This is a genomic window from Pseudomonas sp. EA_65y_Pfl2_P74 (assembly GCF_963970575.1).
In the GTDB taxonomy this organism is placed as follows: Bacteria; Pseudomonadota; Gammaproteobacteria; order Pseudomonadales; family Pseudomonadaceae; genus Aquipseudomonas; species Aquipseudomonas baetica_A.
The window spans coordinates 1-55977 of sequence record NZ_CAXAOQ010000039.1; the positions used below are offsets into that span (position 1 = coordinate 1).

Sequence of the window (55977 nt, forward strand, 5' to 3'; positions counted from 1 at the left end):
ACATCGTTGGGTTTTACAACAACGAACGACTGCACTCGAAACTGGGATATCTGCCACCGACCGTTTACGAACGGGCGATGGCGTCAAAATCACCTATCGAGGTGTCCGGAATTAGTTGACCACTACACCTAAGGTTGAGGCGCTGTTCAAAGCAGCCTCGAAAATACCGAGTGGCGCGTTGGCCTATGCCACGTTTCTTTGTTCAGGAAACTCCACTGACTATAACGGCCCTTGCCTCCATCCCGAGCAGGCAAAAGAGCAGGTTATTCGTGCTATTTCCATGGGCTCTGCTGATGCGATGAATTATCTGGCCTCGACCTTTGAAGGTGGCGAGTTTGGAACGAAGGATATGTCCCGGGCGTTAGCCTGTTATCAGATGGCGGCTGACAAAGGTAATCAGTTGGGCATCTTCAACGTGGGACGATTGGGATCGTCAGGCGCAGCACCGATCAAGGCCAGTCACTGCATTTGAAATGCCAGGTCATGTTTGATGCGTTTTCGCAGTCGTTGAGTCTGAATCCGTCCGGTAAAACGTTTAGTTTTTGAGCATCTGACGACCGCGATTTTCCTTTAAACTCCCCACCCCCAAGGAATGCGCTCAGGACACGGAATGCCAGCCCCCTCGATCTCCCTTCGCCCCGCGTTAGTGCTCTGGCTATACGCCGCCGCAATTGTGCACATTCTCGCCGGTCTGACCCTGACCTGGGCCGGTCACTCCGGTTTACTCGACGGCTATTTGCACACCCTCGAACGCGCATTCTGGGGCGCTGAAGCGGTGCCCGCGGCCGGCCACGAACAGCAGGTCTGGTGGCTCGCGCTGTTCGGCGCGACGCTGCAAAGCTATTCGCTGTACATGCTCGCGCTGGTGCACATCGGCAATCGTTCGAAAGCGCCGAGTGTGTGGGGCTGGTTGATCGCTGGTGTCCTGTTGTGGGCACCGCAGGACATGTGGCTGTCAGCGCAACAACAGGTCTGGTCGCACCTGTGGCTCGACGGTTTTGCGCTGCTGATGCTGTTGCCGCCGCTGGTCTGGCTGTATCGCCATGACTGCCGGAAATCCCCTCGAGTAAAACCTCAGAGTACGTCCAATCCGTTTGCCGGCAGCGCCTACAAGCGCGTGCTGATCACTGGTGGCACAGGGTTTATCGGTGAAGCCTTAGTCAACCAACTGCTCGACGCCGGCCACTCCGTCAGCGTACTGACACGCGATCCATTGAACGCGGCCAATCTATTCAACGGCCGCGTCCGCTGCGTACATTCGCTCAGCGAACTCAGCCACGACGAAGCCTTCGACGTAGTGATCAATCTCGCCGGCGCCCCCGTCGCCGGCCCGCGCTGGACTCCCAAACGTCAGGCGCAACTGCTCGCCAGCCGAGTCGGTACAACCGAAGCACTGATGACCTGGTTGAAGAACACCAAGCAAAAACCAACGCTGTGGATTCAAGCCTCGGCCATCGGTTTCTACGGCGTGCGCGATGCCAGCGAAAGTCTCGATGAACACGCCAGCAAGGGCGCCGGTTTCATGGCCGAACTCTGCGCGCGGTGGGAAGCGGCGGCGCAACCGGCGACGGAATTTGGCGTGCGTCAGGTGGTGCTGCGCCTCGGCGTAGTGTTCGGTCCCGGCGGTGCGTTGTTGCCGTTGCTGCTGCCGTTCCGCCTGGGCTTCGGCGGTCGCATGGGCGATGGTCGGCAGATCATGAGTTGGGTGCACCGCGACGATGTGATTCAGGTGATCGCTCGATCCTTTCACGATGAAAATTTGCGCGGCACCTACAACATGGTCGCGCCTGAAACGGTCAGTCAGGCAGCGTTCGCCGAGAACGTCGGCAAGGTCCTCAAGCGCCCGGTGTGGTTCCACATTCCAGCCGCGCCAGTGCGAGTGTTGGCCGGGGAAATGGCTCAGTTGTTCTTCGACGGTCAGCGCGTGGTGCCGCAGCGTTTGACCGAGGCCGGCTACACATTCCGCTATCCAACCCTCGACGCCGCTCTGCGCGATCTGACCTGAGGATCGCCCATGAGCAAGCCGTTGATGTACCTGCTGGCCGGCAATGGCAGCGCCGCCGATTGGTGGGATGACGCGTTGCCGCACTTTCAGCGCTACGACGTGGTGCCGCTGGAATTGCCGGGCTTCGGCGCCAATCCGCAGCCACCCTGTGAGGATCTTGCCGACTACGCGCAGACCTTGCTGGCGATGACGCAGCAGGGCAGTGCGATCATGGCCGTCGGGGTCAACGCGTTGCTGGTGCTGCATGCGCTGCAACGTCGGCCCGGGCACTTTTCTCGCAGTGTGTTGCTGGCGCCGGTGGGCGCCTTTTTGTGGCAGCGCCGATTGCCGGCGTTGATGTCGCCGCTGCCGATCCGCAAGTCCATTCACTGGCTGCTGTCGAACAAACCCACGCTGTTCGCGCGCAAGTTCTCCAACCAGACCTGGACGCCCGCGCAGTATCAGCGCATGGGCGCCGGTTATGCGCGCTGCCGTGCGTTTGTGCCGCACTGGGATCTGATCCGTGCCGACACCGCGCTGCCCTTGCTGGAGTGGATCACCGACCCGGTCGAACTGGTCTGGGGCGATCAGGACAAGGTACTGGGCATCGAACAAGCGGCGGCATGGTCGGCGATTCTTGCGCGCGCAGATCTGACCATCAGCCTGAAACCCGGTTGGGGCCATTACCCGTGGATCGACGCACCCGCGCAGTTTGCGCAGTGGCTGGAGTCGGGCGAGCGCGGGTTTGTTGCGCACACCAAGGGCGGGCGTTTGCGCTTGGCTGAACTGGCCCGGCAACCGGTGCCGGCGGCGCTGACGCTCAGCGACTGCACCGATCCGCGTCTGCCTGCGTTTCTCGCCGCCCAACCCGACGTGACCTGGGCGGTGCGCTCCTCCAGTTATGGCGAGGATCATGCCGATTCGGCGAATGCCGGGTTGAGCACCACCTATCTGCGCGAGCCGACCGCCAACGTGCCTAAACGCATCGCCGAACTGACGGCCGAAGGCGTCGAGGAAGTGGTGGTGCAGCGCTTCGTCACCCCGGTAGTGTCCGGGATCGCCTTCGTGCGACATCTCTCGGTAGAGCTGGAGTGGGTTGAAGGCCATCTCGAATCGCTGGCCGACGGTCATGTCAGCCCTTCGCGGGCAACGCTTTCGCGGGTTGGCGATGCCTGGCGAAGCGGCGCGTTCACGCCATCCCACGGCTTGACCGAAGAGCGGCTATGGCAATTTCTGCAAGACGTGCTGCGGGTATTTCACTACGTACCAGGCGACGTCGAATGGGCCTGGGACGGCGGGCAACTGTGGCTGCTGCAATACCGACCGATCAGCGACTACGGCTGGCGCCGGCACCTCACCGCCGCCAACATCGCCGAGATCCTGCCGCCGCAACCGAGCGTCTTTGTGGAGTACGCCCAGCGCCGGGCAGCGGCAAGTATTCCGGCGATCATGGCGCGTTGGGATGCGCGAGTGTTGCAGGACAACGAGCCGTTCACCGCCGTGTTCGGCGGCGCGTCTTACATCAACAACGACCTGTTCCTCGCCCGACTGGCCGACTGGGGCATCAGTGCCGCTAACTATGCCGGTGAAGTTGGCGGGGCGACTCCGCATCTGCCGTGGCAACCGCTGAAAATGCTGCGTTCGTTGCCGCTGTTTTTGCGCATGCAACGCAGGGCTCGTGGGCATTTGCTGAATCTTGAAAATGGTTTGCAGCGCTTCGATCGGGAACTGGCCGAACTCGTCGCCCAAGCTGCCGATGGCCAACAACTGGCGGACTGGTTCACCCGGTTTTACGTGTTCGTGGTGCAAGGCAATCTGTGCATCGCCACGGCGCTGGCTAGCAGTGGCGGTGACGCGCTGGGCCGCCCGCCGACCGCTTACGACAACCTTGAAAACAGTCCGCATCGATTGCCGTGGGAGACCGATCCGGCCACGCCTCGACCGGCGGCGACTGAGCTGCCGTTACAGGCATTCCCGCAATGGTCAGGGCTGATCCGCCTCGCGCATTCAACCGGCCTGCCGGGCCTGCGTGGTTACTACCTGCAAGTGCGCGAGTGGTATCGCGACAACCTGATGCGCATCTTCTTTCGTCTGCACCACGCAATGCCGTTGGCGGACCGCGAGCACTGGTTTGCGCCGCATCCCGACGTTCGCACCCGAGACGGCAGCTTCTGGCAGGACGGTCGCGAAGGTGCGGAACAGGCCACCGGGTTCATGATTTATCCGGGGCAGGTGCAAGGCATTCTCGGCGCCGACATTCTGCTCGAAGACTCCCTCGATCCGGGGCGACATGCGCATTACCAAACCGCGCGGGCGGTTATTGCCCGCATGGGTGGGCGCTTGTCGCATGGCTCGACGTTGTTGCGGGAGTTGCGCAAGCCGTCGGCGGTAATGCCGCAGGTTGATCCGGCGTGGGTGGGGTGTGAGGTGGTGTATCGGGATGGGGAATTGGAATTGATGAATTCGAAGGATATGAAGTGAAGCGACTGCTTTTGTTAATGATGAGCTGGCTGCCAATGTCGGGCATGGCGACGGAACTGTGCAACGAGAGTAGCGATACCAAGAACTATCTCTCGCAATGGGTGAAAAGCGCAGATCGAAAAATTGACGTGCATTCGTCGTTCTACGACAACCGGTTTTCTTTGGAAGAGGGCAAGGTCGTGTACCAAGGCGACCTTAATGGTGACGGCCAGGACGACTTCATTTTTCTCTCATATTCAAGTCACGGCTCGGCAGGCGACATGACGTATGCCTTCCTGATCCAGTGCCGTGGTTATTTGAAACACACGGGCGGCGATTACTTCGCCGGGGTCAAGGTTCTGGACGGCCCGCCCAAGAACGGCGGCGATGTCAAAGACATCGAGATCTACTCCTACATCCGGGATAAGCGTGACCAGATTCGCTACAAGGGCAAGGTAGCGATGACCCGGCCACACCTGTGGCAATTCAACCCGCAGACACAGCTTTATGAAGGGCAGTCTGAGTAAACCCTTGGTTCCTACTGCATTTACGGAGTTACTACGTGAAAGGATTTTCGGCTCTTCTCGGCAGCTTGATATTGGCTGTCACATCCATGGCATTCGCCGCCGACCCCGACTTCAAGGATTACACCGTCACCCCGGTATTCACCGGCCCCCATCATGAGCTGGTGCCGCAAGAAAACAGTAACCCGGTGATGGATCAGGCACGGCTGCAAGCCCTGAAAGGCAAGGTCAACTTCGCCGGCCATTACATCCTGCACAGGCTCGGCTGTGGCGGCAGCGCCATTTGCGGCGAAGTGCTGGACGCCCAGACCGGTGAAGTGGTTGGCGGTCTGCCGAATGCTTACGACGGCAGCACGTTCGGCATGGTTTACCACCCCGTGAGCCGCTTGATCATCGTGTCGGGCATCACGCTCGACGGCGAAGAAGATGCCCAGGGGAATGCGTTGGAAAGCAGTAACCGGGATCGTTACTACGAGTTTGTTAACAATGAGTTTCGGCTGCTGAGCATGACCGACGTGGAATCGTCGCCGATGGATGAGGAGTGAGAGGATGAACTGTCTTCTCGCGAGCAGCCTTTCGCTGTTGCTCTTGCTTCCAGCGTTTGCCGCTGCCACCGACAGTAACTTTGCAGAAGATCCGCCAATTGTCGGCATCGACGTGCACACGGTTACGTTTCGAGCGAAAAAATGGACGATGCCCGGCGTTGAGTCGGCGACCGCATGGTTCACCGCAAACGGTAAAACCTTCCCGCTCTTCGGCGCCGACATTGGCGCCGATGGGCACTCCAATATGCTCAGTCCTGACAAGAAAACTCTGCTGCTCGATCCAGTGATCTTCGGCATGTTGTCGCTCGAAAACGGTGAGGAAAAACTGGAGTCGCAACAGCATTGCGTTGTGATCTCCATGGAGACCGGTTGCGTGCTGGCTGATCGTTGGGCCACTTATTGTGTCGGCCAGTGGAAGGGCAATCAGTGGGTTTCCGCAGACGGCGATGTGCTTACTCCTACTCTGGAGACGAAGTCCCCAAAGAACTTGCTGAAATATGTCTCAAGTATCGAGCCGGTGCAGTCTCGCGCAGAGTCCATCGAGTCGAGCCTGAACTTTCTAAGTCCAGAGTCCTACATGGCGTGTCATCCCCCGGCGCAAAATGTTCAAGTCTACAACGACCTCGGCTTTTATCTGGCCGAGGGCGGTAGAGATGAGCTGGCGCTGAAGTTTTATCGAGGCGTTGAGGCGGTCGGTGAACGCACAGTGCTGATGCTGAACATGGCGGATTCACTGTGGCGATTGAACAAGAAAGACGAAGCACAGCGCTATTACCGCGACTACGGCGAAGCGATGACTGCCGCTGGCAAGGCACAGAGAGTTCCGCAACGTGTCTTTGAGCGATCGAAGCTTCAGGGAATGAAAAATTGAACAGGTTTGCCCGTTTTATCGTGTTGGCCCTTGGGCTGATGTCCGCTTCAATTGCGTTCGCTGAGGATACTTGCAAGGTCATTACCGTGAGTTGGCAATACCTTGAATGCGTTGAAGCCGACCGTAAAGCGGCCGACGCAAAACTAAATGCCAGCTACAAAAAACTCATGGCGCGCTTCGCTTCTCAGCGAGAGGAAGAACCTGCACAGGCTGAGGCGTTTATGGCAATCGCCAAAGATTCACAACGTGCCTGGCTCAAGTTGCGCGACACCACATGCTTGCTGGAGGCCACAGAAGTGGAACCCGGCTCACAGGCGCAGTCCTTGATGATCAGTCAGTGTGTCGCCCGGATAAGTCTGGAGCGTGCCGGTTATCTGGACGCGATCGCATCCGATCGACCGAGTGATGTGACTAATATCAGTCAAGTGTCTGGATCTGCCTCTCAACGCTTCGGCGATGTCGTGGCTCGCTACGTCAATACCTTTGGCAATCCTTGCCTGACTGTTCAGATTCTCGCGCCTGACGGTAACTGGAGAGTGCTGTCGTCCAGGCAGTTTTGCACTTTCGATGGCAAGAGATTCTGGAGCGACTATGCCGACGCAGGTTTTGAGGATCATGCGTTTGCCGAGGATGGGTTACACGTAACGCTCAGCCTGACGGAGCTTCGTGCACCCGGAGAGAAGCGCCTCGAATGTGTAATTCCGATTCAGAACGCGCAAATCCAAGAGCTGAAATGCGGCGCACCTGAGTCGACATGACAATGAACTATGGAAGGAAAATGGAATTGGGCAGGTTTTCAGGTTTTCTCTGTGCCATTGGACTCATGGCCGGTTTGTCGGCTCAATTGGCATTGGCGGGCGATCCACAAACCATCGGTGAGTTGCATCCGCCGGTGGTGGCGTCTTTGGGCGGTCAACAGATCACGGTGCTCTTTCTGAAGAACAACCTGAAAGAACAAGCGACCGGAGTTCACGTTCCCACCGCCGAGATTTTCTATTCAGCCTTGAACGCAGCCAAACCCACGCTGAACTATGTGTGGAAGGTGGAAGGCGAGCAGATAGCCTCGGTGTTCTTCTTCGAGCACAAATCCCCCGCGCGCGCCGGAAAGTCGATGTTTGTTCTGACAAAGAACAAAATCTCGCACAGCCATTTCGAAGGTGATTCCTACTCGGTGCTGGAATTGCCGCTCTTCAAGGATGGTGATCAATTGTCTATGCAGTTCTTTCGAGGTGACCCGCCAGAACCCGAATTCCAGAACTGCCGAGACGGTCTGGATCTGGAGGACGACATAGAAGTCGAATGTGCTTACAAGGATGCGGCGAGCATTAAGCAGCGTCTGGCAGACTTGGATGCAAAGATGATTGCGGGTTTAAAACTGGATCAGGGCAGCCGTCAGGAGCCACTCAAAATCGAGGGTGATACGGCCAATGTCGCTTGCCCCTCCACCGACTTTTCAGCGTTCCTCGCAGCCTTCTCCGAGCGCGCCGATGTGCAGAAATCCTTCCTCCAACAGCCACTGAAAATGGTCACGACTGTGGCCGGCGATCCTGAGCCTGAGATGGAAAAGCGCAGCCTCAGTGGTGATGAACTCAAGTTTCCAATCATCTTGGATCAGGCCAAACGAGAAGTCCAAGGCCTGACATTGACCGTCAAGGAAGAGCGGGGAGATCACGCCGTCGCCATCTTGCAAAAGCCGGATACCGACTATGTCTTCGAGTATCGGTTTGTCCGTGGGCAATGCTGGCGGTTGGAAGAAGTGATGGACTACTCGCTTTAAAACGCAGAGAACTGGGCACAAGAAAGAAGTCTGTTCAATCAGACCCGTAAATCATGAGCAGGGAAGTAAGTTGAAAAGATTAGGCTTGGTCGCGTTATTGCTGTGTTCTTTCTCTGTGGCAGCGGGGCCGATGTTTCCGTCCCTCAAGTCGTGCATGGACGCCGGCAGCGACTGCGCGTTCGCGTTGAAAGACAATTTTCTGGTGGACGCACAATCCGGGCAACGTCTCTCCGAGGAGGGAGAGTCGGCCGGAGCGATGAGTAGTTTCTGGTTGTATCGAGATGGTGACCGCTACATCCTGGAGAACGAAAATTACTCCCGGGCGAAGTCGCGTCGTTGGCTGGTGTTTACCTATCACAGCGGCAAGGTCGTACTCGACGGCGCCTATATCTTCTCGATAGACATTAATCCGGAGACCGGTCCCTACTGGCATGGCTACGACTGTCGAGGTGATGCCAAGACGTTCGCAGTGCCAACGAAAGAGCCATTCAGTGATGTGGCTTTGGAGGCACTGTGCGGGGAGGCCGAAGGCTGGGTTGTCTCGGGTCGGGACACCGAAGTGCCGGTATCTGCCAAGGGGCTGGCCGTCAGTGTTCCCGTTTACCACGCCCGCAACCGGGATGGTTCAGCGACGTACCTGTTTACTGAAAGCGATGTTCCGGACCTTTCGAAACTGGTGTGTTTGTCCAATTGCGCCGATGTCACTCAAACACCGGAGCGTGTCTCGCGAGAAACAGCGCCATTGAAGGGCGGGCAGGACGAGACGTTGTGTTCGGATGACGAATCCATTTACTTCAGTTGCCCGTTGCAGGGCGGCAAGACGGTTTCCATTTGTGCGCAAGGAAACAACAAGCCCACGGCCGGTTCTGTTCAGTACCGTTATGGCGTACCGGGAAAAATAGAAATGGTCTATCCGAAGACTGCCTCGCCGCCCAAGGGCAAATTCTTCGTCGTGGATGCGTCGGAAGGCAGCGTGAACCTGAACATCATCAAGTTCAAAAGCGGTGCTTATACCTACCTCGTTAATCAGGCGTTTGTGAGTTATCTCTCAGTACTCAAGGACGACAAGGTTGTGTTCCGACAGTCTTGTAATGCTGGTGGTGATGCATACATCCACCGCGCAGCGATTTTCGGATTGGAGGCACGTCCAAAAAGTGCAGAGGACTTTCGCTAACCGTTGTTGAGGATCAGGAAAGGGGACTTAACGTCCCCTCTTTTCATCCGCAAATTTCGCTACGACTTGGCTGCGCCGCTCCGCACTCCGACGTGGTCGAGCGTCCCTTCCGAAGTCAGTCTCATCCCGTCCTGCCGATGAGCGATTGCGTAAGTGGCTGAGGTTAGAGGGCCGCGAATTGCTCGGGCCAGATAATCAATGTCAGGGTATTTCTGTTGATATTCACAAGCTTTCAAATGCCGATATTCTCATGACCTTTAAAGTTGCCAGTGATTGTCCATGTCCAGAAATCGAGGGAACGGGTATCGCTACCAGATCTGGCGATCTGAAGCGCGTAAGGCAGCGGAAGATCTGGCGCGCGGGAACCAGAACCTAATAATCAGAGGTATTGATACAACGCAAATTCGATATGAGCCCATTACTCCCGTTGCCATCGAAGCCGCCGATCTTTGGGGAGATGAGGTTACCTTGTACCCGTGGCACGATGTGCATCAATGGAAGCAAACAGACACCCGTGGTTTTGACGTCTCGATTTGGTTCGACCAAGAATTGTGTGGGCTGTGTTATGCGTCGCCTCGCAAGAGCAAGCTGTGCATCAAGATTGTGATTCTGGAGGGTAAGCCGGATAGATCTCATCCGTTGCGGGGCGCAGTGGCCGCTTTGGCATTAACCGCGATTGAAAACTACGCGATCTTAATAGGCTGTACGGAAATTGAAGTTCAAGAACCAGCAGCCGGTGCTATACCGATGTATGAGAGTCTAGGGTTTGCCTTTGATCCGACGGGCCGGCTTGTTATTGGGGTTGAGCAGTAATACCATCCAGTCAAATTTAGAGACCCGAGAGGTTTCCATGAAAAAGTCCAAACATGAACCCAAGCCTATGATGGCTGCCCGGTTCCAGGCTGAAGCTCGTGAAGCTTTGGCCAAGCGTTCCGGTAAGCGCAGCCGCTTTCTGGATGTTGCTCTGTCCAACGGCTGTGATTTCGAGCCTGTCGGTCGACTGGCCGGTTGAAGGTTTTGGATTCTCAAAAAAGCTGCCCTGATTGGCAGCTTTTTTGTGTCTGGATTTTTGCAGGCAATTGCAGAAAGGGGACTTAACGTCCCCTTTCTGCATCCGCAAATCGCTTCACGGCTTGGTCGGCGTACAGCGCACTTCAATGTGGTCGAGCATGCCTTCGACCATCAATCTCACGCCGTCCGACATTCTGCTCAGTGCCAGCGCGACTGAGCGGCGTGAGCCTTCGAGGTCGTCGGCCAGGTCGGCGGAGATGACGCTGATGGACAGTAGGTCTTCCGAGGCGTTGGCCATGAGGGCTTCGGCGTCGGTTCCGGGGGAGAGGCTGAAGAGGCCGCCCTGGCGTTTTGGTCGTGGTTCGACGGCGGGTTTGAAATGGTGATCGAGGGCGCGCTCGGCGGCTTCGTGGAATTTCTTTGATTCCAGAGATTCGTAGGGCGAAACGTCTGGGTTTTCTGGGGGATTGGGTGTTGGTTTGATCATTCGGTCTTACTCCAGTTTAAGGAGCCGACACCGTTTCGCTCGCACTTCGAAAGGGGTGGCAGCTGTGCATAGGTGTGCAAGACCGGTGGAGTAACCCGGCAGACCCGAAGGCCTCCCATACACAGCCGCCATAACGATCCGCGAGCATAGGAAAACGCTCGGCGAATTGCCATAACCAATGTGTACTCCAACCGGACTTGCACGTCCGTATCGCCAATCTGCGGCGACACACAGAGCCTATCGATAGCCAGCCAACTCGCCTAGTTCACGCACAGCACCGCACTTTGCAGGAAATTTCCCATAGATTCGCGGGGCGGAAGATCAAAAGATCGCAGGCTTCGCCGGCTCCTACAGGGATGTGTTTCAACAGGTGTAGGAAAGGTGAGTGGTGGGACGCAGAGCGTCTCGGGATGCATTCCCACGCGGAGCGTGGGAACAATCAGTCGGCGAGCGCTGAATCGTGACTTGGCGGTCATCGTGCTGGAATTGGTCAGCATCCTCTTCCAACAGCGTCAGATACTGGCGTTATCGTCCGAATCCCTTACACTGCCCCGGCCGTTCATTTTCCTTTTGAGGCTGTGCGCATGAAATTTCGTTTTCTTCTGTGGATGCTGGGTCTGTTGATGGGTAAGGCCAGTCGGACAAATCCTGCGTTCCAGCAGCAGTTGGGTGACAAGGAATTGGTGTTTCAGCTACAGACCCTGGACGGGAAAGTGGCGCGGCATTTCGTGGTGAAGGATCAGCGGATCACCAGCAAGTCTGGCGTGGTGGCGGAGCCGGCGTTTGCGATTGCATTTAAAGATGCCGGTTATGGCTTTGCGACGATGCAGGCAAAGAACAAGCAGTTGGCCTTTATGCAGGGCATTCAGGACAAGTCGATCCAGCTCAAAGGTAACCCGGCACTGGTGATGTGGTTCCAAGGGTTGATGAAGTATTTGAAACCAAGAAAGGCGAAGGCTAAAGCTTAGGAAGTCGCTGGCTAGAACACACCCATGCAAGCGCACTGAATAACGGTGCGCTTGTCTTGTAAGGCCATCATTGTGGCTCGCAAAGACGGCCGGACTGTCATTTCTATCAGGTGTTTCGTGCACAGTCGCGATGTTCTACTCAAGTTCCAGTTCCGGCATTAAGGGACTTAACTGACTTGATGGAGCAAGCTCATGACGCAGACACACAGTATTTCGATCCCTGGGTCTCTCGATCCGACGTTTGCTCAGGATGGTGTGTTGACCTTACCGATACCTGGTATCGCGGGCGACGAAGCGGCGGCGGTCCTGGCGCTCCCCGATGCAAAATTACTCGTTGCGATACCTTTAACGGGAGCGAATGCCCCGGTTGCCATTGCGATGCTGAATGACGACGGTTCGCTGGACGAAACCTTTGGTCCCGCGCGCAGAGGTTTTGTTGAAATAGCGTTGGAAGGTGCTCGGATCAGCTATGTATCCGGTCTCGATGCGCTTGAGGATGATGGTTGGCTGATACACCTTCAATATTCCTCGACTACCTCCAATGACGTTGGCCTTGCACTGGTCCGCCTGAAAAATACCGGTGAACTGAACGACGCGTTCGGCACCAACGGCATGCGGTTTATCTCCCATTACGGCAATCCCCATCCCGCTAGCGTGCCGCGTGAGGCAAGTCACCCGAACACCGGATCCTCACAGACTGCCCACGTGCCGTCACGATCAACGGCCCGGCAGGTGGATGGCAAAATCGTCCTGCTCCATTTAGTGTTTTTTGATGATGCACCACTGCCAGCGGGTGTTGTGATTCGTCTGCTAGCGGATGGCTCACTCGATCAATCATTCAACGGTTCGGGCTATGTGGTTGTGGATGTCGCCACATCGAATAACGTCTACGGCATCGCCATTCAAGCCGATGGCAAGGTGCTGGTCTGCGGTTCATACCAGGACGGATCGGGAGGTCGTGGAGTTTTTCTGGCGCGTCTGGACGCCAGTGGCGCGCCGGACAGTCAATTCAACAACGGTGTGGCCGTGTTGATGCCCGATGATGAAGGCGAGAGTTTTCTGCAATCGATTTCGGTACGTGAAGGCGATGGCAGGATTATCGTCGCGGGCCAAGCCCAGCGTGGTGGTCTCGACGGTGGGTTGATCGCTGCATTCACGACCAGCGGCGCGGCCAACCTTGTGTTCAATGGTGGCAAGCCGCTGTTTTCGCCGTTACTAAAAGGGTTGGCGTGGACGCATACCTCGCAGGTGGGTGGTTCGATCGCTGTTGTCGGTCAGGGTGAATCAGCCATGGTGACGGCGCGTTTCCTTGCTGATGGAAAACCGGATACGGCTTTCAACGGTACGGGTCATGCGTTGTTTGAAGACAGCGCAGGGGCTGCCTTTGCGCGAGGTGTCACCGTTATGACGGAAGGCCGGATCGTGGTGTGTATCGAGCTCTCCGTCCATTCTGATCTTCCCAACGTCCCTGGGCGTTTCGTGCGCTATGTGGCGGGCACGCCATCCTTGAATAACGATCCGACCTTCGGCGACGGTGGCATCCTCAGATTTCCATTCCCCGGATTCTCGGGATATGACGTCAGGGCGCTGCTGGCGCTGCCGCAAAACAAATTGCTGGTTGCCGTTCGCCTTTCAACGCCCGGTGCACCTACGCGGATCGTTCGTCTGCTTGAAGACGGTGCTCTCGACTCAGCTTTCGGTGGAGACGGCTCCGGCTACGTCGAGATCAGGCTGAAAGAAAATTTTTACATGAGACGGATTCTCGGGTTTACACCGCTGAGCGATGGCGGCTGGCTGGTTCGTGCTCAGTACACGGAAGAGGGCGCGAATAACTCGACGGGCCTGGTGCTGGTCAGACAGCGCGAGGACGGGCAACTGCAGACGTCTTTCGGGGAACAAGGTGTGCTCTATCTTTCCTACGCGAAGATGGGCGGCGGCGGATATACCGGGGTGGTGCAAGCGTCTGCCAGCGGTGCCCCAGGGGCTGGCGCAGCAGGGATGGTCGCTCAACAACAACTGGACGAAAAAATCGTCGTGGTCAGTAACGTTGAGGATGCTTCCGGCCGGACAAAAGGTATCGTTCTGAGGTTCGAGCCGAATGGCTCACCCGATACGACCTTCAACGGCACGGGCTTTGCGTTCGTAGAGCTTGCAGATATTTCGTCTTTGGACATCGTTGCGCAAGCGGCGGCAACCCAGGCTGACGGCGCCGTGGTGATCTGCGGCAATTATTTTGCGGTGAGTGCGCATGGCGCCTTCGTTACTCGTTTCGACGCTACGGGTAAGGTTGACACAGGTTTTGGAATCAAAGGCGCGGTGGACGTGCCCCACGATCAATGGATAAGCCTGGACGTTGCGGCAATCGTCGACGACAAGATTGTTGTGGCCGGCGGTGCGGCGGTGGAGGGCGTCTCTCAGGGCTTGATTGCGGTGCTCAATCTCAGCGGCTCCTACAATCGGGTGTTCAATGATGGTCAACCACTGATTTCGTCACCTGTGTCCCAAGGCGTCAGATGGTTGCATTGCGTGCCGCGTACGGACGGTTCAGTCATCGTTTGCGGTAACAGTGGCACTGGCGCGCTTGATGAGAATCTCAGCGCGGTCACCGCACGCTTTCTGGCGGATGGTTCTCCAGACTCCTCTTTCTTTGGTACAGGATTTACCGTTTTCAATGAAAGCGCGGGTTTCGAATACCCCCACGGCATGGCGGTAATGGACGATGGGCGCATCGTGGTGGGCGGAGTGTATTTCACCGACTCTGGGTACGATAAAGGCTGGGTGATCCGTTACCTGGACAAGTCGGCTTAAGCCGCAGGTTGGCCCATCGCGGGCAAGCGTCGCTCCAACTGGAGGTCGCTTGCCCGCTTTGCATTCAGGCTTGGCTGAACTGCGAGGCCAGTTCGCGCAGCAGCACTTCGGCTTCGAGGACTTTGCTGACGACGTCGTTGGCTTTGTCGCGAGTCAGGCCCACACGTTCAAGCAACGCATCCGGAATATCTTCATCCGGGCCGGAGCCAATCCCACGGCTGCGCAGCAGGCGCACGGCCAGGCAAACGAGGTTCGGGTATTCGGCGTAGGCACCGTCATAGCTTGGGTCGTGCTGGAAGCGCAGGGCGGTGGCCAGCTCATCGGGCATGTCCCAGTAGCGCATCAGCCACGAGCCGATCTGTTCGCGGCTGATACCGAGCAGGTGTTGCTCGATGTAGCTGTGGCACAGGTGCGGGTTGACCTCCAGGTGACGGCAGATCAGCGAGAAGTGCGGCGGAAAGACGTGGGCCAGCAGCAGGTAACCGAAGTTGTGCAGCAGGCCGGCCAGATAGGTCAGGCCGGCTTCCGGGCGCTGGGCGCGCGGCATGGCGCGGGTCAGGCCTTCGATGACGGCGGCGGTGTAGATCGATTGCTGCCAGTACGGCGTGGTGTGTTGCGGGTGGTCTTTGGGCAGGCTCAGGGTCTTGCCGAGGGCCAGGCCCAGCGCCAGGTTGATCACCAGATCGAACCCGAGCACGCGAACGATCGCGTCTTCCACCGAGCGAATCTTGCCCGGCGAGGCGTAGTACGGCGACGCCGCCCAGCTCACCACTTGCGCGGCCAGCGCCGGGTCGGTTTCAACCACGCCGGTGATGTCGTCGATGGTGGCGTTGGGGTCGACGCGCAGTTTGATGATTTTTTGTGCGGTTTCGGCCAGCGGTGGAATCTCGATGGTCGCTTCCAGACGCTGCTGGATGCGTCGCGCGGTGAACGCTTGCACGGCCTGGGTGATTTCCTCGCGGTCATCGTCCGGGCGGTCGAGGTTGGGGCGGATGCTGCTCAGGGCTTCGCCGAAATTGGCGGCGCTGGCCTTGGTCAGCATGGTCTTGAAGGCTTCGCTGGTGATTTCCAGCAGCAGGCCCGGCTCGCCGGAGTTGATCAGCAGCTTCGGCTCACGCAGCAGGCTTTCTTCGTAGAGGCACGGCGAACTGGTCAGCGCCGGCAGGCCTGGCAGCAGGCTCAGACTGTGTTTGCCGAGCATCTTTTCCAGGCGCTCGGTGGACACGGCAGTCAGGCGCCGGCCAGTCAGTTCGGCGAGGCGATTGAGATCCAGCAACTGGCTCTGTGGAAACAGCACCATCAGCGCGCCGACGGTGTCGTCCAGCAACACGGCTTGTACCTTGCGCGATGCATTGAGGCCGTGGTGGTCGAGCACTTCTTCGTAGGCGATGCCCAGCTTGCCTAGCAGCAGCCGAATGACAGACGGCGCGTGCGGGGGTTCGGGGGCGAGAGCGGCTTCGGTCATGGTCTGTATCCGTTTTTGAAACAATGGCAGGAGTATAACCAGCTTGATCAGAACGATCTGTCAGAAACTGCGACGGTGCTCACACTTGGCCGTATTGCTGCCCGTGGCGCAGCCAGCGGTCGAGCAATGGGCTGACGTGAGTCGGCCAGCGTTCCAGCAAGGCTTGTGCGGCGTCGCGCACGGCAGGCAGCAGGTCGGCGTCGCGCATCAGGTCGGCGACCTTGAATTGCAGCAGGCCGGTTTGGCGGGTGCCGAGCATTTCGCCGGGGCCGCGCAGTTCGAGGTCTTTTTCGGCGATGACGAAACCGTCGTTGGTCTCGCGCATGATGCCCAGGCGCTGGCGACCGATCTGTGACAGCGGCGGATGATAGAGCAGCACGCAATGGCTGACGGCGCTGCCTCGGCCAACGCGGCCGCGCAACTGGTGGAGCTGCGCAAGGCCCAGGCGCTCGGGGTTTTCGATGATCATCAGGCTGGCGTTGGGCACGTCGACGCCGACTTCGATCACCGTGGTGGCGACCAGCAGTTGCAGGTTGCCGGCCTTGAATTCAGCCATGACGGCGGCTTTCTCGGCGGGTTTCATGCGCCCGTGAATCAGCCCGACTTTCAGTTCGCCGAGGGCAAGAGTGAGGTCTTCAAACGTGGTCTCGGCGGCCTGACAGGTCAGTTCTTCCGACTCTTCAATCAGCGTGCACACCCAGTAGGCCTGACGCCCTTCGGCGCAAGCGCCGCGAACCCGTTCGATGACTTCGACGCGGCGGGTGTCGGTGACCAGCACGGTGTTGACCGGGGTGCGCCCCGGCGGCAGTTCATCGAGGATCGAAGTGTCGAGGTCGGCGTAGGCGCTCATTGCCAGCGTCCGGGGAATCGGTGTGGCGGTCATGATCAGTTGGTGCGGGCACATGCGCCCGCCGACGCCTTTTTGCCGCAGCGCCAGCCGTTGCTGCACGCCGAATCGGTGCTGTTCGTCGATGATCACCAGCGCGAGGTTCTTGAACTGCACTTCGTCCTGGAACAGCGCGTGAGTGCCGACCACCATCGGCGCGCCGCTGGCGATCTGCTCCAGCGCGGCGACGCGGTTTTTGCCTTTGAGCTTGCCGGCCAGCCATGCGACGTCGATGCCCAACGGTTCGAGCCAGCGCTTGAAGGTGATGAAGTGTTGCTCGGCGAGGATCTCGGTCGGCGCCATCAGTGCGACTTGATAACCGGCCTCCAGTGCTTGCAACGCGGCGAGGGCGGCGACCACGGTTTTACCGGCGCCTACGTCGCCCTGAATCAGCCGCAGCATCGGTTCGTGCTGACTGAGGTCGTAGGCGATTTCGTTGCCCACCCGTTGCTGGGCGCCGGTCGGGCTGAAGCCGAGGTTGGCCAGGTATTTCGGTGGCAGTTTTTTCGCTTTCGGCATCGCTGGCGCGCGCAGGGAGCGCATGCTTTCGCGCAGACGTTGCTGTGACAGTTGATGGGTCAGCAGTTCTTCGAAGGCCAGACGATGCTGGGCCCAGTGATGACCGAGGGCGAGTTCGTCGACGTCGGCATCGGCGGGCGGGTTGTGCAGGTAGCGGATCGCATCGGCCAACGGTGCCAGTTGATAGTCGCGAGCGAGTTCGGTCGGCAGCCAGTCGGGCAGGGTGCTGGGCTTGAGCAGGGTCAGGGTCTGCATGCACAACTGGCGCAGGCGCGCTTGGGTCAGGCCTTCGGTGAGCGGGTAGACCGGGGTCAGGGTTTCATCCACCGGCGGCGGTTCGTCACCGGTGATGGCGCGGTATTCCGGGTGGTAGATTTCCAGTCCTGACGCACCGGGCCGGGCTTCGCCGTAGCAGCGAACCCGCGTGCCGCGCTTGAGGCCTTCTTTCTGTGCGTTGCTGAAATGGTAGAAGCGCAGGCTGAGACCGCCGGTGCCGTCCTGCAGACGCACGACAAGGCTGCGCCGGCGACCCATGACCACATCGGCGCCGCTGACGGTGCCTTCGACCACGGCGTCCTGTCCCGGCCGCAACGCGCCGATCGGCACCACACGGGTGCGATCCTGATAGCGCAGCGGCAGGTGAAACAGCACGTCCTGAAGATTCTCCAGGCCGACCTTGGCCAGTTTCTCGGCCATGGCTTCGCCGACACCCTTGAGTGCCGTCACCGACACTTGCGACAGCTCCGTCATGACGCTCGCTTAACCGGCGGTGACCGGTGCCGCTGGCTTGGCCACCGAGCACAGGCGAATGGAGTCGGCGAGGATCTCGATGGCTTTGGGCCGCGGGAAGCTCGCGCGCCAGGCAATGGCCACTGTGCGGAACGGCACCGGCGCCGACAGCGGCCGCACTTCGATCACGCCCGGGGCGTAGTGGTGGCTGTCGACTGCCGACAGCGGCAGGATCGAGATGCCCAGCCCCGACGCGACCATGTGGCGAATGGTTTCCAGCGAGCTGGATTCGACCGTGGTGTGCTTGGCGCCATCGTTGCCCTTGGTCAGGGTCGGGCAGGCCTCAAGCACCTGGTCGCGGAAGCAGTGGCCTTCGCCGAGCAGCAGCAGGCTCTTGTCGTTGAGCAGGCCGGCGTCGATGGTTTCTTTTTGCGTCCACGGGTGCTGGGCTGGCATCAAGACGTAGAACGGCTCGTCGTAGAGTTGCAGGGTCAGCACGTCGGCTTCGTTGAACGGCAGGGCGATGATGATCGCGTCGAGCTCGCCGTTGCGCAGTTTGTCGCGCAGCACGTGGGTGAAGTTTTCTTCGATGTACAACGGCATCTGCGGGGCGACCCGGTGCAGTTGTGGAATCAGGTGCGGGAACAGGTACGGCCCGACGGTATAGATCGCGCCGACTTTCAGCGGCGCGGTCAGCTGGTTCTTGCCGGCCTGGGCCAGTTCGCGAATGCCTTGGGCCTGCTCAAGGACTTTCTGCGCCTGGGCGACGATGCCTTCGCCGACCGGGGTCAGGCGCACGGCGCTTTTGCTGCGCTCGAAAATCAGCACACCGAGTTCGTCTTCAAGCTTTTTCACGCCCACCGAAAGGGTCGGCTGGCTGACGTGGCAACGCTCGGCCGCGTGGCCGAAGTGCTGCTCTTGGGCGAGGGTAACGATGTAGCGTAATTCTGTGAGGGTCATAGCAAGCGTCCATGAAGATGCGGGCCAAGCATACCGGCTGCGATCGATAGACGCACGTTATCAGACTGAGGGCGGCGTGCGACACCGGGCAATGTGGGGTTTGCCGCGGGCAGATAGGCAAAAGGCACCTTTGGGTGCCTTTGTTTCGGATCCAGGGGGCGACGCATAACCCTTGTGGGAGCGGGCTTGCTCGCGAATACGGTGTGTCAGATAGGTTTATATCGACTGACACGACGCCTTCGCGAGCAAGCTTGCTCGCGCACTGGATCAGCGACGTTTCTCAAGCGAGTACACAAACGGCGCGACAATTTCGATCGAGCCATTGGTCAACATGTCGGCCGGTGGCTTGGGCAACGGTTGGGCGCGGCGGATCATTTCCAGGGTGGCCCGGTCCAGATCGGCGTTGCCGGAACGGCCCACCAGTTCGAACGACAGCACGTTGCCTTCGCCATCGACCACAAAACGCAGACGGTTGGTCCCGGTCTTGTTTCGTGCCCGGGCGCTGTCCGGGTACTTTTTGTACTTGGCCAAATGCGCGAGCAGAGAGCTTTGCCAACTGGCCTTGGCGGCCATTTGCGCGGGCGACGGGCCCGGAGCCGGCTGGGCGGATTTCTCCGTCGGTGCGGGGGGCGGTGGCGTGTCGGCCGGTTTTTCCTCGGAGGGCTTTTCCTTGGGTGGATCGGGCAGCTTCTTCTCGACCGGCTTCGGCGGTTTAGGCTTTGGCTTCGGTTTGGGCTTTTGCACCGCAATTTCGGCTTTTGGCGCTTCAGCCAGTTTCGGAATCGGCAACTCTTCAACCGGAGCCGGTGGCGGCGGCGGTGTGACGACTTTCGGCGGAGCCGGCGGTGGCGGGGCCGGGAGCGGTGCCAGCTCGACCATCATTGCCTGCGGTGGCAATTCGATGGGCGGGCGGGCCGTCCAGTTCAGTGCCAGCGCGATGGCCAGCGCATGAACGCCCAGCACCACGGCGAGGCTGGCGCCGTAACGCGTCAGCTTATGGCGCGTCGTGATCATTTCTTGACTGCACTCTCGAGGCCGACCAGACCCACCTTCAGGTAGCCGGCGGCGCGCAGGTTATCCATCACGCTCATCAGGTCACCGTAATCCACGCCTTTGTCAGCCTGGAAGAAGATGGTGGTGTCTTTTTTGCCTTTGGTCCGGGCGTCGAGAGTGGCGCCGAGGGATTCGGGCGTCACTTCGTCTTCGCCGAGGAACAGGCGCTGGTCAGCTTTTACGCTGAGGAACACCGGTTTCTCGGGCCGCGGCGCCGGTTTGGCAGTCGAGACAGGCAGGTCGACTTTGATGTCCACGGTGGCCAGCGGGGCAGCCACCATGAAGATGATCAACAGCACCAGCATCACGTCGATGAACGGCGTGACGTTGATTTCGTGGTTCTCGGCCAGATCGTCGTCTGCGCCTTCTTTCAAATGCAGGCCCATGGCCGATTACCCCACTTTCACCATGTGCGGTTGCGAGCTGCGCTCAGGCTGGTGATCGAGGTCACGGCTGACCAGCAGCAGCACCTGAGCCGACGCATCGGACACCTGCGCCTTGTAACCGGCGATGGAGCGGGCGAACACGTTATAGATGACGACCGCTGGAATCGCGGCAACCAGACCCAATGCGGTGGCCAGCAGTGCTTCAGCGATACCGGGTGCCACGACGGCGAGGTTGGTGGTCTGGGTTTTGGCGATGCCAATGAAGGAGTTCATGATGCCCCACACGGTACCGAACAGGCCGACGAACGGCGCGGTGGAACCGATCGTTGCGAGGACGCCGGTGCCGCTGCTCATGTTGCGACCACAGGCTGCAACCAGACGTTCGAGACGGAAGCTGACGCGTTCCTTGATGCCTTCTTTCTCGCGGCTGTTGACCGACAGGCGCATCTCTTCGAGTGCGTCGTGAACCAGCAGATTGGCGAGGGTGCCTTCCTTCGCCGCAGTGGCGCTGGCTTCTTTAAGGGTGGCGGATTTTTTCAGTTGAGCGATTTCACCACGCAGACGACGCTTGGCGCCCATCAGCTCAAAGCCTTTGGCGATCCAGATGGTCCAGGTGATGATCGAGGCGATGGCCAGACCGATCATCACGATTTTCACGATAATGTCGGCGTTCTGGTACATGCCCCATGGCGACAGGTCGTGGGCCATGCCCAGGGAGTTGTCGGCTTCGAGGACTTCAGGCGCTTCGGCCGGTGTGGCGTCGAGGGCTTGAGCAGGAGCAGTCGCGTCAGGTGCGGCAGCCGCGGGCGCAGTCTGCTCGGTGGCGGCTGGGGTCGCTGGCGCTTGTGTGTCGGCGAAAGCGGCAGTCGGTGCCAGCATCAGGCTGAGCAGCAGAGCTGCAACCGCCCTCCAGGCGCGAGGTCGGATGGTTGGCGAAGCGGGGATTTGATTACGTGTCATGCTGGCCGGACCTGAGATAGAAAAACGTTGTTGCTCTTCCAGGCCTCGTGAGGCCGAGAACAAAAGTGGCGTGCATTATTGCAATTAATTCTTGTTAACAAAAGTAATAGAGTAACTTTTTTTCCTTGATGGCTAGCCGCTTGTCCCGTGCCACGGCTAGTCTGTCCCTTTCCGATGGGAGTTTTTTGATGTCCGCGCCTTCTGTTTTGATTGCCGGTTGTGGTGATGTCGGCAGTCGTCTTGCCTCGCAACTGTTGACCGCAGGGTGGGAGGTTCATGGTCTGCGCCGTGATGTCTCGCGTTTGCCGGACGGTGTGATCGGTGTTGCCGGCGACTTGTTCAATGAAGACTGCCCGGCGACCTGGCCAGTAGGCGCTGTGGATTACCTGGTGTATTGCGCGGCAGCCACTGCTCACGACGAGGCCGGTTATCGCGCGGCGTACGTGCAGGGCTTGCAGAACGTGCTGAGCTGGCTGGACGACTACGGGCAGGTGCCCGAGCGGCTGATATTCGTATCCAGCAGCAGTGTTTATGGGCAGCAAGGTGGCGAATGGGTCGACGAAAACTGCGAGACAATCGCTGCGGGTTATTCAGGTCGGTTGATGCTGGAGGCCGAACAGGTGGCACTCAACAGTGGCATCCCGGCGAGCGTCTTGCGCTTGACCGGCATCTATGGACCGGGCCGTGAATGGCTGCTGACCCAAGTGCGGCGCGGTTATCGTGTGGCCGTCGAGCCGCCGCTGTATGGCAATCGCATTCATGCCGATGATGCGGCGGGGTTGCTGGCGTTTTTGCTGGAGGCGGATCGCCGTGGTGTGGCGCTGGATCCTGTCTACATCGGTGTCGATGATGCGCCGGCGCCGCTGGCCGAAGTGGTGGGCTGGTTGCGCGAGTATCTGGGGGTTACCGAATGGGCGGAGGATGCCAGCGTGCGGCGCACGGGCAGCAAGCGTTGCAGCAATGCCCGGGCGAAAGCGTTGGGCTGGACGCCAAAGTATTCAACTTATCGCGAAGGCTACGCAGCGATCCTTGAAGGTAAATGCTGACCCCCAGACACCCCTGAAAACAACTGTGGGAGCGGGCTTGCTCGCGAAGAGGGAGTGTCAGGCAACTTTAATGTCGACTGATCCACCGCTTTGGCGAGCAAGCCCGCTCCCACAGGTTTATGTGCTGTTCTCAGCGCGTGCTTACTGCTTCTCGAGCAACCACTTGCGCTCACCCGGGGTGAACTGCGGTTGTTCGTCCGCCAGGGCGGTATTCACCGCTTGGAGGATCTCCAGCTCATTACCCTTGCGCACGAATAGCCAGTTGTTGCCTTGGCCATTGTGTTGCAGCCACATGCTGTCGTTGCCATTGCTCATCGACGCGCAGTCACCTGCCAGGCACAAGGCGTAGCGGTCGGCGCCAGGCAGGCCCGAGACCTGGCCGTCAGCCTGGAACTGCACCGTGCTGCCTTCGCCCTGGCCACTGACGATTTTCCAGCTGCCGCCCATGTAGGCTGAGTACAGCGCACGTTCGAAGCTGGCACCGATCGGCGCGCCTTCCGGCACGGGAATCTGTGCGCGGTCGAAAACCTGTTCCGGTTCGTTTTCGCTCGCGGCCTGCTCCAGTTGGCTGCCGTCGCGTTTCAGCTCACTGGCGGAGCTGCCATAGAAGTCGACTTTCCAGGCGCCGGACTGTTCGCCCAGCAGCCGTCCTTCGACATTCTCAAAACCGTTGGTGTAGCGGGCCTGACTGGCCTTGGTGTTGACGTCCCATTCCAGGTTCGGGCCGTAAGCCTGAAGCGCTTCGCGCAGGGGGCCGCCCTTGGCTGCGGCATCGATCGCCACCTGATTGATCCAGGTACCGCTGATGTCACGGTCGGCAGGGTTGCTGGCGCAGCCGCCGAGGAGGATGGCGAGCAGCGAGAGAGCTAGCGCTTTGCGCATGGTGGAATCCTTTCAAAACCTTTTCTTGCTGAGCAGTCGGCGCGGCGTTTGAAGGCCGCGCCGTGCGCATCACTCGATGACCAGAATGGCATCCATTTCAACCTGCGAGCCTTTCGGCAGGGCAGCAACGCCGATGGCGGCGCGGGCTGGGTATGGCTGGTCGAAGTACTTGCCCATGATCTCGTTGACCTTGGCGAAGTGGCTCAGGTCGGTGAGGAAGATGTTCAGCTTGACGATGTCCTTGAACGAACCGCCGGCGGCTTCGGCAACGGCTTTGAGGTTCTCGAACACCTGAACGGTCTGGGCTTCGAAGCCTTCAACCAGTTCCATGGTTTTTGGGTCCAGAGGAATCTGGCCCGACATGTAGACCGTGTTGCCAGCCTTGATCGCCTGGGAGTAAGTGCCGATGGCGGCCGGGGCCTTGTCGCTGGTGATAACAGTCTTGGTCATGTATGACTCCTTGTAATGGTTGAGTTATGCACGCATGCGGGTGATGCGGATCACCCCGGTCAAGGCGCGCAGTTTCTTGATCACGCGGGCCAGGTGCACACGGTCGTGGACGCTGACCACCAACTGGACGACGCTGATGCGACCATCGCGTTCGTCCATGCTGATTTTCTCGATATTGCCGTCGGCCGCGTTGACGCTGCTGGCGAGCAGGGCGATCAGGCCGCGCTGGTGTTCCAGTTCGACGCGCAGTTCGACGTTGAATTCGCCGGTGACATCCTTGGCCCACGAGAGCTGGATGCATTTTTCCGGGTTGTGCCTGATTTCGCTGATGTTGCGGCAGTTGTCCAGGTGCACGACCATGCCTTTGCCCGCCGACAGGTGCCCGACAATCGGGTCGCCCGGGATCGGCGTGCAGCATTTGGCGTAGCTGAGCACCAGGCCTTCGGTGCCGCGAATCGCCAGCGGGCCTTCCGGACTAGGCAGTTGTTCGCCTTCGCCGAGCAGGCGGCGGGCGACCACATAGGCCATGCGGTTGCCCAGGCCAATGTCTTCAAGCAGGTCTTCGATCAGTTCGAGGCGGTACTCGGTGAGCATCGCCTTGACGCGTTCGGCCGGGATCTTCTCCAGCGAACTGTCGAAACCGTTGAGGACTTTGTTCAGCAGGCGTTCGCCGAGGCTGATGGATTCGGAGCGGCGTTGCAGTTTCAACGCGTGACGAATGTGCGTGCGCGCCTTGCCGGTGACCACGAAGTTGAGCCACGCCGGGTTCGGACGCGCGCCGGGAGCGCTGACGATCTCGACCGTGGAGCCGCTTTGCAGCGGTTCGGACAGCGGTGCGAGACGGCGGTTGATCCGGCAAGCGATGCAGCTGTTGCCGACGTCGGTGTGCACTGCGTAAGCGAAGTCGACCGCCGTGGAGCCTTTGGGCAGCTCCATGATTCGGCCTTTTGGCGTGAACACGTAGACCTCGTCCGGGAACAGGTCGATCTTCACGCTCTCGATGAATTCCAGCGAGTTGCCGGCACGTTGCTGCATTTCCAGCACGCCTTTGACCCACTGACGGGCGCGGGCGTGAGTGCCTTTCGGTTGTTCGTCACCGCTGGATTTGTACAGCCAATGGGCGGCGATGCCGTTGTTGGCCATCTCTTCCATTTCGCGGGTACGGATCTGAATCTCGATCGGTACGCCGTGCATGCCGAACAGCGTGGTGTGCAGCGACTGGTAGCCATTGGCCTTGGGGATCGCGATGTAATCCTTGAAACGACCCGGCAACGGTTTGTACAAATTATGTACAGCGCCTAGCACGCGGTAGCAGGTATCGACCTTGTCGACGATGATCCGGAACGCATAGACGTCCATGATTTCGTTGAAGGCCCGACGCTTGCCGCGCATTTTCTTGTAGATGCCGTAGAGGTGTTTCTGGCGACCGCTGACTTCGCCCTGGATGCCATCGATAGCGAGGCAATGACCAAGGGACTCTTCGATCTTGTTGACGATTTCCTTGCGGTTGCCCCGGGCGCGTTTGACCGCCTGGTAGATCCGCGCGGAACGCATCGGGTGCATGGCTTTGAAACCAAGGTCTTCGAATTCGATGCGGATCGCATGCATGCCCAGCCGGTTGGCGATGGGCGCGTAGATTTCCAGGGTTTCCTTGGCGATGCGCCGGCGTTTTTCCCCGGACAGCACTTCCAGCGTGCGCATGTTGTGCAGGCGGTCGGCGAGTTTGACCAGGATCACGCGAATGTCGCGCGCCATGGCCATGGCCATTTTCTGGAAGTTTTCCGCTTGGGCTTCGGCCTTGGTCTCGAAATTCATCTGGGTCAGTTTGCTGACCCCGTCGACCAGTTCGGCCACGGTTTCACCGAACTGCGCTTGCAGCGCTTCTTTGGCGATACCGGTGTCTTCGATCACGTCATGCAGCATCGCGGCCATCAAACTCTGATGGTCCATGTGCATGTCGGCAAGAATGTTCGCCACCGCAAGAGGATGCGTGACGTACGCCTCGCCGCTACGACGGCGCTGGCCGTCATGGGCTTGTTCGGCGTAGAAATACGCTCGGCGGACCAGGTTGACCTGGTCATTGCCGAGGTAGGTCGATAAGCGATCGGCGAGGGCGTCTATGCTCGGCATGATGACTCCTGCCGTAAGCTGTGACCCCGCGCCGTGCTACGTCGACCAGGCATAGGCTTAGACGGCCTCGTTGGACTCGTCCTCGAACGCTGCGAACAGCGGTTCGTCTTCAACGATTTCAGCGTTGGCGATGAACTCGTAGCTCATCAGGCCTTCAGCGATTTCACGCAGGGCTACAACGGTAGGCTTGTCGTTTTCCCACTGGACCAGAGGCTCTTTGCCGCCGGTGGCCAGTTGACGGGCACGCTTGGTAGAGAGCATGACCAGCTCAAAGCGGTTTTCCACGTGTTCTAGGCAGTCTTCAACGGTTACGCGGGCCATGGTATTCCTCGGAGCGAATGCAATATGCGCGCTGCCCGGTTGGGCGAGCGGACTGAACAGTTTAAAAAATCACCAGCGATTAGGGAAGCGCTGATTTTTTGACCAAGCCCTTCAACGCGCTGCAAGTGCCAATGTAAAGCCCTTGCAGCGGTTTTGGGAAGTGCTGTTTAGCCGAGCAATTCGGCCAGCAATTTACCGTTACGCTGCTGCTGACGCTTCTGGATCAACTGATTGGCACGGAAAATCGCCTTCAGATCGTCCAGAGCATGGGCAAAATCGTCGTTGATGATCAGGTAGTCGTAGTCGACGTAGTGGCTCATCTCGCTAACGGCTTCGCGCATGCGGCCGTCAATGATTTCGTCGCTGTCCTGACCACGATTGGTCAAGCGCTGGTGCAGGGCCTGCAGCGATGGCGGCAAAATGAAGATCGAACGTGCCTGCGGCATCAACTTGCGCACTTGCTCGGCGCCTTGCCAGTCGATTTCCAGAATCAGGTCGTGGCCTTCATCCAGTGTCTGTTGCAGGTGACTTTGCGAGGTGCCGTAGAGATTGCCGAAGACTTCGGCGCGCTCGAGAAAATCACCGTGCTCGATCATCTTCACGAACTCGTTGCGTTCGACGAAGTGGTAGTTCACGCCATTCACTTCACCCGGGCGCATGGCGCGAGTGGTGTGGGAGATTGATACGCGAATCTCCGGATTGGCATCGGTCAACGCCTTGACCAGGCTGCTCTTGCCCGCACCCGAGGGCGCGGAAATGATGTAAAGGGTGCCAGTGCTGTGGGTCATGTCGGGGTAGCCTTACTCAATATTCTGCACTTGTTCGCGCATCTGCTCGATCAACACCTTGAGGTTGACGGCGGCTTGGGTGCTGCGCGGGTCGAAGGCCTTGGAGCCCAGTGTGTTGGCTTCGCGGTTGAGTTCCTGCATCAGGAAGTCCAGGCGACGCCCGGCCGCCCCGCCGGACTTGAGGACCCGGCGAACTTCGATGATGTGAGTGCTCAGGCGATCCAGTTCTTCGGCCACGTCGCTTTTTTGCGCGAGCATGACCATTTCCTGTTCGAGGCGCTGCGGATCCATCTCGGCTTTCATGTCGGTGAAGCGATCGAGGACCTTCTGGCGCTGGGTGGCAAGCATCTGCGGCACGAGTTCACGCAGGGTCACGACGTCCTCTTCAATGGACGTCAGGCGCTCGTTGATCAGTCGCGCCAGTTCCGCGCCTTCACGCTCGCGGCCGGCCTTGAGCTCTTTCAAGCCTTGATTGAACAGCGCCAGCGCATCGGCGTTCAGGGCTTGCGGATCCGTCGCGTCAGCAACCAAAACGCCCGGCCAGGCCAGCACTTCCAGAGGATTGAGTGCGGCAGGGTTCTTGATCAGGCCCGCCACGGTTTCGGCGGCGGCGACCAGTTGCGCGGCGCGTTCGCGATCGACTTGCAGCGGTTTGCCGGTGCTTTCTTCGGTGAAGCGCAGGGTGCATTCCAGTTTGCCCCGCGACAGGCCTTGGCGCAGCGCCTCACGCACGGCGCCTTCGAGGTCGCGAAAGGACTCAGGCAAACGCAGGTGCGGTTCCAGATAGCGGCTGTTGACCGAGCGCAATTCCCAGCTCAGGGTCCCCTGGACGCCGGCTTTTTCGACGCGGGCGAAGGCGGTCATGCTGTGCACCATGGCGGTGACCTCGCAATGCAGATCGGCGCGGAACGTGAGCTCCGCAGGCGCGATATCAATGAATTTAAGCCGACTGGCAGCAAAGGCGCAGGATTGTAGCGCAGTGCGGCGAAGGCGCCCAAACACACGGTGTGACAAAGGGCTGCAGCCCGTCGGTAATGCGTGTTTCAGGGCCTTCGATCGTCGGCCCGATTTTTTAACCCGTGCCCAGTGGCGGTGCACCGCTCTATAATGCTCGGCAGTTTTCCGTCCCCAGTACAGGTATCTCCTATGAAACGTCCAAGTGGTCGCGCTGCCGATCAGCTCCGCTCGATCCGCATTACCCGCAACTACACCAAACACGCCGAGGGATCGGTACTGGTCGAATTCGGTGATACCAAAGTCATCTGTACCGTGAGTGTTGAAAACGGTGTGCCGCGTTTTCTCAAAGGTCAGGGCCAGGGTTGGTTGACCGCCGAATACGGCATGCTGCCGCGTGCCACTGGCGAGCGTAACCAGCGAGAAGCCAGCCGTGGCAAGCAGGGCGGCCGCACACTGGAAATCCAGCGCTTGATCGGCCGTTCCCTGCGCGCTGCGCTGGACATGTCCAAGCTGGGCGACGTGACGCTGTACGTCGACTGCGACGTGATCCAGGCTGACGGCGGCACCCGCACTGCTTCCATCACGGGCGCCATGGTTGCGCTGGTCGATGCACTGAAAGTGATCAAGAAGCGTGGCGGCCTGAAGGGCGGCGACCCGCTCAAGCAGATGATCGGCGCTGTGTCTGTGGGCATGTATCAGGGCGAGCCAGTGCTGGATCTTGACTATCTTGAAGATTCCGCGGCCGAGACGGACCTCAATGTAGTGATGACCAGCTCCGGTGGCTTCATCGAGGTGCAAGGTACTGCTGAAGGCGCGCCGTTCCAGCCTGAAGACCTGAACGCCATGCTGGAACTGGCCAAGAAAGGCATGAACGAAATCTTCGAACTGCAAAAGGCTGCACTGGCCGACTGAGCAGGTTCGAACCCGCAAGGAGAACGCGATGAGTGACGAGCAAGAGTTGCTGCCCAAACCGAGCCAGGAGGTTCGCCAATGGGCCATGTTTTGTCACTTGTCCGCCTTGCTGGGGTTCTGGATTCCGTTTGGGAGCCTGATTGGGCCGCTGATCTTGTGGCAGATGAAGCGCGAGACGGATCCGTTCATCGATGCCCAAGGCAAGGAAGCGCTTAATTTCCAGATTACCGTCGCGATTGCCTCGGCGATCTGCCTGTTGCTGATGTTGCTGGTGATCGGCTTCTTCCTGTTTGGTTTGTTGGCCATTGGTGCGCTGGTACTGACGATCATTGGGGGCGTGAAGGCCAATGAGGGCTTCCCGTACCGCTATCCGTTCACTTGGCGATTGATCAAATAACGATCAATGCGCACCCCTCGTGTGAGCGACGGATGACGTTCGCAATGCGTTAAAACAAATGCCCTGACTTGTCAGGGCATTTGTATTTTTGCAACTGAATTAACGTCTCTGGTGTGTAGGAAAAGTCTGTCTGCGATCAGCGGTAGTATGGATTTATATATAACTATCGTTTCTACACTTCTAGTCACAACTGCACTGGTTTAGTGTCGTTCATGTACTTGGCAATAAGACTGGCCGATTGTTAAAGTTGCCGCACGTCATACTTCGTCAGAAATATTTCGATATATTCAAGCCATCGAAGGTCCTTGAATCAAAAGCAATCAGTGTTGAGACAATCAGCCGATTCAATAGGCGTGCCCAGGTAAAAAGTTCGCCTCTGAATATATAACCAAGAATAATCCCAATGATTCAGCTCGATTTTTATGGAACGCTCGTGGCCGCCTCTTTAGTGTTGCTGCTGGGGTGCGGACTTGTTACTCGTGTTGGTTTTTTGCGCAACTACAATATTCCCGAACCCGTAGCCGGTGGCCTGGTAGTTGCCTTGGCGCTTCTGTTGATGCGCACGCTTGATATTGAAGTGCGCTTTGACACTTCGCTGCAAACGCCCTTGATGCTGGCGTTTTTTGCCACCATTGGCCTGAGTGCGGATTTCGCCAGCCTGAAGAGGGGCGGTCGCGTCGTTGGGATATTTCTACTCGCGGTTGCCGGGCTTCTGGTCGTGCAGAACGCCATGGGAATCGCAATGGCCACAATGCTCGGACTCGATCCGCTGATGGGCCTGCTGACAGGTTCCATCACCCTGGCGGGCGGTCACGGTACTGGCGCCGCGTGGGGAACGGTATTCAGTGAGAAGTACGGTCTGGCTTCCGCCTCGGAGTTGGCGATTGCCGCTGCGACCTTTGGCTTGGTGCTGGGTGGTTTGATTGGAGGCCCGGTTGCTCGTCTGCTGATCAAGCGTGTGCAAGTGCCCGGTTGCAAAAGTCAGGACGCGCCTCGGCTGCCCAAAGGCTTTGAGCAGCCAAACAAGGAGCGCTCGATTACGCCGTTTTCATTTATCGAAACGCTCGCGCTGATCGCGGTCAGTCTGTTGGCTGGCAATCTGTTGAATGGCTGGTTACAGGGGACAGCATTCGAGTTGCCGACGTTTGTTTGTGTCCTGTTCGTGGGGGTGGTTTTGCGCAATGGGCTGTCGGCGCTTGGCCTGTATGAGGTATTCGAGCGTGAGGTCTCGGTCCTGGGCAATGTCAGCCTGTCGCTGTTTTTGGCTATTGCCCTGATGTCGCTCAAGTTGTGGGATCTGGCGGCGCTGGCGTTGCCGATCTTCATCATCCTGGCGGTACAAGCCTTGGTCATGGCGCTATTTGCGATTTTCGTAACGTTCCGAATGATGGGCAGCAATTACGATGCGGCCGTGCTGGCGTCAGGGCATTGCGGTTTTGGTCTCGGTGCGACGCCAACGGCCATTGCCAACATGCAGGCGGTAACGCAGCGCTACGGACCTTCGCAGATAGCGTTTTTGGTGGTGCCCATGGTGGGGGCGTTCTTCATCGACATCATCAATGTCATCGTGATCAAGCTGTACCTGGTCTTGCCGTTTTTTGCCGTGATTTGAGGTTCGGACTGCTTGAATCCGAGACATAAAAAATGCCCGTACCTTGCGATACGGGCATTTTTTCAACTGTGAATCGACGCTTAGATGGTCAGCGTCCAATCGTAGTCGACGATCAGCGGTGCATGTTGCGAGAACCGTGGCTGACGCGGCAGGCGTGCACTGCGAACAAAGCGCCGTAGGCCTGGGGTCAGGATCTGGTAATCGAAGCGCCAGCCCAGATTGAGCATCTCGGCCTGTTCGTTGTCCGGCCACCAGCTGTACTGGTCGCCTTCACGGCTGACTTCACGCAGGGCATCGACATAGCCCATGTTGCCGACAATCTCGTCCATCCAGGCGCGTTCTGGCGCCAGGAAGCCCGGGGATTGCTGGCTGTCGCGCCAGTTCTTGATGTCTAGCTTCTGCTGCGCAACATACAGCGAGCCACAATAAATGTACTCGCGACGTTTGCGCCGCTGTTTGTCCAGGTACTTGCCGAAGTCGTCCATGAGCTTGAACTTCTGGTTCAAGTCCTCATCGCCGTTCATCCCCGAAGGAAGCAGCAAGGTGGCAATACTGACTTTGTCGAAATCTGCTTGCAGGTAGCGCCCGTAGCGGTCGGCCGTCTCGAAACCGAGACCGCTGATGACAGCCTTCGGTTGCAACCGCGAATACAAAGCCACGCCACCTTGGGCAGGGACTTCAGCATCGCAGGCATAAAGGAAGTAGCCATCCAGTTGGAAGGCTGGGTCATCCAGTTCAAAGGCGGAGGCACGGGTGTCCTGCAGGCAGATGACGTCGGCATTCTGTGCTTGCAGCCAACTGAGCAAACCACGCTCGACTGCAGCCTGAATACCATTGACGTTCACACTGATGATCCGCATAAATGGCCCCAAAAATCGCGTGCGTGTATGATACACGGCGTCAAGCTAATTAGCTAAATCCGTGGTATTTGGGGTTTTTTTCATGCAAGCGTATCAGCGCGATTTCATTCGTTTTGCCATCGATCGCGGCGTTTTGCGCTTCGGTGAGTTCACCCTGAAGTCCGGGCGCACCAGTCCTTACTTCTTCAACGCCGGCCTGTTCAACACGGGCTCGGCCTTGGCCCAGCTAGGGCGCTTCTATGCCGCAGCCATTGCCGAAAGCGGTATTTCCTTCGACGTTTTGTTTGGCCCCGCCTACAAAGGCATCCCGCTGGCGGCGACCACTGCTGTCGCACTGGCCGAGCATCACGACCGTGACCTGCCATGGTGCTTCAACCGCAAAGAAGCCAAGGCCCACGGCGAAGGCGGCAGTCTGGTCGGCGCTCCGCTGACGGGCGACGTGCTGATCATCGACGACGTGATCACCGCTGGCACCGCGATCCGCGAAGTGATGCAGATCATCGCTTCCCAGGACGGCGCCAAGGCCGCCGGCGTGCTGATCGCCCTGAACCGTCAGGAGCGTGGCAACGGTGAGTTGTCGGCAATCCAGGAAGTGGAGCGCGATTTCGGCATTCCGGTGATCAGCATTGTTTCGTTGAACCAGGTGCTGGAGTTCCTCGCTGACGATCCGCAGCTCAAGCAGCATTTGCCAGCCGTGGAAGCGTACCGCGCCCAGTTCGGCGTCTGATCGCTGAAAGCAGGCAAAAAAAGACCCCGCTCAGTCTGGCTGAGCGGGGTCTTTTCGTTTGCGCGACTGCTTACGGACGCTTGCGATTGCTGATCAGCGTACCCACACCGGTGTCGGTGAAGATTTCCAGCAGGATCGCGTTCGGTACGCGACCGTCGATGATCAGCGAGCTGCCCACGCCACCCTGAACCGCTTCCAGTGCACAGCGGATCTTCGGCAGCATGCCGCCGTAGATGGTGCCATCGGCGATCAGGTCGTCGACCTGTTGGGTGCTCAGGCCGGTCAATACCTGGCCAGACTTATCCATCAGGCCGGCGATGTTGGTCAACAGCATCAGTTTCTCGGCCTTCAGCGCTTCGGCGACTTTGCCGGCCACCAGATCTGCGTTGATGTTGTACGACTCGCCGTTTTCACCCACGCCGATTGGTGCGATCACCGGGATGAAGTTGCCTTTGACCAGCAGGTTCAGCAGTTCGGTGTTGATCCCGACCACTTCGCCCACCTGACCGATGTCGATGATTTCCGGCTGGGTCATCTCCGGGGTCTGGCGGGTGACGGTCAGCTTCTTCGCGCGAATCAGCCCGGCGTCTTTACCGGTCAGGCCGATGGCGCTGCCGCCATGACGGTTGATCAGGTTGACGATGCTTTTGTTGACTTGGCCGCCGAGGACCATTTCCACCACGTCCATGGTCGCGGCGTCGGTGACGCGCATGCCATCGACGAAATGGCTTTCGATCGACAGGCGCTTGAGCAGATCACCGATCTGCGGGCCGCCGCCGTGCACGACCACCGGGTTGATGCCCACGGCTTTCATCAAGACGATGTCGCGGGCAAAGCCGGTTTTCAGCTCCTCGCTTTCCATCGCGTTGCCGCCGTATTTGATCACCAGGGTCTTGCCGACATAACGTCGGATGTAAGGCAGCGCTTCGGACAGGACCTGGGCGGTGTGGGCGGCGGCTTCGCGTTCGAGGGTCATTCAGGGCTCCGGGTGGATCAGAACGGTAGTTGGAGATCAGGTGCAACGCGTTTCAGTTGGGCGTGGAACACATCTTTGATGCGCTGCAATTCAGCCTCGTCATCGGCCTCGAAGCGCAGCACCAGCACCGGTGTGGTGTTGGACGCGCGCACCAGGCCCCAGCCTTTGGCGTAATCGACCCGCACGCCGTCGATGGTGGTCAGGTCAGCGCCTGCGCCCCACTGTGCGTCGTGCAGAGCATCAATGATGCTGAATTTGCTCTCTTCGGTCACATGGATATTGATTTCAGGCGTAGAAATATCGTTCGGGAAGGTCGCAAACAGCTCTTCGGCGGTGGATTTTTCCTTGCTGAGGATTTCCAGCAGCCGTGCGGCGCTGTAAATGCCGTCATCGAAACCGAACCAGCGCTCCTTGAAGAAGATGTGTCCACTCATCTCACCGGCCAATAGAGCGCCGGATTGTTTCATTTTCTTTTTGATCAATGAATGACCGGTCTTCCACATGAGCGGTCGACCGCCGTATTCCTTGATCAGCGGTACGAGGCGGCGGGTGCATTTGACGTCGAAGATGATTTGCGCGTCAGGGTTGCGTGCCACCACGTCACGGGCGAACAGCATCAGCAAGCGATCGGGATAAACGATGCTGCCGGTGTTGGTCACCACGCCGACACGGTCACCGTCGCCGTCGAAGGCCAGACCGATGTCGGCGTTGGTTTCCTTGACCTTGGCGATCAGGTCGACGAGGTTCTCAGGCTTGCCCGGATCCGGGTGATGGTTGGGGAAATTGCCGTCGACTTCACAGAACAGCGGGATGACTTCGCAGTTCAGCGCTTCGATCAGTTGCGGAGCGATCACGCCGGCCGCGCCGTTGCCGCAGTCGACCACGACCTTCATGCGACGGGCCAGTTTGATGTCCTGGACGATTTCGGTGTTGTAACGGTCGAGGATTTCGACCTCGGTGACGCTACCCGGGCCGCTGCTCAGATTGTTGGTCTTGAGGCGTTCGTGCAAGGCCTGGATCTGTTCGTTGGCGAGGGTGTCGCCGGCGATCACGATCTTGAAGCCGTTGTAGTTCGACGGGTTGTGGCTGCCGGTGAGCATCACCCCGGATTTGCCGGCCAGGACGTTGGCGGCATAGTAAAGCGCGGGGGTCGGCACCAGGCCAACATCACTGACGTGGCAGCCGCTTTCGGCGATACCGCGGATCAGTTCTGCAACCAGCTCCGGACCGGACAGGCGGCCATCGCGACCGACGCAAACGTTCGGCTCGCCTTGGGCCAGGCTCTGCGAACCGATAGCGCGGCCGATCCAGTAAGCGGTTTCGGCATTGAGGAATTGCGGTACGGTGCCGCGAATGTCATAGGCGCGAAAGATGCTGTCGGGTAGTTTCGGGGCAAGCTTGGCGGGGGTGCTCATCTGCGGAAGTGCTCCATCTCGAAAGTGGCAGGACAGACCGACGATTCACTCGGCGGCAGGCTCAAACTGAAGGGTATGACGGCGTTTTTCACAGAGAGTTCGTGGTGTGAAAGGGCCATGACACCTCGGCGGGCGTGGCTTTCGGCCGGCAAAACCTTGATTTACGCTGTTAAAACCTGTCGTTGAAAATGCACAAATTCCCCCTGTAGGAGCCGCCTGCGGCAGCTCCTGCAGAGGCGTATCAGTGCTGGTTACTTGGTGCCGGTGTGGCCAAACCCGCCAGTGCCGCGCTCGGTTTCGACGAACTCTTCAACCATTTCGAAATGCGCCTGCACCACCGGCACCAGCACCAGTTGCGCCAGACGTTCGCCGACGGTCATGGTGAAGTCGGTCTGGCCACGGTTCCAGCAGGACACCATCAGCGGGCCCTGGTAATCGGAGTCGATCAGCCCGACCAGGTTGCCGAGAACTATGCCGTGCTTATGGCCCATGCCCGAGCGCGGCAGGATCAGCGCGGCGAGATTCGGATCACCGATGTAAACCGACAGACCGGTAGGGATCAGCACGGTTTCACCCGGTTTGATCACGATGTCCTGTTCCAGCATGGCGCGCAGGTCGAGGCCGGCGGAGCCCGGGGTGGCGTATTGCGGCAGCGGGAATTCGGTACCGATGCGTGGGTCGAGAATCTTGGCTTGCAAAGCGTGCATGTAAATTAAACCTGGTTCAGACGTTCGGCGATAAAAGTGACCAGTTGGCGAGCGATCTTGCTCTTGCTGGTCTGGGCGAAAACCGTGGCGTGCAGCTCACGGTCAATCACGCTGCAGGCGTTTTCTTCGCTGTTGAAACCGATGCTCGGGTTGGCGACGTCGTTGGCGACGATCAGGTCGAGGTTCTTGTCCTTCAGCTTGCGTGCAGCGTAGTCGAGCAGGTGTTCGGTTTCGGCGGCGAAGCCGACACTGAACGGACGATCGGGGCGGGTCGCGATGGTGGCGAGGATATCCGGGTTACGCACCATTTGCAGGACGAAGCCGTCACCGCTCGTAGGATCTTTCTTGAGTTTTTGCGGGGCGACGACTTCCGGACGGTAGTCGGCCACCGCTGCAGAGGCGATGAACACGTCGCAAGGGATTGCGGCTTCGCACGCGGCGAGCATGTCGCGGGCGCTGACCACGTCGATGCGCGTGACGCGATCCGGGGTCGGCAGATGCACCGGGCCGCTGATCAGCGTGACGCGGGCGCCGGCTTCCACCGCCGCTTCGGCCAGGGCAAAGCCCATTTTTCCGGAGCTGTGGTTGGTGATGTAGCGCACCGGGTCGATGTTTTCCTGAGTCGGACCGGCGGTGATCACCACATGTTTGCCGGTCAGCGCCTGGCGCTGGAAGCAGTCCGCGGCGCATTGGGCCAGATCGGTGGCTTCCATCATGCGGCCCATGCCGACATCGCCGCAGGCCTGGCTTCCGGAGGCCGGGCCGAAAGTCTTCAGGCCACGGCTCTCCAGCCGTTGCAGGTTGGCCTGGGTCGCCGGGTCGCGCCACATCGCTTGATTCATTGCCGGAGCGACAGCCACGACGGCGTCGGTGGCCAGCACCAACGTGGTCAGCAAATCATTGGCAATACCTTGAGCCAGGCGCGCGATCAGGTCGGCGGTGGCCGGGGCGATCAACACCAGATCAGCCCATTTCGCCAGCTCGATGTGGCCCATCGCCGCTTCGGCGGCCGGGTCGAGCAAATCCAGATGAACCGGGTGCCCGGACAAGGCTTGCATGGTCAGCGGGGTGATGAACTCGGCGCCGCCGTGGGTCATGACTACGCGCACTTCGGCGCCCTGGTCGATCAGGCGACGAACCAGATCAGCGCTCTTGTAGGCCGCAATACCGCCGCCGACGCCCAGAACGATGCGTTTCCGATACAGCCGCTGCATAGGTCTGCCTTTCATATCGTGGGTGACATACGTGGCGAAACCCCCTCCCCAGGGTGAATTCGCCCGCAAAAAAGATGGGCTACGATATCACAGCGACCGCTATGGAACAGCGGCGCCCACAGACAAGGAAGCGCTATGAGTATTCGTGATTGGCCTGCGGCGGAACGGCCGCGGGAAAGGTTGTTGGAGCATGGGGCGGCGAATCTTTCGGACGCTGAGTTGTTGGCCATTTTTCTGCGGACCGGATTGCCCGGAATAAGCGCGGTGGATCTGGCACGACAACTGTTGACTCGGTTCGGCAGCCTGCGTTTGCTGCTTGAGGCCGATCAGGAAGCATTCAGCAAACAATTAGGCCTGGGGCCTGCGAAGTTTGCTCAGTTGCAAGCGGCTCAAGAAATGAGCAAGCGTCATCTGGCCGAGCGATCACGGCAGAAACCGGCACTGGAAAACCCTCAAATCGTTCGTGATTACCTCAAATCCATGTTGCGCCACGAGCCTCACGAAGTGTTTGGTTGTCTGTTTCTGGACTCCAAACATCAGGTGCTGACATTCGAGGCGCTGTTTCGCGGCTCGATCGACAACACCAGCGTGCATCCCCGGGAAGTGGTGAAGCGCGCCTTGGCAAACAACGCAGCGGCCGTGATCCTGTGCCACAACCACCCGTCAGGAAACTCTGATCCCAGTCAGGCGGATCGGCTGCTGACCAAGCGCTTGCAAAAGGCATTGGAGCTGATTGATGTGCGGGTGCTGGATCACTTCATCGTCGGCGACGGGGAGCCGTTGTCGATGGCGGAGAGTGGCTGGATGTAAATCTGGCGGGGCGATGCAAGCCCCTGTGTGCGGGCTTGCTCGCGAAGGGGGTGTATCAGTCAATAAATGTGTTGGCTGATCCGGCGCCTTCGCGAGCAAGCACGCTCCCACAGTGGGGGTGTGCTGTGTCAGGCTACTTGAACGTAACCCTGGAGTAGTCCTGCCGTCCAAACGGGCTGACGGAGTAGCCCTGGACATCCTTGCGCGTCAACGCGAAGGCCGTCGGGTGCGCCAGCGGCAGCCACAGCGCCTGCTGCTGGATCTGCGCCTGCGCCTGCTCATAAAGCTTGCTGCGCACGCCTTGCTCGCTGGTGGTCTTGCCCGCGCTGATCAGCTTGTCCAGATCGGCATTGCAGTAGCGGGCGAAGTTGGTACCAGACTTGACCGCCGCGCAGGAAAACTGCGGCGTGAGGAAGTTGTCCGGGTCGCCGTTGTCGCCCGCCCAGCCCATGAACAGCAAGTCATGCTCGCCGGCCTTGGCGCGGCGAATCAATTCGCCCCATTCGATCACGCGGATTTCCGCCTGAATGCCGATTTCCGCCAGGTCCGATTGCAACATCTGCGCGCCGAGGCTTGGGTTGGGGTTGAGCAGGCTGCCGGACGGACGCGTCCAGATGGTGGTCTGGAAGCCGTCCTTCAAGCCGGCCTTGGCCATCAGATCCTTGGCTTTCGCCACGTCGTAAGGATACCCCGGCAGGTTTTTCGCATAGCTCCAGGTGTTCGGCGGATAAGGGCCGTTAGCCGCTTCGGCGGTGTCTTCGAACACGGCTTTGATGTAGTTGGCCTTATCGAAGGCAAGATTGATTGCCTGGCGCACTTGCGGCTTGTCCAGTGGTGGATGTTGGCTGTTGATGCCAACGAAAGCAGTCATGAACGCGTCAGTCTTTTCGACTTTCAGCGTCGGCTCTTTCAGCGCTGCCTGTACGTCCAATGGCTTCGGCGACAACGCGATCTGGCACTCGTTGCGCCGCAGTTTTTGCAGGCGCACGTTGGCGTCCGGGGTGATGGCGAAGATCAGTGGATCAACCGATGGCTTGCCAGCGAAATAATCCGGGTTGGCCTTGTAGCGGATCGAGGCGTCTTTCTGGAAACGGGCGAACACGAACGGGCCGGTGCCGATCGGTTGGCTGTTGAGCTTTTCCGTCGCGTTGGCCTTTAGCAACTTGTCAGCGTATTCGGCGGAATAGATCGAGGCGAAACCCATGCTCAGGGTCGCCAGAAAGGTCGAGTCCGGGTGATCGAGGGTGAAGCGCACGGTCAGCGGATCCAGTGCGTCGATTTTCTTGATCAGCGCTGGCAACTGCATCGACTGCGCATGCGGGAAGCCGCTCTGGGCGACTTTGTGCCACGGATTGGCAGGGTCGAGCATGCGGTCAAAGCTGAATTTGACGTCCTCTGCTGTCAGTTCGCGGGTCGGCTTGAAGTAATCGGTTGTATGAAACTTCACCTGCGGGTGTAGCTTGAACACATAAGTCAGGCCATCGGTGCTGACTTCCCAGCTGTCGGCCAGGCTCGGGACGACTTTGCCGCTGGCTGTGTCGAAGTCCACCAGGCGGTTCATCAGCACGTCGGCCGAGGCGTTGGTGGTGGTCAGCGAGTTGTACTGCACCACGTCGAACCCTTCAGGGCTGGCCTCGGTGCAAACGCTCAGCGCGGCGGCCTGGGCCAGGGGGCTCAGCAGGAGCGGTGCGAGCAGCAGGGGTAGGGCAGCGAGGCGCATGGTCGGTTTCCTTTTACAGATCGAAGGCCCATCTGCAAGTGCAGTCTGGAAAAGGCCTACCCTAGAGGTCTGGATTACAAATGACTATCCCCATTTTGCATTTTCAGGGCACAGTGCTATCCGTTTTTCAGACTGCGTGGCTTCGTAAAAAGTCCGAAACGCCCGCGCAGGCGTTTTTCTGCGACGAGCGGTAAAAATCAATGCCGGCCTTTATCCAAGGCGTTCGCAGCCTGAAAAATCGCCTTTTTACCGATTGATTGCACACCGATTGTTGTTGCTTCCCGGTCTTTCTGGTATAAAGCAGCGCTCTTTTCTAGGGGCCCGGTTCCTTCACTGTAGGTGTAGCCGGTAAGACCTCTAAAGAAACGCGGCGCCTGGCGCCAAATGACTGAGAGATTAAGCGGCCAACCCATGCCGGGTTGGGCATGTGGTTTTAGAGGGCTGAGGCATGTCGAGAGTATGTCAAGTTACCGGTAAGGGTCCGGTGACTGGGAATAACATTTCCCACGCAAACAACAAAACCCGTCGTCGTTTCCTGCCGAACCTGCAGCATCACCGCTTCTGGGTTGAAGAAGAGAAACGTTTTGTGCGTCTGCGCGTATCTGCCAAAGGCATGCGTATCATCGACAAGCGTGGCATCACTGTCGTGCTCGCCGAACTTCGCCGCGATGGCAAGATTTAAGGGAGCTAATCATGCGTGAATTGATTCGTTTGATCTCGAGCGCCGGTACTGGTCACTTCTACACTACCGACAAGAACAAGCGTACTACCCCGGACAAAATCGAGATCAAGAAATATGATCCGGTTGTTCGCAAGCACGTGATGTACAAGGAAGGCAAAATCAAGTAATTGATTTTTCCCGACTTACAAAAAAGGCCCGTATCTCACGATACGGGCCTTTTTTGTTGCCCCGAAACGACCCGGGATTTACTCCCCATGCCGCCCGTCTGAGCCGTACTCAGTAGAAGCTGAACGACTCGATGTTGCCTGCTGAATCCTGCTGGATGTTCAGGCGTTCGGGGTGCAGATCAGTCGTGCCCACCAGTCCGCTGCGGATATTTTCACGGCCGGTCAGCTCGCTGATGTAGGTCTCGACGCTCGGCACATAGCGGCTGCCGATCAAGTGGCGAATCTGTTGCAAGACTTCATCATTGGTCATATTGCATTTCCTTATGCATGGATGAGGTGCCCGTTTTGGGCCTCTGCATCGTCCGACCAATTCAGTAAGGCTGTGCGGTATATAGTTATTTTTTCTGTTCAAAGATCACATAGATCTTGCGGCAAGCCTCCAGCACTTCCCAAGTGCCACGGAACCCCGCCGGAATCACAAAGCGATCACCCACGCGCAACGTCTTGGCATTGCCATCGCTGTCACGCAGTACGGAAACGCCCTGCAAAATCTCGCAGTATTCATGCTCGGTGTAATTTACCGTCCATTGGCCCTCCGCACCTTCCCACACGCCGACGTTCATTTGCCCACAAGGGCTGTCGTATTGATTGAACACCGCTTGCTCGGGATCGCCCTTGAGCACTTTGGCCGGGTCCGGCCGGTAGCGTTCGGCCGAGGCGGTAGTCAGGCTGATGTCGACGACGTTCTGGATGTTCATTGTTGTTTTCTCCCGTGATGACGGCGCGATGGCTGGAAAGGGCCAAAGTCTATGTTTATTAAATTGAACACCGCAAGGCCGTATAGCGCGCTTATGTCAAATATATTGAAACAACCCCGGCCGCTGGTTTAGGGTGGCGGGTGCCTTGGGCCGAAATGCAGGCTGGCCGGGCAGAATTCCTGAGGGCGCTGGCGATGATCGTGCGGCGTTCGTATTGAACAAGAGGAGGACACTTAAATGACCACCCTGACTCGTGCCGACTGGGAACAACGTGCTCGCGACCTGAAGATCGAAGGCCGCGCTTACCTTAATGGCGAATACACTGATGCCGTCTCCGGCGAGACCTTCGAGTGCATCAGCCCGGTCGATGGCCGTCTGCTGGGCAAGATTGCCAGCTGTGACGCCGCCGATGCCCAGCGCGCGGTGGAAAACGCCCGCGCCACTTTCAATTCCGGCGTTTGGTCGCGCCTGGCGCCGACCAAGCGTAAAGCCACCATGATCCGCTTCGCCGGCCTGCTGAAACAGCACGCCGAAGAACTGGCCCTGCTCGAAACCCTCGATATGGGCAAGCCGATCAGTGATTCGCTGTACATCGACGTTCCGGGCGCGGCGCAAGCGCTGAGCTGGAGCGGTGAAGCGATCGACAAGATTTACGACGAAGTCGCGGCTACCCCGCACGATCAACTGGGTCTGGTAACCCGCGAGCCGGTGGGCGTTGTCGGCGCCATCGTGCCGTGGAACTTCCCGCTGATGATGGCTTGCTGGAAGCTCGGCCCGGCGCTGTCGACGGGTAACTCGGTGATCCTCAAGCCGTCGGAAAAATCCCCGCTGACCGCCATCCGTATCGCGGCACTGGCTGTTGAAGCCGGTATCCCGAAAGGCGTGCTCAACGTACTACCGGGCTACGGCCACACCGTCGGCAAGGCTCTGGCCCTGCACAACGACGTCGATACGCTGGTGTTCACCGGGTCGACCAAGATCGCCAAGCAACTGATGATCTATTCCGGCGAATCGAACATGAAGCGTGTTTGGCTGGAGGCCGGTGGCAAGAGCCCGAACATTGTCTTCGCCGATGCCCCGGATCTGCAAGCCGCCGCCGAATCCGCCGCCAGCGCGATTGCCTTCAACCAGGGCGAAGTCTGCACCGCCGGTTCGCGTCTGTTGGTCGAGCGTTCGATCAAGGACAAATTCCTGCCGATGGTGATTGAGGCGCTCAAAGCCTGGAAGCCGGGCAACCCGCTGGATCCTTCGACGAACGTCGGCGCGCTGGTGGATACCCAGCAGATGAATACTGTGCTGTCGTACATCGAGTCCGGCCATACCGATGGCGCCAAACTGGTCGCGGGCGGCAAGCGCATCCTCCAGGAAACCGGTGGCACCTACGTTGAGCCAACGATTTTCGACGGTGTGAGCAATGCAATGAAGATCGCTCAGGAAGAGATCTTTGGCCCGGTGCTGTCGGTCATCGCTTTCGATACCGCTGAAGAGGCGATCCAGATTGCCAACGACACGCCGTACGGCCTGGCTGCTGCGGTGTGGACGCAGGACATCTCCAAGGCGCACCTGACCGCCAAGGCGTTGCGTGCCGGTAGCGTGTGGGTCAATCAGTACGACGGCGGCGACATGACCGCACCGTTCGGTGGCTTCAAGCAGTCGGGCAACGGCCGCGACAAATCGCTGCACGCGTTCGACAAGTACACCGAGCTGAAATCGACCTGGATCAAGCTGTAAAGCCTTGAGGGAGCCCGGTTGTCCTGGGCTCTCTGACGAAGCGCGGATCCCTGTGGGAGCGGGCTTGCTCGCGAAAGCGGTGTATCACTCAGCACATCTGCTGAATGTGAAACCGTCTTCGCGAGCAAGCCCGCTCCCACATTGGTTTTGTGGTGAAAACAAGAATATCCACAGGAGCGTGGAACATGCGTTGGGCGACGTATTTCGCCGTGTTGGCGTCTGTCTTGAGTGTCGGTCTGGCCCTGGGGGTCAGCATGCCGCTGGTGTCGTTGCGTCTGGAGGGGTGGGGTTATGGCGCCTTCGCCATCGGCGTGATGGCGGCGATGCCGGCGATTGGCGTGCTGTTGGGGGCGAAGATCTCCAGTCATCTGGCGGCGCGCTTCGGTACGGCCAATCTCATGCGCCTGTGTCTGTGGGCCGGGGCGCTGTCGATCGGTTTGCTGGCGTTGTTGCCCAGCTATCCGATCTGGCTGGTGTTGCGGCTGATGATCGGCGTGATCCTGACCATCGTTTTCATCCTCGGCGAGAGCTGGATCAACCAACTGGTGGTCGAGCAATGGCGCGGACGGCTGGTGGCGCTGTATGGCAGCAGCTATGCGCTGAGCCAATTGTCTGGCCCTTTGCTGCTGGGAGCGCTCGGCACCGATCACGATTACGGTTTCTGGGTCGGTGTGGCGTTACTGACGATTTCGCCCTTGCTGTTGCTGGGCCGCAGTGGTGCGCCGAGCAGTGAAGCAAGCAGCGTGACGTTCAGTGACCTGTGGCGCTTCGCCCGTGAGCTGCCGGCGATTACCTGGGCGGTGTCGTTGTTTGCGGCGTTCGAGGCGATGATCCTGACACTGCTGCCTGTTTACTGTCTGCGCCAAGGCTTCACCGCAGAAATCGCCCTGGCGATGGTCAGTACTGTGGTGGTTGGCGATGCGTTACTGCAATTGCCGATTGGTGCGTTGGCCGACCGTTTATCCCGCAGGACGCTGTTTACCGGGTGCGCCGTGGTGGTGTTGCTGTCGAGCCTGGCAATTCCGTTGCTGATCGATACGCTGCTGATCTGGCCGTTGTGGGTGCTGTTCGGCGCCAGTGCTGGCGGACTGTTCACGCTGTCGCTGATCCTCATCGGTGAACGTTATCGCGACGATGCGCTGGTGCGTGCCAATGCGCACATCGCGCAACTGTGGGGCGTTGGCTGCCTGGTCGGGCCATTGGCGGCGGGGGCGGGCAGTCAGTGGATCAGCGGCCATGCGCTGCCGTTGTTGATGGCGGCAGGGGCGTTTGGCCTGGTGATTCTGGTGTCGCGCCAAGGCGCGTTTGGCGCGGTGGCCGAGCCTGCCTGAATGCGTGCGGGGGAATACCTCTGGCCGGGCTACAGCATTCGCTCAAGACCGACGGTGGTGCTGAACCACGCATTGAACCGTCGCCACCAACTCCCCGGTTCTTTGGTCAGGGTGTGCATCTGGCCGTTGTCCTCGGTCACCCAGACAATCTGCCCGTTCTCAAGCGTTGCCTCGTAACTCAGTGCCGGTGCCATGCCTTGCAGGGCCAGTTCGCGCACATGCCCGGCGAGTTCGGGGCTGTCCACCAACACCCCGACTTCGGTGTTCCAAAGCACTGAGCGCGGGTCGAAGTTGAATGAGCCGATGAACGACTTCTGTCGGTCGAAGATCATCGCTTTGCTGTGCAGGCTGGAGTCCGAGCCGCGAAACGATTTGCTGTAAAAAATATGCGGGCCGCTGCCGCCGCCATCACCGGGCTGGCGACGCAGCTCGAACAGTTTCACGCCATGCTCCAGCAGCGCTTTGCGATAGGGGGCATAGCCGCCGTGCACGGCCGGCACATCGGTGGCTTCCAGCGAATTGGTCAGCAGGGTCACTGAAACGCCCGCGTCGGCGCGTCCGGTCAGGTACACCAGCCCCGGCTGGCCGGGTACGAAGTACGCCGAAACCATGATCAGTTCTTTGCTGACGCCCTTCAGCTCCGGCGCCAGTTGCGTGGTCAGCAACAATTGTGGATCAGGCTCAGCTTTGGCCAGCACCTTGCTCGGCGCATCCCACAGCGCCTGGTTCCAGGCCCAGATCAGCTCTGTGCGCCAGATGTCCATGCGTGGTTCGGTCTTGAACTTCATCAACTGCTGATACAGCGCGTGATTCTGCTTGCGGGTGTCCTCCAGCGATTCTTCCAGGCGTGTGCGGGTGTTCTGCAGATCCTTGGCTGAGGGTTTGCTGGTTAGAAATGCTTCGATCGGTTTGCTCAGCGCGCTGTTCCAGTACTGATCGAAGCTGTGCCCGAGTTGCTCGGCCACGGGCCCCATGCTGAGCATGTCGATGTCGGTGAAATTCAGGTTTGGCTCGGCATCGAAATACTCGTCGCCCAGATTGCGCCCACCCACGATGGCCGCGCTGTTGTCCGCCAGCCACAGCTTGTTGTGCATTCGCCGGTGTTGCAGCGACAGATTGAACAGGCGCCCGGCCGCCCGGGTCACGCCCGTGCTGCGCCCCAGATTCAGCGGGTTGAACAAGCGAATCTGGATCTGCGGATGCGCCGCCAGCGTGGCGATGATCTGGTCCAGGCCGTCGCTGGTGGTGTCGTCAAGCAGGATTCGTACGCGCACGCCACGGTCGGCAGCCTTGAGCAGTTCCTCAACCAGCATCCGCGTGCTGATGCCGTCGTGGACGATGTAGTACTGCAAGTCGAGACTGGTTTGCGCGTGGCGGATCAGTTCGGCGCGTGCGGTGAACGCTTCGGTGCTGTTGGACAACAGGCGGAAACCGGACTGTCCCTGATGGGGCGCTGCCTGCGCCTGAATTGAACGACCGAACGCAGACTCCTTCGCCGGCAGGGCCTGGCTTGGCGTCCGGGGAGCATCGAGCGTGGTGCACCCGCTCAGCGGCAGGACGACCAGCAGTGCAAGCGTAAGGGCGTGTCTGGAACTCAAGTCAGATGTTTCCGAATGTGGGCGGGCCTGGAGTATGGCACGGCGGGCGTGACGGGTTATTCGGCGGAGCCGACGCGCCGACTAGAGCGGCTTGTAGCCTATGACTGTCGGCAGGAGGGAAGTTCTTCAACAGATTGAGGAATTTTCCGGCTCACATCAGCTACGTCTTGTAGCGAATTTTCCGGTGTCGATTGTTACTTCGCCTTACATCACTCCTATACAGCAATCGGAATAATGACGGCGCTGATTCTGATGCAGGATCTTTCCTGTTTTTACTCAGAAAAAGCGCAGATGAATGTCATCTTTCGATTCTTATGGAGTGAGAATTTTCATGCGTAATACCTTTCGTGCAATGGCTGTTGCAAGCGCGCTCTGTCCAGCGCTGGTCATGGCTGACTCAACAGATCTGACCATTACCGGGACGATCATCCCGACCTCCTGCACCCCCGCTTTTTCCGGCGGCAACTTGGTAGACCTGGGCAACATCTCTGCCGCATCGCTGAACCGCGATTATCAGACCGAACTGACCAACCGCAATATCACCTTGAGCGTCAGTTGCTCGGCGTCCGCGCCGATGGCCATCAAGGTGCATGACAACCAGGCCCATACTCAACGGCCGGGCATCGTTGTCGATGGCACCGATTGGAAAATGTACATCTTCGGAATCGGTGAGGTGGGCGGCAACAAGATCGGCGGCTATGGCTTGCGATTCGGCAAACCCTCTGTCGATGGCGAGTTGTCGAGTGTGATGTACAAGCAAGGTACCAGCGCCAATTGGAGCGAGCCGGATACTGCCACGCTCCTGGGTAAAAACTATGAGGGCAACCTGCGTTATTCCTGGGGGCGCAGTACGGCCGCAGGCCCTCTGCCCGGAATGGTGCATACCTTCCCCATAACGCTGGTGCCCGTCATAGGCCCGACGTCGAGTCTGCCGATTACCTCTGACATTTCACTCAACGGTTCGGCGACGTTCGAACTGCTCTACCTCTGAGGACAAGGCACTGCCGCGAACCGTGGTCGGGCAGTGCCGCATGAGCCGCAGAACCCCTCGACGGGTTTGGGTGGCGTCCAGGCTTGTCATTTCCAATCAACACAATCGGCTGGCTCGTTGTCCGGCGCTGATGGCGTCTGCGCGCTTGCCTGTGGAGCCTTACATGAACGCCTTTGTGCGCAACACCATCGCCAGCATGCTGCTGGTTTCTTTGTGGGGGCCCGATCCTGTTCGGGCGGCGGGGATGGTTCCCGAAACGCCCGTCGTCGTGCTCGATGAAGGCGTCGGTGAAGCAGGGATCAATGTGCTCAACAGCGAGTCACATCCGGCGCTGCTGCACACTTCCATCGAAGACGTGCCGCAAGACACTGAGTCACTGTTATTACTGACGCCGCCGGTGGCGCGCGTCGAACCCGGGACCACGCAGCGTGTGCGGTTCATCCTGCGCAGCGCCGAACCGCTGCAAACCGAGCGCCTCAAGCGTGTGGTGTTCGAGGGCATCGCGCCGCAAGACTCGACCGGCAAAGCCCAGGTAAGCCTGAGCGTGCGGCAGAACATTCCCGTCATCCTGCGTCCGGCCAAATTACCGGTCGACCGCGAACCCTGGAAACATCTGGTCTGGACGCGCCAGGGCAGCGTGGTCCAGGTGCGTAACCCCAGTCCGTATGTCGTGCGTCTTGGCCACGCGGTGAATTTGCTGCCGGGAGAGCAGGAGATCGATCTGGGGCGCACGTACGTGTTGCCCGGTGAGCAACTGACGTTGAGCGGTGCCGTCGACCCGGGCCGTCGGCCGACACAAGTGCGATTGTTCCCGGTGACCACTTACGGATTTGCCATCGGGCACGTTGACGCGCCGTTGGTGCCGGACTGATGCACGGGAGGCGCTGGGCTGGCGTTTTGCTGGTCATCACTTGGGTTTGTCCGCCGATGCACAGTCATGCCGTTTCAAGTGACACCCGGGCAGTGCCGGCCGCGGTGCAGTTCAATCAGGATGTGCTCAGGTCTCGCGGGCTGGATCCGCATCTGGCCGAGTATTTCAGCCAGGTACCGCGTTTTCGCGAGGGTGCGCAAACCGTAACGCTGGCGGTCAATGGTGTGCCCAAGGGGCGGTTGCGGGTGACGTTCGATGCCGCAGGTGATCTGTGTTTCGCGCCGCCTTTGCTGGAGCGTGGCGGCATCAGGGCAGATCACGTCGAGTCGGAGCCCGGTTCGGGATGCGAACTGTTTGCCCGACGGTTTCCGCAAGCCGTGGTGCAAGCCGATCCTTCTCGGCAACACATCGATCTGCTGATGCCGACCGATACGCTGCTGCCCGATCATCCGGCGCAACGGCGTTTCTTCAACGGCGGTACGGCGGGGCTGTTCAACTACGATGCCTTGCTGCTCGGCAGTCGGTTCGCCGGGCAATCCAGCCAGTACCGCAGCCTCAACAGTGAACTGGGTTTGAACACGGCTGACTGGTCCTTTCGCAGCCGCCAGGCTTACAGCGAATTCGCCGGACAGGGCAGCCTCGAACACCTGTATGCCTACGCTTCACACACCTCGGAACGCTATCAGGCCAACCTTCAATTGGGGCAATTGAACATGGTCTCGCCGCTGTTTTCCGGTGAGGCATTCAACGGTTTTCAGTTGCAGCCCGAAATGGCACTGATGGAACTGGACGAGGACAGCGCCGGTGCCAGAGTCGAGGGCATTGCCTACTCCGCCGCGAGAATCGAGGTCAACCAGAACGGTGCGCTGATCTATACCACCCTAGTGCCCAGCGGCCCCTTCACCCTGGTGGGTTTGCCGCTGCTCAGTCAGAGCGTGGATCTTGAGGTCACGGTGCACGAAGAGGACGGTCAGCAGCGGCGCTTTATTGTCCCGGCGACGCAACTGCTTAGTACGCTGCCGGGCAGGGTGGCGGGCTATGGACTGGCCGCGGGAAAGGTGCGGCGTTACGCCGGCGACGAGCGTGATGCACCGTCGTTTGCTGCCGCCAGCAAGGACTGGCGCCTGAGCCCGCGCTGGCAAGCCACGGCCGGTGCGATGTTCGGCAACGGCTATCAATCGTTGGGCTGGGCGATGCAGGGCGCCGTCGGTGAGCGCCTCGTACTGAGCGGTCGGCAGGTGATGTCGCGGGCCCAGGATCAAGCACTGTCCGGCACCCAGGTACAGTGGGCGGCGAATGGTTTGTTAGGCGAAAGGCTATCGGCCAGTCTGGCGCTGACTCAGCAGACCCGGGATTTCCGCACGCTGTCGGACACCGCGTGGAATCCGCGCGATGACCAGCCGTTCCAGCGCGTGCGCAATCAACTGAGTGCGAGCCTCAGTGCGGGCAGTCTGACTCTGGGTGGTTTCTCTGGGAGTTACTCGCGGTTCTCAATGTTCGACGGGACGGTGACCTCACGGGTCGCCGTTGCCTGGTCGCAGATGATTCGTCGGGCCAATGTTTCTTTCACCCTGGAGCGGGATATCGCCGGGGTAGCGGACGATGCCCGAGGTACGGCAGCATATCTGAGCGTGAGTGTGCCGCTGGGATCGCAGCGGACGTTGCGCGGTTACGTGCGCAATGACTCGGTCGGCGGCACGCGCAGCGGCCTGCGATTCAACGAACAAGTCAGCGATACCCTGGCCTACAGCCTCGGTGCGGAGCGGCCGGATAGTGGCCAATCGGGTTTCAACGGGCGGGTCAATCTGTTGCCCCGATACAGTCAGCTGGATGCGGGTTACTCGCGCAGCGGTAGCGGCGACGAGAGCTATGACGTCGGCCTGCGCGGCGGTGCGCTGGTGCATGACGCCGGCGTGACGCTGTCGCCTTATCCGCTGCGCGAGACCTTCGCATTGCTCAAGGCGGGCGACAGCGCCGGGGTGCGCCTGATCACCCCGCGAGGCCCGGTCTGGACCGACCGTTCCGGCCATGCGGTGGCAGCCAGCCTGCCGGCCTACAGCAAGGGCCGGGTGGAGATCGACACCGCCAGCCTGGGACACAACGTCGATGTGCATAACGCCTATCAGGAGGTCGAGGCTGGACGCGGCGCGGTGCCGCGCCTGGCGTTCGACATGGTCACGGCTCGGCGGGTGCTGTTAGAGGTGCGCACGGTGGATAACGTGTTGGTCGACAAGGGGCTCGGCGTGTTCGACGCACAGGAGCAATACATCACCAGCGTGCTGGGTGCCGGACAGATTTTCCTGTCCGACGTACAGCCTGACCTCGAACTGTATCTGCGGCTTGCGGGCGGTCAGCGCTGTCGACTGGAGTTCGCCATGAGCGAGGCGCGTGACCCTTATGCGCTGTACGAAACCGCGCAGGCCCTCTGCCGGACTGTCTGAAAAAGGAAAGCACCATGCACGGCATCAAAAATCGGGTGGCAGGCGTTGTATGGCTGTGCCTGTTGACGCACATGGGCTGGGCGCAGGCCCGGCCCGACTGCAGCGTCAGACTGGGCCCGGCCGTCGTCGATTTTGGCCGCACGACACGCGGGCAATTGCTGGCGCAGTCACCGCCGGGTGATCCATTGAGTTTCGGATTGCGTCGTGCTCAGGCCAACGTCCAATGCGAACAACCAGGCCCGTTGCGCCTGACGCTGGTCGCGCCAGCGGCTTATGCCGGGCAATACCGCTTTGGTGCGGGCACGCTCAGCGTGCGGGTGCTGACCGTGCGGGTGGACGGTAAAACGGTCGACTGGATCAGTGACGGGCAGGCTCCCGCGGCGGATGCGCGCACTCTGCAACCTGGCGTCAGCCTGATACCGGCGGTCGCGGGAATGGGTATTGAAGGCAGAAGCCTGGAAGTCGAACTGGAACTGGAAGCGCACGTCACCTCGGCAGCCACCCGGGTCAGCGACCTGACCCGATTTGAAACCCGGCTGAGTTTTCGTCAGTAAGGCCATGCTGTCAGGTTGAAAAATGGGGGGAAGTGAAACGTCAGGTGTGGTGAGGGGGCGTGCTCGCGCTTTTACGGAGAACCAGAGGGCCCAGTGGGCGCAAGGTCCCTCGCCACAGCCTGTGTGTCAGTTGCCGTCCTCGGCGAGCAGCCTGGTGGCCGCTGCGCCGACCTTGCGCACCGCCTCTTCGATCTGCGGTGTCGGTTTGGCAGCGTAATTCATTCGCAGGCAATTGCGGTACTTGCCCGAGGCGGAAAAAATGCTGCCGACTGCAATCTGCACGTTCTGATCATGCAAGGCACGATTGAGTTTCAGCGTGTCAAAACCTTCCGGCAATTCGACCCAAAGAATGAAGCTGCCTTGCGGGCGACTGGCGCGAGTACCTGCCGGAAAGTAGCGCGTGACCCAGTCAATCATTACGTCGCGACTGCGCTGGTATTGTGCACGCATCCTGCGCAAATGCGGTTCGAAGTGGCCTGCTTTGAGAAACTCGGCAATGGCAATCTGTGGTTGCGTCGCGGTGGAGCCAGTGCTGATGTATTTCATGTGCAGCACCCGTTCCAGATAACGACCGGGCGCCACCCAGCCAATACGCAGCCCGGGTGCCAGTGTCTTGGAAAATGAACTGCACAACAGCACGCGGCCGTCTTCGTCGAAGGATTTGATGGTGCGCGGACGCGGGTAGGTATAGGCCAGTTCGCCATATACATCGTCCTCGATGATCGCCACGTCAAAGCGTTGCGCCAGCGTCAACAACGCACGTTTGCGCGACTCCGGCATGATGTAGCCCAGCGGGTTGTTGCAGTTTGGGGTGATCTGGATGGCTTTGATCGGCCATTGCTCCAGCGCCAGTTCCAGGGCTTGGAGGCTGATGCCGGTGAGCGGGTCGGTGGGGATTTCCAGGGCTTTCATGCCCAGGCCTTTGAGGGTCTGCATGGCGCCGTGAAAGCTCGGCGAATCCACCGCGACGATGTCTGCGGGTTCACAGATCGCGCGGATGCTGGTGGACAGCGCTTCGTGACAACCGGTCGTGATGACGAGGTCGCTGGCGTTCAACTGGCAACCCGAGTCGAGCATCAGCCGAGCGATCTGTTCACGCAGTTCGAGGGTGCCGTGGATGTTGTCGTAATACAGACCGGGCATGTCCTGGCGGCGACTGATCTGCGCCAGTCCGCGCAGTAGCGGTTTCATGGTCGGCGTTGTGACGTCGGGCATCCCGCGTCCGAGTTGCACCACATCCTTGCGCGGCACCGCGCGAATCAATTCCAGCACCTGATCCCACTGCGAGATCTCCACCGGGCGCTGCGCCGGACGCCCGACGGCGGGCAGCTCCGGCAACTCGCGACCGACCGGCACGAAATACCCGGACTTGGGTTTTGGTGTGGCCAGGCCACTGTCCTCGAGCACGCGATAAGCCTGCTGCACCGTGCTGAGACTCACGCCATGTTCTACGCTCAAGGCGCGTACCGACGGCAGGCGATCACCCGGACGGTAGAAGCCTTGTTCGATGCGCGTGCCGAGCAGTTCGGCGAGATTCACATATAGCGTCATGACACTGCCTCGATGCAGATGATTCGATAAACCAGTACAGATGCGGCGTAAATCGACAATTCAGTGGCAGAAACAGCAAATCTGTATGGATTTAATGCAGGTTGTTTGGATCTGTAATGCTTTTGCCGGCCCGCGCATCATGGAATCTCTGGCGACCCAAGTAAACAGGAGCGACAAAAATGAACGGCTTGAGCGATGTGCGGCTGACGTTACACAGTCAGGAACTGGTGGCTGGGCAGGAGGACAGTACGTGGAATGCGGCCATGCGCAACGCGCCGTCAGGCCTGAGTCGCTGGGGTCTGTTCTGGCATCGTCTGCACACGCGCAAGGTGTTGCTCGGCCTGACGCCGGAGCAACTCAAGGATGTGGGGCTGACCCGCGAGCAGGCGCAGGAGGAAGGGTTGAAGCCGTTCTGGCGAATCTGAAATCTGTATTGTTTTTGCGGACCTCTTCGCGAGCAAGCCCGCTCCCACAGGGAATTGCAGTCCTGGTGTGGGAGCGGGCTTGCTCGCGAAGGCTTATAAAAAGATCAGACCAGCTCTTTAAGCCGATGCCACAACATCCCCAGCGCCAGCAGCGGCGAACGCAGATGCTTGCCGCCCGGGAAAGTGATGTGCGGCACCTTGGCAAACAGATCGAAGCCATCGCTGTGCTGCCCGCTGATCGCCTCTGCCAGCAGTTTGCCCGCCAGGTGCGTGGCATTCACCCCGTGGCCGGAATAGGCCTGGGCGTAATACACATTCGGCTGGTCATTGAGCCGGCCAATCTGCGGCAGACGGTTGGCACCGATGCCGATCATCCCGCCCCACTGATAATCGATCTTCACCCCGGCCAGTTGCGGAAAGACGTCGAGCATCTTCGGCTGCATGTAGGCGGTGATGTCCTTCGGATCGCGCCCCGAGTAATGGCAGGCGCCGCCGAACAGTAGACGGCGATCGGCCGAGAGGCGGTAGTAATCCAGCGCTACCCGCTGATCACAGACCGCCATGTTCTGCGGCAGCAAGTTGTGCGCCTGCTCCTCAGTCAAAGGCTCGGTAGCGATGATGTAGCTGCCGGCGGGCAAAACTTTGCCGCTCAGTTGTGGGTTGAGGTTGTTGAGGTAGGCGTTGCAACCGAGCACCAGCGTTTTCGCGCGTACCGAACCCTGCGCTGTGTGCACCTTCACTTCAGAGCCGTAGTCGATGCGGGTCACCGCCGAATGCTCGAACAGTTGCACCCCCAGTTGCTGCGCCGCTGCCGCTTCACCCAACGCCAGATTCAATGGGTGAAGATGCCCGGAACCCATGTCGATCAGCCCGCCAACGTAGCGTTTGGAACCGACCACGGTGTGCATTTCATTGGCTTGCAGCAAACGGGTTTCGTAGCGATAGCCCAGACCGCGCAGTTCTTCGGCGTCTTGGGCAAAGCCTTCGAGGTCGGCGGGTTTGTTGGCGAGGTCGCAGTAGCCCCAGGTCAGGTCGCACTGGATCTGGAAACGCTCGACGCGCTGGCGGACGATTTCCACCGCTTCCAGGCCCATGAGCTTCATCTGCCGCACGCCGTCGGCGCCGATGACATTGGCAAATTGATCGAGACCGTGGCCGACCCCGCGAATCAACTGCCCGCCGTTACGACCACTGGCGCCCCAGCCAATCCTGTGCGCCTCCAGCAACACCACGCGCAGACCGCGTTCGGCCAGTTCCAGCGCCGTGTTCAGCCCGGAAAACCCGCCGCCCACCACGCACACGTCGGCAATCACTTCGCCTTGCAGTCTTGGGTGATCGGGCTGCGGCAGGCTGCTGGCGGCATAGTAGGAGGCAACGTGGGGTTGGCTCGCGAGGTTTCGGGCGCGGGCATTCATGGGCATCATCCAACGGCTAAGTGTCGAGAAAATTTGACGGAGCATAAGCCGCCCGCCCGAAGACGGGCAACACGGGTCGCCCGTTGCTGTCTGGATCACGGCTTTTGCGGCACAATTGCCGCCTATTCTCCGTAGGTCACTGTTTCGATGAGTTGCAACAGCCAGAAAATCCGCACCCTGCGTCAGCAGATCCCCACGTTCGAGTGCGTGCCGGGCTGCCATGACTGCTGCGGGCCAGTGACCACGTCACCCGAAGAGATGGCCCGGCTGCCGCGCAAGACCCGCGCCGAGCAGGATGCGGCGATGGAAGAACTGAACTGTGTGCACTTGGGGCCGAATGGCTGCACGGTGTATGGCGAGCGGCCGCTGATTTGTCGGTTGTTTGGGACGACGAAGACCTTGCCATGCCCGAATGGACGGGGGCCGGTCGAGTTGATTCATCCGCGCGCTGAAAAGCAAATCTTCGAGTACATGGCGGCGAATCGGCAGGTCCTGGTTTAACGGGTTCACTGTTGACCTGGTCGAGCAAGCCCGCCCGCACATTTGGAGTGCATTCCAGCGCGGGCTTGCTCGCGAAGAGGCCGGTACAGGCACCGTCAAATTCAGTCCGGAACCGGCAGGCTCAAACTCTCCTTCACCTCTTCCATCACGATATAGCTCTTCGACTCCCGCACATGCGGCAGCTTGAGCAGGATGTCGCCGAGCAACTTGCGATACGAGGCCATCTCGGAAATTCGCGCTTTCACCAGATAATCGAAATCCCCTGATACCAAATGACATTCCAGCACATGGGGCAATTTCAGCACCGCACGTCGGAACTCTTCGAAAGTATCGCCGGATTTGTAGTCGAGGCTGATCTCGACGAAGACCAAAAGACTACCCTTCAAGTGCTGAGGATTGAGCCGGGCGTTGTAGCTCATGATGATCCCTTCGCGCTCCAGACGTCGTACCCGTTCGGTGCACGGCGTGGTGGAGAGGCCGACTTTTTCCCCGAGTTCGGTAAAGGAAATCCGCCCATCCGCCTGCAGGATCCGCAAGATGTTGCGGTCGATCTTGTCCAGCTCACGTTTGGTCTGAGTGTTGGTACGCATAGGGGATGCGCCTCCGTGAAAAGGGTTTTTGCCGAGAATTGTCGCCAAATATAGGCGCTTATATAGTGAAAAGCACTGGCATTTATTTTTTACACTGCGCTCATCATTGCTCTAACAACACGTCGGCGGTCAGCCGCGATGAGGGATACAAAAATGCGCGTCATGGTCTTGGGTAGCGGCGTCATCGGTACCGCCAGTGCTTATTATCTGGCCCGTGCCGGGTTTGAAGTGGTGGTGGTCGACCGGCAGCCCGCCGCGGCCATGGAGACCAGTTTCGCCAACGCCGGCCAGGTGTCGCCGGGTTATGCCTCGCCTTGGGCCGCGCCGGGTGTGCCGCTCAAGGCCATCAAATGGCTGCTGCAACGCCACGCACCGCTGGCGATCAAGGCCACCGCCGACATCGACCAATACCTGTGGATGGCGCAAATGCTGCGCAACTGCACCGCCAGCCGATACGCGGTGAACAAAGAGCGCATGGTGCGTCTGTCCGAGTACAGCCGCGATTGCCTCGACGAATTACGCGCTGAAACCGGCATCGCTTACGAAGGCCGAAGCCTCGGCACCACCCAATTGTTCCGCACCCAGGCGCAACTCGACGGCGCCGCCAAAGACATCGCCGTGCTGAAAGAGTCCGGTGTGCCGTTCGAAGTCCTGGATCGCGCCGGCATCGCCCGGGTCGAGCCAGCGCTGGCTGGCGTTACCGACATCCTCGCCGGCGCGCTGCGCCTGCCGAACGACCAGACCGGCGACTGCCAGATGTTCACCACCCGTCTCGCCGAAATGGCTGTGAAGCTGGGTGTTGAATTCCGTTTCGGCCAAGACATCCAGAAGCTCGACTACGCCGGTGATCGCATCAACGGCGTGTGGATCGACGGCAAGC

At 59.5% G+C, this 55977-nt stretch carries 53 protein-coding genes and 2 pseudogenes (1 of these 55 only partly in view); 30 read left to right on the plus strand and 25 right to left on the minus strand.

The window, feature by feature from the left end; genetic code table 11:
* Positions 1–124: 124 nt before the first annotated feature.
* From AACY18_RS25185 to AACY18_RS25235, 11 genes and pseudogenes are all read left to right on the plus strand, one after another.
* A pseudogene (locus AACY18_RS25185) lies at positions 125–472 on the plus strand (lysozyme inhibitor LprI family protein); the annotation flags it as partial.
* A gap of 138 nt (positions 473–610) precedes the next feature.
* Positions 611–2005: a TIGR01777 family oxidoreductase gene (locus tag AACY18_RS25190; RefSeq protein ID WP_221730918.1), complete on the plus strand. Its 1395-nt coding sequence runs from the start codon at positions 611–613 to the stop codon at positions 2003–2005.
* 9 nt (positions 2006–2014) lie between these two features.
* Positions 2015–4465, plus strand: a complete 2451-nt coding sequence (locus AACY18_RS25195) for an alpha/beta hydrolase (RefSeq protein WP_339466447.1) — start codon at positions 2015–2017, stop codon at positions 4463–4465.
* On the plus strand, positions 4462–4971 hold the full coding sequence (locus AACY18_RS25200) for a hypothetical protein (protein ID WP_339466448.1): 510 nt from the start codon (positions 4462–4464) through the stop codon (positions 4969–4971). Before AACY18_RS25195 ends, AACY18_RS25200 begins: the two co-directional genes overlap by 4 nt.
* Positions 4972–5057: 86 nt before the next feature.
* On the plus strand, positions 5058–5513 hold the full coding sequence (locus tag AACY18_RS25205) for a hypothetical protein (RefSeq protein WP_339466450.1): 456 nt from the start codon (positions 5058–5060) through the stop codon (positions 5511–5513).
* Between the two features lie 4 nt (positions 5514–5517).
* Entirely contained in the window at positions 5518–6384 is an 867-nt protein-coding gene (locus AACY18_RS25210) for a tetratricopeptide repeat protein (RefSeq protein ID WP_339466451.1), read from the plus strand.
* Positions 6381–7142 (plus strand): lysozyme inhibitor LprI family protein, encoded by a 762-nt coding sequence (locus AACY18_RS25215; RefSeq protein WP_339466452.1) that lies wholly within the window; start codon positions 6381–6383, stop codon positions 7140–7142. The genes AACY18_RS25210 and AACY18_RS25215 overlap by 4 nt, the downstream gene beginning before the upstream one ends.
* Positions 7139–8161, plus strand: a complete 1023-nt coding sequence (locus AACY18_RS25220; RefSeq protein ID WP_339466453.1) for a hypothetical protein — start codon at positions 7139–7141, stop codon at positions 8159–8161. The genes AACY18_RS25215 and AACY18_RS25220 overlap by 4 nt, the downstream gene beginning before the upstream one ends.
* Positions 8162–8315: 154 nt before the next feature.
* A complete protein-coding gene (locus AACY18_RS25225) occupies positions 8316–9335 on the plus strand; it encodes a hypothetical protein (RefSeq protein ID WP_339466454.1) in 1020 nt (339 codons plus the stop codon).
* A 279-nt stretch (positions 9336–9614) separates the two neighbouring features.
* Positions 9615–10148: an N-acetyltransferase gene (locus AACY18_RS25230; RefSeq protein ID WP_339466455.1), complete on the plus strand. Its 534-nt coding sequence runs from the start codon at positions 9615–9617 to the stop codon at positions 10146–10148.
* Positions 10149–10185: 37 nt separating this feature from the next.
* The gene (locus AACY18_RS25235) at positions 10186–10347 is read left to right on the plus strand and encodes a hypothetical protein (protein ID WP_221730912.1); all 162 of its coding nucleotides are present in this window, start codon (positions 10186–10188) and stop codon (positions 10345–10347) included.
* 114 nt (positions 10348–10461) lie between these two features.
* Here AACY18_RS25235 and AACY18_RS25240 read toward each other — a convergent pair whose 3' ends face one another.
* The gene (locus AACY18_RS25240) at positions 10462–10833 is read right to left on the minus strand and encodes a DUF6124 family protein (RefSeq protein WP_339466456.1); all 372 of its coding nucleotides are present in this window, start codon (positions 10831–10833) and stop codon (positions 10462–10464) included.
* Positions 10834–11417: 584 nt separating this feature from the next.
* Between AACY18_RS25240 and AACY18_RS25245 the strand changes: the two genes are divergently transcribed.
* Positions 11418–11801 carry a helicase gene (locus tag AACY18_RS25245; protein WP_339433801.1) on the plus strand — a complete coding sequence of 128 codons (384 nt, stop codon included), beginning with the start codon at positions 11418–11420 and terminating at the stop codon, positions 11799–11801.
* A 192-nt stretch (positions 11802–11993) separates the two neighbouring features.
* Positions 11994–14609 carry a hypothetical protein gene (locus AACY18_RS25250; RefSeq protein WP_339466457.1) on the plus strand — a complete coding sequence of 872 codons (2616 nt, stop codon included), beginning with the start codon at positions 11994–11996 and terminating at the stop codon, positions 14607–14609.
* Between the two features lie 64 nt (positions 14610–14673).
* Here AACY18_RS25250 and AACY18_RS25255 read toward each other — a convergent pair whose 3' ends face one another.
* The 6 genes from AACY18_RS25255 to exbB form a co-directional block, all read right to left on the minus strand.
* The gene (locus AACY18_RS25255) at positions 14674–16074 is read right to left on the minus strand and encodes an aminoacyl-tRNA deacylase and HDOD domain-containing protein (RefSeq protein WP_339433799.1); all 1401 of its coding nucleotides are present in this window, start codon (positions 16072–16074) and stop codon (positions 14674–14676) included.
* A 79-nt stretch (positions 16075–16153) separates the two neighbouring features.
* Positions 16154–18229 carry an ATP-dependent DNA helicase RecG gene (recG, locus tag AACY18_RS25260; protein WP_339466459.1) on the minus strand — a complete coding sequence of 692 codons (2076 nt, stop codon included), beginning with the start codon at positions 18227–18229 and terminating at the stop codon, positions 16154–16156.
* Between the two features lie 9 nt (positions 18230–18238).
* A complete protein-coding gene (locus AACY18_RS25265; RefSeq protein WP_339433797.1) occupies positions 18239–19168 on the minus strand; it encodes a hydrogen peroxide-inducible genes activator in 930 nt (309 codons plus the stop codon).
* Positions 19169–19435: 267 nt separating this feature from the next.
* Complete coding sequence (locus AACY18_RS25270; protein WP_339433796.1) at positions 19436–20182, minus strand: energy transducer TonB family protein; 747 nt, start codon at positions 20180–20182, stop codon at positions 19436–19438.
* The gene (exbD, locus tag AACY18_RS25275) at positions 20179–20607 is read right to left on the minus strand and encodes a TonB system transport protein ExbD (protein ID WP_339433795.1); all 429 of its coding nucleotides are present in this window, start codon (positions 20605–20607) and stop codon (positions 20179–20181) included. The genes AACY18_RS25270 and exbD overlap by 4 nt, the downstream gene beginning before the upstream one ends.
* A 6-nt stretch (positions 20608–20613) precedes the next feature.
* Complete coding sequence (gene exbB / locus AACY18_RS25280) at positions 20614–21567, minus strand: tonB-system energizer ExbB (protein ID WP_339433794.1); 954 nt, start codon at positions 21565–21567, stop codon at positions 20614–20616.
* Positions 21568–21755: 188 nt separating this feature from the next.
* On the opposite strand from exbB, the gene AACY18_RS25285 reads away from it, so the two are divergent.
* The gene (locus AACY18_RS25285) at positions 21756–22613 is read left to right on the plus strand and encodes an SDR family oxidoreductase (protein WP_339433793.1); all 858 of its coding nucleotides are present in this window, start codon (positions 21756–21758) and stop codon (positions 22611–22613) included.
* 141 nt (positions 22614–22754) lie between these two features.
* On the opposite strand, the gene AACY18_RS25290 is transcribed toward AACY18_RS25285, so the two are convergent.
* The 6 genes from AACY18_RS25290 to AACY18_RS25315 form a co-directional block, all read right to left on the minus strand.
* Positions 22755–23495 (minus strand): hypothetical protein, encoded by a 741-nt coding sequence (locus tag AACY18_RS25290; protein WP_339433792.1) that lies wholly within the window; start codon positions 23493–23495, stop codon positions 22755–22757.
* Between the two features lie 69 nt (positions 23496–23564).
* The gene (locus AACY18_RS25295) at positions 23565–23945 is read right to left on the minus strand and encodes a RidA family protein (protein ID WP_003229509.1); all 381 of its coding nucleotides are present in this window, start codon (positions 23943–23945) and stop codon (positions 23565–23567) included.
* 24 nt (positions 23946–23969) lie between these two features.
* A complete protein-coding gene (gene spoT, locus AACY18_RS25300; RefSeq protein WP_007920338.1) occupies positions 23970–26075 on the minus strand; it encodes a bifunctional GTP diphosphokinase/guanosine-3',5'-bis pyrophosphate 3'-pyrophosphohydrolase in 2106 nt (701 codons plus the stop codon).
* Between the two features lie 57 nt (positions 26076–26132).
* Positions 26133–26396: a DNA-directed RNA polymerase subunit omega gene (gene rpoZ / locus AACY18_RS25305; RefSeq protein WP_003177259.1), complete on the minus strand. Its 264-nt coding sequence runs from the start codon at positions 26394–26396 to the stop codon at positions 26133–26135.
* A gap of 167 nt (positions 26397–26563) precedes the next feature.
* On the minus strand, positions 26564–27184 hold the full coding sequence (gmk, locus tag AACY18_RS25310; protein ID WP_221730899.1) for a guanylate kinase: 621 nt from the start codon (positions 27182–27184) through the stop codon (positions 26564–26566).
* Positions 27185–27196: 12 nt separating this feature from the next.
* Positions 27197–28060: a YicC/YloC family endoribonuclease gene (locus AACY18_RS25315; protein ID WP_339433791.1), complete on the minus strand. Its 864-nt coding sequence runs from the start codon at positions 28058–28060 to the stop codon at positions 27197–27199.
* A gap of 270 nt (positions 28061–28330) precedes the next feature.
* Here AACY18_RS25315 and rph point away from each other — a divergent pair, with 270 nt between their 5' ends.
* The 3 genes from rph (at position 28331) to gltS (ending at position 31062) form a co-directional block, all read left to right on the plus strand.
* Positions 28331–29053, plus strand: coding sequence for a ribonuclease PH (gene rph / locus AACY18_RS25320; protein ID WP_095187917.1), 723 nt, complete (start codon positions 28331–28333; stop codon positions 29051–29053).
* Between the two features lie 28 nt (positions 29054–29081).
* Positions 29082–29450 carry a DUF4870 domain-containing protein gene (locus AACY18_RS25325; protein ID WP_221730897.1) on the plus strand — a complete coding sequence of 123 codons (369 nt, stop codon included), beginning with the start codon at positions 29082–29084 and terminating at the stop codon, positions 29448–29450.
* A 403-nt stretch (positions 29451–29853) separates the two neighbouring features.
* A complete protein-coding gene (gene gltS, locus AACY18_RS25330; RefSeq protein ID WP_339433790.1) occupies positions 29854–31062 on the plus strand; it encodes a sodium/glutamate symporter in 1209 nt (402 codons plus the stop codon).
* Positions 31063–31142: 80 nt separating this feature from the next.
* Here the strand turns inward: gltS and AACY18_RS25335 are convergent, their stop codons facing one another.
* Positions 31143–31922, minus strand: a complete 780-nt coding sequence (locus tag AACY18_RS25335; protein ID WP_007920349.1) for an exodeoxyribonuclease III — start codon at positions 31920–31922, stop codon at positions 31143–31145.
* 82 nt (positions 31923–32004) lie between these two features.
* Here AACY18_RS25335 and pyrE point away from each other — a divergent pair, with 82 nt between their 5' ends.
* A complete protein-coding gene (pyrE, locus tag AACY18_RS25340; protein WP_041071932.1) occupies positions 32005–32649 on the plus strand; it encodes an orotate phosphoribosyltransferase in 645 nt (214 codons plus the stop codon).
* Positions 32650–32719: 70 nt separating this feature from the next.
* On the opposite strand, the gene argB is transcribed toward pyrE, so the two are convergent.
* The 4 genes and pseudogenes from argB to coaBC all read right to left on the minus strand — a co-directional run bounded on the left by argB (position 32720) and on the right by coaBC (position 36961).
* On the minus strand, positions 32720–33625 hold the full coding sequence (argB, locus tag AACY18_RS25345) for an acetylglutamate kinase (protein ID WP_221730894.1): 906 nt from the start codon (positions 33623–33625) through the stop codon (positions 32720–32722).
* A gap of 17 nt (positions 33626–33642) precedes the next feature.
* Positions 33643–35046 (minus strand): annotated as a pseudogene (locus AACY18_RS25350) (phosphomannomutase/phosphoglucomutase); the annotation flags it as partial.
* Between the two features lie 245 nt (positions 35047–35291).
* Positions 35292–35747, minus strand: a complete 456-nt coding sequence (gene dut, locus AACY18_RS25355) for a dUTP diphosphatase (protein WP_016985816.1) — start codon at positions 35745–35747, stop codon at positions 35292–35294.
* Between the two features lie 5 nt (positions 35748–35752).
* Complete coding sequence (coaBC, locus tag AACY18_RS25360) at positions 35753–36961, minus strand: bifunctional phosphopantothenoylcysteine decarboxylase/phosphopantothenate--cysteine ligase CoaBC (protein WP_339433788.1); 1209 nt, start codon at positions 36959–36961, stop codon at positions 35753–35755.
* Between the two features lie 135 nt (positions 36962–37096).
* On the opposite strand from coaBC, the gene radC reads away from it, so the two are divergent.
* Entirely contained in the window at positions 37097–37771 is a 675-nt protein-coding gene (radC, locus tag AACY18_RS25365) for a RadC family protein (RefSeq protein ID WP_339433787.1), read from the plus strand.
* A 133-nt stretch (positions 37772–37904) separates the two neighbouring features.
* On the opposite strand, the gene AACY18_RS25370 is transcribed toward radC, so the two are convergent.
* Positions 37905–39491: an ABC transporter substrate-binding protein gene (locus tag AACY18_RS25370; RefSeq protein WP_339466461.1), complete on the minus strand. Its 1587-nt coding sequence runs from the start codon at positions 39489–39491 to the stop codon at positions 37905–37907.
* Positions 39492–39939: 448 nt separating this feature from the next.
* Here AACY18_RS25370 and rpmB point away from each other — a divergent pair, with 448 nt between their 5' ends.
* Both rpmB and rpmG read left to right on the plus strand, forming a co-directional pair.
* Positions 39940–40173 (plus strand): 50S ribosomal protein L28, encoded by a 234-nt coding sequence (gene rpmB, locus AACY18_RS25375; protein WP_007920377.1) that lies wholly within the window; start codon positions 39940–39942, stop codon positions 40171–40173.
* Positions 40174–40184: 11 nt separating this feature from the next.
* On the plus strand, positions 40185–40340 hold the full coding sequence (gene rpmG / locus AACY18_RS25380) for a 50S ribosomal protein L33 (RefSeq protein ID WP_016772554.1): 156 nt from the start codon (positions 40185–40187) through the stop codon (positions 40338–40340).
* A 109-nt stretch (positions 40341–40449) separates the two neighbouring features.
* Here rpmG and AACY18_RS25385 read toward each other — a convergent pair whose 3' ends face one another.
* Both AACY18_RS25385 and AACY18_RS25390 read right to left on the minus strand, forming a co-directional pair.
* Complete coding sequence (locus AACY18_RS25385; RefSeq protein WP_339433785.1) at positions 40450–40650, minus strand: hypothetical protein; 201 nt, start codon at positions 40648–40650, stop codon at positions 40450–40452.
* Between the two features lie 85 nt (positions 40651–40735).
* Positions 40736–41098 carry a cupin domain-containing protein gene (locus AACY18_RS25390; RefSeq protein WP_339433784.1) on the minus strand — a complete coding sequence of 121 codons (363 nt, stop codon included), beginning with the start codon at positions 41096–41098 and terminating at the stop codon, positions 40736–40738.
* Positions 41099–41335: 237 nt separating this feature from the next.
* Between AACY18_RS25390 and AACY18_RS25395 the strand changes: the two genes are divergently transcribed.
* A complete protein-coding gene (locus AACY18_RS25395) occupies positions 41336–42829 on the plus strand; it encodes an aldehyde dehydrogenase (RefSeq protein WP_339433783.1) in 1494 nt (497 codons plus the stop codon).
* Between the two features lie 185 nt (positions 42830–43014).
* The gene (locus tag AACY18_RS25400) at positions 43015–44160 is read left to right on the plus strand and encodes an MFS transporter (protein ID WP_339466462.1); all 1146 of its coding nucleotides are present in this window, start codon (positions 43015–43017) and stop codon (positions 44158–44160) included.
* Positions 44161–44189: 29 nt separating this feature from the next.
* On the opposite strand, the gene AACY18_RS25405 is transcribed toward AACY18_RS25400, so the two are convergent.
* Entirely contained in the window at positions 44190–45758 is a 1569-nt protein-coding gene (locus tag AACY18_RS25405) for a phospholipase D family protein (RefSeq protein WP_339466463.1), read from the minus strand.
* Positions 45759–46146: 388 nt separating this feature from the next.
* On the opposite strand from AACY18_RS25405, the gene AACY18_RS25410 reads away from it, so the two are divergent.
* From AACY18_RS25410 to AACY18_RS25425, 4 genes are all read left to right on the plus strand, one after another.
* A complete protein-coding gene (locus AACY18_RS25410; protein WP_339466465.1) occupies positions 46147–46749 on the plus strand; it encodes a DUF1120 domain-containing protein in 603 nt (200 codons plus the stop codon).
* Positions 46750–46912: 163 nt separating this feature from the next.
* On the plus strand, positions 46913–47620 hold the full coding sequence (locus AACY18_RS25415; RefSeq protein WP_339433779.1) for a fimbria/pilus chaperone family protein: 708 nt from the start codon (positions 46913–46915) through the stop codon (positions 47618–47620).
* Entirely contained in the window at positions 47620–50061 is a 2442-nt protein-coding gene (locus AACY18_RS25420; protein WP_339466466.1) for a fimbria/pilus outer membrane usher protein, read from the plus strand. Before AACY18_RS25415 ends, AACY18_RS25420 begins: the two co-directional genes overlap by 1 nt.
* Before the next feature lie 14 nt (positions 50062–50075).
* Entirely contained in the window at positions 50076–50615 is a 540-nt protein-coding gene (locus AACY18_RS25425; RefSeq protein WP_339466467.1) for a hypothetical protein, read from the plus strand.
* A gap of 126 nt (positions 50616–50741) precedes the next feature.
* Here the strand turns inward: AACY18_RS25425 and AACY18_RS25430 are convergent, their stop codons facing one another.
* The gene (locus AACY18_RS25430) at positions 50742–52166 is read right to left on the minus strand and encodes an aminotransferase-like domain-containing protein (RefSeq protein ID WP_339433776.1); all 1425 of its coding nucleotides are present in this window, start codon (positions 52164–52166) and stop codon (positions 50742–50744) included.
* A 179-nt stretch (positions 52167–52345) separates the two neighbouring features.
* On the opposite strand from AACY18_RS25430, the gene AACY18_RS25435 reads away from it, so the two are divergent.
* Positions 52346–52591 (plus strand): DUF1127 domain-containing protein, encoded by a 246-nt coding sequence (locus AACY18_RS25435; RefSeq protein ID WP_339433775.1) that lies wholly within the window; start codon positions 52346–52348, stop codon positions 52589–52591.
* A 104-nt stretch (positions 52592–52695) separates the two neighbouring features.
* On the opposite strand, the gene AACY18_RS25440 is transcribed toward AACY18_RS25435, so the two are convergent.
* Positions 52696–54006, minus strand: a complete 1311-nt coding sequence (locus AACY18_RS25440; RefSeq protein ID WP_339433774.1) for an NAD(P)/FAD-dependent oxidoreductase — start codon at positions 54004–54006, stop codon at positions 52696–52698.
* Between the two features lie 147 nt (positions 54007–54153).
* On the opposite strand from AACY18_RS25440, the gene AACY18_RS25445 reads away from it, so the two are divergent.
* Complete coding sequence (locus tag AACY18_RS25445) at positions 54154–54507, plus strand: YkgJ family cysteine cluster protein (protein WP_221730875.1); 354 nt, start codon at positions 54154–54156, stop codon at positions 54505–54507.
* 101 nt (positions 54508–54608) lie between these two features.
* Here AACY18_RS25445 and AACY18_RS25450 read toward each other — a convergent pair whose 3' ends face one another.
* Positions 54609–55097 (minus strand): Lrp/AsnC ligand binding domain-containing protein, encoded by a 489-nt coding sequence (locus AACY18_RS25450; protein WP_221730874.1) that lies wholly within the window; start codon positions 55095–55097, stop codon positions 54609–54611.
* 153 nt (positions 55098–55250) lie between these two features.
* Between AACY18_RS25450 and dadA the strand changes: the two genes are divergently transcribed.
* On the plus strand, positions 55251–55977 hold the 5' portion of the coding sequence (gene dadA / locus AACY18_RS25455; protein ID WP_339433773.1) for a D-amino acid dehydrogenase. 578 nt of this gene lie beyond the right edge of the window; 727 of the gene's 1305 nt are visible here — the first part of the coding sequence; its start codon is at positions 55251–55253; its stop codon lies off the right edge, out of view.

What these genes read in the sequence shown, in the direction of transcription:
- AACY18_RS25440 (WP_339433774.1), bottom strand. Translation starts at nt 54,006, where the DNA reads ATGAATGCCCGCGCCCGAAACCTCGCGAGCCAACCCCACGTTGCCTCC.
- gltS (WP_339433790.1), top strand. Translation starts at nt 29,854, where the DNA reads ATGATTCAGCTCGATTTTTATGGAACGCTCGTGGCCGCCTCTTTAGTG.
- AACY18_RS25230 (WP_339466455.1), top strand. Translation starts at nt 9,615, where the DNA reads ATGTCCAGAAATCGAGGGAACGGGTATCGCTACCAGATCTGGCGATCT.
- AACY18_RS25220 (WP_339466453.1), top strand. Translation starts at nt 7,139, where the DNA reads ATGACAATGAACTATGGAAGGAAAATGGAATTGGGCAGGTTTTCAGGT.
- spoT (WP_007920338.1), bottom strand. Translation starts at nt 26,075, where the DNA reads ATGCCGAGCATAGACGCCCTCGCCGATCGCTTATCGACCTACCTCGGC.
- AACY18_RS25325 (WP_221730897.1), top strand. Translation starts at nt 29,082, where the DNA reads ATGAGTGACGAGCAAGAGTTGCTGCCCAAACCGAGCCAGGAGGTTCGC.
- AACY18_RS25425 (WP_339466467.1), top strand. Translation starts at nt 50,076, where the DNA reads ATGCACGGCATCAAAAATCGGGTGGCAGGCGTTGTATGGCTGTGCCTG.
- AACY18_RS25205 (WP_339466450.1), top strand. Translation starts at nt 5,058, where the DNA reads ATGGCATTCGCCGCCGACCCCGACTTCAAGGATTACACCGTCACCCCG.
- AACY18_RS25245 (WP_339433801.1), top strand. Translation starts at nt 11,418, where the DNA reads ATGAAATTTCGTTTTCTTCTGTGGATGCTGGGTCTGTTGATGGGTAAG.
- AACY18_RS25295 (WP_003229509.1), bottom strand. Translation starts at nt 23,945, where the DNA reads ATGACCAAGACTGTTATCACCAGCGACAAGGCCCCGGCCGCCATCGGC.
- AACY18_RS25430 (WP_339433776.1), bottom strand. Translation starts at nt 52,166, where the DNA reads ATGACGCTATATGTGAATCTCGCCGAACTGCTCGGCACGCGCATCGAA.
- AACY18_RS25315 (WP_339433791.1), bottom strand. Translation starts at nt 28,060, where the DNA reads ATGGTGCACAGCATGACCGCCTTCGCCCGCGTCGAAAAAGCCGGCGTC.
- AACY18_RS25450 (WP_221730874.1), bottom strand. Translation starts at nt 55,097, where the DNA reads ATGCGTACCAACACTCAGACCAAACGTGAGCTGGACAAGATCGACCGC.
- rpoZ (WP_003177259.1), bottom strand. Translation starts at nt 26,396, where the DNA reads ATGGCCCGCGTAACCGTTGAAGACTGCCTAGAACACGTGGAAAACCGC.
- AACY18_RS25255 (WP_339433799.1), bottom strand. Translation starts at nt 16,074, where the DNA reads ATGACCGAAGCCGCTCTCGCCCCCGAACCCCCGCACGCGCCGTCTGTC.
- rpmG (WP_016772554.1), top strand. Translation starts at nt 40,185, where the DNA reads ATGCGTGAATTGATTCGTTTGATCTCGAGCGCCGGTACTGGTCACTTC.
- recG (WP_339466459.1), bottom strand. Translation starts at nt 18,229, where the DNA reads ATGACGGAGCTGTCGCAAGTGTCGGTGACGGCACTCAAGGGTGTCGGC.
- AACY18_RS25285 (WP_339433793.1), top strand. Translation starts at nt 21,756, where the DNA reads ATGTCCGCGCCTTCTGTTTTGATTGCCGGTTGTGGTGATGTCGGCAGT.
- AACY18_RS25445 (WP_221730875.1), top strand. Translation starts at nt 54,154, where the DNA reads ATGAGTTGCAACAGCCAGAAAATCCGCACCCTGCGTCAGCAGATCCCC.
- AACY18_RS25290 (WP_339433792.1), bottom strand. Translation starts at nt 23,495, where the DNA reads ATGCGCAAAGCGCTAGCTCTCTCGCTGCTCGCCATCCTCCTCGGCGGC.
- AACY18_RS25210 (WP_339466451.1), top strand. Translation starts at nt 5,518, where the DNA reads ATGAACTGTCTTCTCGCGAGCAGCCTTTCGCTGTTGCTCTTGCTTCCA.
- AACY18_RS25270 (WP_339433796.1), bottom strand. Translation starts at nt 20,182, where the DNA reads ATGATCACGACGCGCCATAAGCTGACGCGTTACGGCGCCAGCCTCGCC.
- rpmB (WP_007920377.1), top strand. Translation starts at nt 39,940, where the DNA reads ATGTCGAGAGTATGTCAAGTTACCGGTAAGGGTCCGGTGACTGGGAAT.
- AACY18_RS25435 (WP_339433775.1), top strand. Translation starts at nt 52,346, where the DNA reads ATGAACGGCTTGAGCGATGTGCGGCTGACGTTACACAGTCAGGAACTG.
- AACY18_RS25195 (WP_339466447.1), top strand. Translation starts at nt 2,015, where the DNA reads ATGAGCAAGCCGTTGATGTACCTGCTGGCCGGCAATGGCAGCGCCGCC.
- AACY18_RS25400 (WP_339466462.1), top strand. Translation starts at nt 43,015, where the DNA reads ATGCGTTGGGCGACGTATTTCGCCGTGTTGGCGTCTGTCTTGAGTGTC.
- AACY18_RS25390 (WP_339433784.1), bottom strand. Translation starts at nt 41,098, where the DNA reads ATGAACATCCAGAACGTCGTCGACATCAGCCTGACTACCGCCTCGGCC.
- gmk (WP_221730899.1), bottom strand. Translation starts at nt 27,184, where the DNA reads ATGACCCACAGCACTGGCACCCTTTACATCATTTCCGCGCCCTCGGGT.
- coaBC (WP_339433788.1), bottom strand. Translation starts at nt 36,961, where the DNA reads ATGCAGCGGCTGTATCGGAAACGCATCGTTCTGGGCGTCGGCGGCGGT.
- AACY18_RS25265 (WP_339433797.1), bottom strand. Translation starts at nt 19,168, where the DNA reads ATGACCCTCACAGAATTACGCTACATCGTTACCCTCGCCCAAGAGCAG.
- AACY18_RS25335 (WP_007920349.1), bottom strand. Translation starts at nt 31,922, where the DNA reads ATGCGGATCATCAGTGTGAACGTCAATGGTATTCAGGCTGCAGTCGAG.
- AACY18_RS25420 (WP_339466466.1), top strand. Translation starts at nt 47,620, where the DNA reads ATGCACGGGAGGCGCTGGGCTGGCGTTTTGCTGGTCATCACTTGGGTT.
- exbB (WP_339433794.1), bottom strand. Translation starts at nt 21,567, where the DNA reads ATGACACGTAATCAAATCCCCGCTTCGCCAACCATCCGACCTCGCGCC.
- AACY18_RS25225 (WP_339466454.1), top strand. Translation starts at nt 8,316, where the DNA reads ATGGACGCCGGCAGCGACTGCGCGTTCGCGTTGAAAGACAATTTTCTG.
- rph (WP_095187917.1), top strand. Translation starts at nt 28,331, where the DNA reads ATGAAACGTCCAAGTGGTCGCGCTGCCGATCAGCTCCGCTCGATCCGC.
- radC (WP_339433787.1), top strand. Translation starts at nt 37,097, where the DNA reads ATGAGTATTCGTGATTGGCCTGCGGCGGAACGGCCGCGGGAAAGGTTG.
- AACY18_RS25385 (WP_339433785.1), bottom strand. Translation starts at nt 40,650, where the DNA reads ATGACCAATGATGAAGTCTTGCAACAGATTCGCCACTTGATCGGCAGC.
- argB (WP_221730894.1), bottom strand. Translation starts at nt 33,625, where the DNA reads ATGACCCTCGAACGCGAAGCCGCCGCCCACACCGCCCAGGTCCTGTCC.
- AACY18_RS25370 (WP_339466461.1), bottom strand. Translation starts at nt 39,491, where the DNA reads ATGCGCCTCGCTGCCCTACCCCTGCTGCTCGCACCGCTCCTGCTGAGC.
- AACY18_RS25190 (WP_221730918.1), top strand. Translation starts at nt 611, where the DNA reads ATGCCAGCCCCCTCGATCTCCCTTCGCCCCGCGTTAGTGCTCTGGCTA.
- AACY18_RS25410 (WP_339466465.1), top strand. Translation starts at nt 46,147, where the DNA reads ATGGCTGACTCAACAGATCTGACCATTACCGGGACGATCATCCCGACC.
- AACY18_RS25415 (WP_339433779.1), top strand. Translation starts at nt 46,913, where the DNA reads ATGAACGCCTTTGTGCGCAACACCATCGCCAGCATGCTGCTGGTTTCT.
- exbD (WP_339433795.1), bottom strand. Translation starts at nt 20,607, where the DNA reads ATGGGCCTGCATTTGAAAGAAGGCGCAGACGACGATCTGGCCGAGAAC.
- AACY18_RS25235 (WP_221730912.1), top strand. Translation starts at nt 10,186, where the DNA reads ATGAAAAAGTCCAAACATGAACCCAAGCCTATGATGGCTGCCCGGTTC.
- AACY18_RS25240 (WP_339466456.1), bottom strand. Translation starts at nt 10,833, where the DNA reads ATGATCAAACCAACACCCAATCCCCCAGAAAACCCAGACGTTTCGCCC.
- dut (WP_016985816.1), bottom strand. Translation starts at nt 35,747, where the DNA reads ATGCACGCTTTGCAAGCCAAGATTCTCGACCCACGCATCGGTACCGAA.
- pyrE (WP_041071932.1), top strand. Translation starts at nt 32,005, where the DNA reads ATGCAAGCGTATCAGCGCGATTTCATTCGTTTTGCCATCGATCGCGGC.
- AACY18_RS25395 (WP_339433783.1), top strand. Translation starts at nt 41,336, where the DNA reads ATGACCACCCTGACTCGTGCCGACTGGGAACAACGTGCTCGCGACCTG.
- AACY18_RS25250 (WP_339466457.1), top strand. Translation starts at nt 11,994, where the DNA reads ATGACGCAGACACACAGTATTTCGATCCCTGGGTCTCTCGATCCGACG.